This is a genomic window from Paenibacillus sp. JT22N15 (assembly GCF_059383755.1).
On the sequence record NZ_JBXENV010000009.1, the window covers coordinates 1 to 57,671 of the forward strand.

The following is a 57,671-nucleotide window of genomic DNA, read 5'->3' on the forward strand; positions in this document are numbered from 1 at the left end:
GGGCGACACCTTCCGTTCGTATAAGTTACCCTTATTATACCATAGTAACGCGGTGCCGTGTTAAACTAATTACTTATAAAGATGGCTGTCGAGACTTTCTCGACAGCCTGAGGGCCATCCCGCAAAGGATGGCCCTAAATCTTGTCATAACCGACAGCATGGCGAATCAAGTTAGAAGTGACAGCGAAAATAGGATACCCTTATAAAAATCATTTCCAAAATTCAGGTAAAAAGGAGGTGGACTCAGGAAACACGAGCATTATAATAAAAATAACAAACGTGCACAGGACTTCGTCATATAACCGGGTTTGGCAGTAATATGAAAAGTCAGACAGGAGGAATTGTATTGCAGCAGCTATTTATCGATCTGATAAAGCAGGATGTAAAGCCGTTCCTTGCAAAGCATGGCTTTGCCAAGAAGAGTTTGAATTTCAGTAGAAAAACAGATGGTCTCATCTACATGTTCAATTTCCAAAAATCCTCGGGCAATTCGGCGGAAAATGTTATGTTTTATGTGAACTGCGGCATTTATGCAGCGAAGTTGGCGCAGATTCAATCGAAAGAGATTTTGACGGCGCCTCAGGAAGCGGAGTGTCACTTCAGAGCAAGAATCGGGGAAATTGCCCCGGCTGCTCCAGATCGATTCGCAATTACTCCTGATACGGATAGGGATGAGTTAAGAAAAACGCTGTTAGGCGGATTAGAAGAAGTTATTCATTTCTATGATACGATGACCAGTGCTAGATCCATTGTGGACTATTACATTTCGGGTCCATTTTTGCATCTGGGCGAAGAGAGCTTTCATCTGCTTTTGCAATCGAACGATACAGCAGCGGCTAACCAATATTTGAAGGCTTTGCAGGAAAAGTACGGAGCGGAAAATCGGTGGGCCATATTCGAAAATAAGTACGAGGCCATCTTCAATAAATACGGAGTGGAATTTAATAAGCTATAACCTCAGACATGATTATTGCAGTTAAAGGGCATATTTTGCGGAAAATTAGTGTGGAATTCATTGGTTAAGAGGAACGCTTGTCTTAATATAGGAGAAATTAAATGAAACTTAAAGATAAAGTTGTTCTTGTAACAGGTGTTTCGGGAACTACAGGGGACAAAATTGCGACTAAGTGCCTCAAAGAGGGGGCAAAAGTCAAAGGGCTTATACGTGACAAAGAAAAAATTTACCTCTGCAATAATCTTGGCATAATACCCATAATTGGAGACTTAACGGATAGGGAAGCGATTAAGGAAGCGCTAAAAGATGTTGACATTGTCATTCACGCTGCGGCGTATCTCGGTGGCGATAGAGCCACTGCTGAGCAATCTAATATTCATGGGGTCCAAAATCTGGTTGAGGGGGCTATATCGGCAGGAGTTGAACGCTTCGTACATATTTCCACTGTATCTGTTTATGGTCATCTTGAAGGAGATGTGGAGCTGGATGAAGCACGCAATTTAGCATATGGCCACTCTGAGGTATACACTTCAACGAAATGTGAATCGGAACGGATTTTACAAGATGCAATGGCTAATGGACTAAAAGGTGTCATTTTGCGCCCAGGCATTATTTGTGCCGAAAAAAACTCCCACTGGGGCGACAAGCTGGTCGCAAAGCTTGCTGCTGTAGAAAAGGTGGATTGGATTCATCCTGAGGATTTGACACCATGGGTGCATGCGGATAACTTAGCTGAGATGTGCGTATTAGCAGCGACGCATCCTGCGGCAGTAAATCAGACCTACAACGCTGTGGACGGAAACTATACAGAAAGAGAGTTTACTGTACGTCTTGCGCATGCTATGAAAAAAACGCTCATAATACCCGATGGAAACCCAATTAGAATGACGTATAATTGCAACAAAATAAGAAATGACTTGGGCTACCTTCCAATAAAAAAATTCGAAGAAACCGTTGTTCAATTGGAGGAACAAGCCAAAAGTTGGATTATGCCTCACGAAGAGCATCGGCCTAAAAACGGCTGACCGCAACAAATACAACGAGCGCGAAGAAGACGATGTTCACGCTGATTTCCCGGTATTCCTTACGCTTAATATGAAAGAGGGCGCCAAAAAGAACGACTGCGGCAAGTGCAATTGCGGCAATTGGCGTCAGTACAGGCAAGATATTTGTCGCTTGAGGCAAAATGATTCCAATTGCCCCGAGCAATTCTGCTAACCCAATAAAGACCACGAACGCTTTTGAAACGTCTTTTACCCAGCCCCAGGACGCCTTGGCTTTTTCATACTGAAACGCCTTCAACCACCCTGAATAAACAAAACCCAGTGCTGCCAGACCTTAAACGATCCATAACACGATATTCATTAATAAAGCCTCCTCCTGGCTGCGTATTCGCTACTTGCTAAAGGTATAATAGACCTTAGTCATTCATTTAAGGAAGTAGGCACTTTAACTAAACATAGTTAACAAAAAGTTACCTTTACCTAGCACAGAGCAATACCGGATATCAACAAAAAGATGCTCACGCAGCAATTAAGAGAGCTTGAGTATAACGATATCGTTTATCGCAAGGTGTATAACCAGATTCCGCCGAAAGTGGAATACTCCATTTCAGAATACGGCAAAGGCTTAAGCACGGTGTTGCAGGCACTTAACGATTGGGGAGAGACCCATAGCGAGCATATGATTGAGCTGCACGGAGAAGTTGGTTCAGATGATTAATTTGGGTAAAAAATAGAGCGAGCAGAGGTTATATAAGCCTGCTAGGCGTTAAATAATGCGAAGGGCACCTGTTAAGGTGCCCAAAAACTTGCCGTTACAGACAGCGTGGTGTACCGTATCACAAGTGATGGTAAATAGAGGATAGATCTATGGCTAAGTTAGCAAATACTACAATTGGAATCCATGCTATGATCACTTTTATAAAAATCTATTTAACGGGGGTGACTTCATTCGAATTAAGCAGTGTAAGTGTGACCGCTATCGCCTGATCAACAAATGATCGCTCTGGACGAGATTTCAAGATTACGGTTAGTCCGATTAACGATAAGATTAGCGCCTGCGCCAAAGCCTTCGCATTGATACCACGCTTGAGCTCACCTGATTGAATACCTCGTTCAATGGTCTCTTGAAATATGACAGATAGGTACATTTGATGTTCTCTGGTGAGAATTTCAAATTTCTCGTCATGGGGCGCAAGTTCGACCATGGTATTGATGCAAAAACAGCCCCGACTTCGATCTTCTGCATATTCCTCAACAACCACGCTTTCAAAATAAGCGGAAAAAGCTTCTATTACAGAAGAATGGTTCTGTAGTCTAGCTCGTACTTCGGATGCGCGGGACATTGTGTATCTTCGTAGCGCAGCTTCGAACAATTCTTTCTTGTCTCCAAAGGTCGAGTATATACTAGGGCGTTGAATCCCCATTCTGGAAGTTAAATCGCTTAATGAGGTAGCTTCATATCCCTTTTCCCAAAATAGCTCCATCGCTGCTTCTAATACTTTTTGTTCATCAAATTCACGGGTTCTTGCCATAATGAATACCCCTCGTTAATCTTGAATTTTTGTTCATTACTCCATGATTCCGGACATCTCAACTGTCGATTTTTCTGTACCAAAAAGTATATTATCATTTTATATTTAGCCGGATAATTTGTCAAATGAAGCCGGGTCTATTTCAACAAAGGAGAAGATTTATAAGGAAATGACCAGTAAAATCATTTTTTTATTGACATTAAGTATAACAGCGGTCTATATTTACTGGGGATAATAACGTACCGATTAGTATGTTATTTTTATTATCATGTCATATGAAGGGGGAAAGGTGTGTACAAAACAGAGGAGGTTTTAGAAATGGCAGCAGTCAACGCCAATAGCAAGGCAGATTCGTCACAGGCACCGCTGATCGGGTCTGATTCAGAGCAACCTGCTTCTATGTCTCGCTATGTGACTCTATTGTTTGCGGTTGCCTGCGGGATGTCGGTTGCCAATATCTACTTCGCACAACCGATACTCGATCGGCTGTCAAGTGAGTTCGGTATTGACTATTCTATCATTGGCATCGTTGTTACCATCACGCAGATTTTTTATGGATTGGGCCTGCTGCTCTTGGTACCGCTTGGAGATTTACTGAACCAACGCCGCTTGGTTATCGGTCAGATGTTATTGTCCATGATAGCTCTGGTTATCGTTGGAACAGCGGCCAACAGCACCGTACTATTTGCAGGTATGGCTATGGTGGGCCTGCTAGCCGTTGTGACGCAGACTCTTGTGGCGTTCGCGGCAACTATGGCGGCGCCTGCTGAACGGGGACGTGTCGTTGGCATGGTAACAAGCGGGATCGTAATCGGCATACTTCTTGCGCGGTCCATTTCAGGCATATTAACCGATCTTGCGGGTTGGCGATCCGTGTATATGGTCTCTGCAGCGCTGATGCTTGTTATGGTTTGTATGTTTTATAAGGTACTGCCTCGTGTTGAACGCGAGGTGAAATCACTGTCCTATCCTCAACTGCTAGGATCGGTGTTTAGGTTATTTATTCAAGAACGAATATTACGTATCCGTTCTATTCTCGCTCTGCTGATTTTTGCTGATTTCAGTATTTTATGGACTTCACTCGTACTGCCTCTTAGCTCTGCACCATTATCGCTTTCGCACAGTGCAATTGGAGCATTCGGTCTTGCAGGTGTAGCTGGAGCGTTAGCTGCAGCTCGAGCGGGGAAGCTTGCTGATCGAGGTTACGGACAGAGAACGACGGGCACTGCTCTAACCTTGTTATTGGTTTCATGGTTGTTCATCAGCTATACAGAACAATCGCTGTTTGCATTGGTCATTGGTATCGTGCTTCTCGATTTGGCCGTACAGGCCGTACATGTTACGAATCAGACGATGATCCTCCCGTTGCGTGCAGAGGCTCGTAGTCGACTTACCGCCGGGTATATGGTGTTCTATTCGATTGGAAGTGCTGGTGGTTCCATTGCTTCGACCCACATCTACGCGCATTACGGCTGGGAAGGAGTATGCATGCTTGGGGCTTCTGTTAGTGCTGCAGCGCTGCTGTTTTGGGCAATGACTCTCCGCACTACGGCTGCCGCAATAAAGTAAGCTTCTGTCGCATGAGTACAGATTCATCGTCATAAAACTGCAGCTACAAATCAATCTGAATTAATTTCTCTCAATGCAATAGAAACTTTTTGATTAAAGGAGCGGGTGTTCGTGGAAATAGGTATAACCTCGTTTGTAGAAACCAAGCCGGATGTTCACACGGGTGAAGTGATCAGTCACGCACAGCGGCTGCGTGAAGTTGTCGAGGAAATTGTCCTTGCTGATCAGGTGGGACTTGATGTGTTTGGCATAGGTGAGCATCATCGGGAGGACTATGCGGCATCTTCACCAGCTATTGTACTGGCTGCGGCTGCAGCTCAGACGAAACGGATACGGCTGACCAGCGCTGTGACAGTGCTTTCTTCCCTTGATCCGGTGCGTGTGTTTCAGGATTTTGCTACGCTCGACGGCATTTCAAATGGACGTGCGGAGATTATGGCGGGCCGAGGGTCCTTTATCGAATCTTTCCCATTGTTTGGCTATGATTTGGACGATTATGCTGAGCTGTATGAAGAGCATTTGGAATTGCTCCTTAAAATACGGGGATCCGAGAAAGTAACCTGGAAGGGCGGGCATCGGCCAGCGATTAACAATTTGGGCGTATATCCACGGCCCGTTCAGGATTCAATACCGATATGGGTTGGCAGCGGGGGGAGACAGGAGTCGGCTGTCCGTGCAGGTTTGTTAGGACTACCACTGATGCTGGCGATCATTGGTGGAAGTCCAACGGATTTTGCACCGCTCGTGCAGCTGTATAAGAAAGCAGCGGCGCACGCTGGCCATGACGAATCGCGGCTTAAGGTTGGGGCGCACTCGATAGGATTTGTTGGAGAGAATACGAAGCGAGCTGCAGATACATTTTTTCCTTCTACCATGGCAGGTATGAATCGATTAGGCATGGAGCGGGGATGGGCGCATTATGATCGCTCTAGCTACGATGCCGCGCGCAGCTTCGAGGGTGCACTGTATGTCGGCGACCCCGAGACGGTTGCCCAGAAGATCATTCACCTTCGCAAAAATGTAGGCGTTACACGCTTTATGCTGTATGTACCGTTAAGCACGATGCCGCATGCCGAGGTAATGAGAGCCATTGAGCTGCTTGGAACAGAGGTAGCACCCCGAGTTCGGGAGGAAGTAGCCAAGTGGGAAGCTGAGATGGACATTTGAAAGTACATTGAATGATATTGGAGGAATTTGCATGGATCTCGAAAGTCGGGTATTACCGGAATTAAGGCCGATATTAACACAATTTCCTGGTTTTCAACTGGAGGGAAATTTAGAATTGAGCAGGAGCTATTTGTCGAGTTCTCCTATTGAGGGGTCAACGCATGTACGCACGACAAGCCGCATGATCCCAAGCGCAGAAGGGGAGGTGCGGGTCAAAATTTACGAACCAAGTGAGCGAACGGAAACGGATGCTAAGCTTCCAGCGATGTTATGGATTCACGGGGGAGGTTATGTGCTGGGGAACCCTGATATGGACGATGCATTGTGCGAACGTTTTGTGCAAGCGGCTAATTGCGTCGTCGTGTCTGTTGATTATCGACTTGCCCCGGAGCATCCCTATCCAACTGCTATCAATGACTGTTATACCAGCTTAACGTGGATGACGGGCGAGGCTGAGTCGCTGGGCATCGATCTGAATCGGATCGCAATTGCAGGTGCAAGCGGGGGCGGTGGTCTGACTGCAGCTCTTGCTCTAATGGCCCGTGACAAGGGTGGTCCAGCCCTCATTTTCCAAATGCCGCTGTATCCGATGATCGACGACCGAAATGTTACGGCGTCAAGTTATGAGATTACGGCCGATAACGCAATCTGGAATCGGACGAATAATTTGGAGGCTTGGAACATGTACTTAGGTAAGCACACAGAAGACAGCGAGTTATCTCCATATGCGGTACCGTCGAGAGCGGAAAGTTTGGCAGGGCTACCGCCTACCTATACTTGCATAGGTCAGCTCGATTTGTTTCGAGATGAGACGATCGAATATGTGATACGACTTGCGCAAGCGGGTGTAGACGTCGAATTTCATATGTATCCCGGCACTTTCCACAGCTTTGAAATGATGGTTCCACAAGCGGAAGTCAGTCAACGCGCCAGTCAGAGCTATATAGATGCGATGGCGAGAGCGCTTAATCCTTGAACACATAGATGACCTTTAAGCTGAACCGTACCATAAGTAGGGGCAAGTTTTTTCGCAATATAAGTATGATACGATATCTTGAAGTAGAACCTGTTGATCCGCAGCTAAAGCCCCTTTCCTAGTCAACGGCTTTACCGCTACCGCTTTTTATTCTGGGTTGTGGTCCCTTTTACCTCGCCAATCTGGATTAGTCCGTTTCCGGATTGCGTAATGACAACGTTCGTACCCACATGGTCGATATCCAGTGCACCCCCTAACGTTTCCCCTCCGTTCTCTCCGAGACCCAAGTCCAGTAATGAATTGAACCTAAGACAGATATGGAAAAGGTAATTTTTAGTTAAAGTAAGTTGCAGAGGTATTTAATTAACATATAGGCGGGGTGCATTTATGGAATTAATCATTGAAAATGTGAGCAAGAAATATAAGGGGGATTTTTATGGACTCAGGGACTTATCTCTAGAGATAACAACAGGCGTTTTGGGATTGCTGGGCCCGAATGGTGCTGGGAAATCGACGTTGATGAGAATTTTATCCACCATTCTCGGCCGACAGGGGGCAAGGTGAGCTGGAACGGCATCGATATTACGAAAGAACCCAATGCTGTGCGGCACATTTTAGGCTATTTGCCACAAGATTTTGGCGTCTACCCGCATTTAAATGCGGTTGAGTTTTTGGAATATTTGGCGTCAATCAGAGGGCTGGATTATAAAATCGCAAGAAAAAGAATTGACGAGCTGCTGCACCTGGTTAATCTGCATGAGGTTCGCAAAAAACCGCTGAACGGTTTTTCTGGCGGGATGAGGCAACGAGTAGGTATAGCACAGGCGTTACTGAACGATCCTCAGCTACTGATTGTTGATGAGCCCACAGTTGGGCTTGATCCTGAGGAACGTATTCGGTTCCGTAATCTGCTATCCGAATTATCTGGAGAACGTATTGTTATTTTATCCACCCATATCGTATCCGACATTGAAGCGACCGCAACCGATATCGCCATTGTCAATCAAGGTCGAAGTGTCATACAGGCGGCTCCAAGCGAACTATTGGCAGCAACGGTAGGCAAAGTGTGGGAGTGGCTGATCCCGAGTCATACATGGATGGAGGTACGCAAACAACTGCTGGTCAGCAGCACCATTCAAACCAGTGAAGGGGTACGTGTAAGGGTTATTGCCGATACTCAGCCTTCTGCGGAGAGCCGCTTGGTTACGCCGACTTTAGAGGATGCATATTTGTATTACATTTCAGCACACAAGCAGGGGGCAACAGCATGACCTCGCTTCGTATTCTCTTTCATATGATGAAAGCTGACTATTTGGAAAGGGTCCGACGCTATAGCTTTTTGATTACAGTGCTCCTCTCCATTTACCTCGTATATAAGTACATACCTTCAAGTGATGAATATTATTTAACCTTATCGCTGCAATCGATGCGCGGCCTATATAACTCTGCATGGGTCGGTAGCGGAGTCGCGGTATTAGCATCCATGCTATTAAGTCTTCCGGCGTTTTTTCTAGTGAAAAATGCGATAGAACGAGATGTGCAGACTGGGGTTGGGCAAATCATTGCGACGACTCCGATTACTAGGTGGATGTACACTATGGGCAAAATGTGGAGCAACTTCGTTTACTTGCTGTCTATCGTTGCTGTGTTAATGGTATCTGCGCTTGCCATGCAGCTCATTAGAGGGGAAGATTACGCGGTTGATTTGGTCGCTTTATGGCTACCATTTCTGTATTCGACATTGCCGACAATGGCTTTGGTGGCTTCAGTTGCCATCTTTTTTGAAGCTGTACCTGGGCTGCGTAAGGGATTGGGCAATTTAATATATTTTATGATATGGATCTTTTCGCTGATTTTTTCGACCAAGGCAACTCACTCCACCCAGGATATGTTCGGAATTTCACCGATTATTACCAACATGTCGAGCGAGGCAAACGAAAGGATTCCTAATAGCCATGGAGGCCATGTCTCAGGGATAAGCCCCTTGAAGGGAGACCTGCTAACCTACGACTGGAACGGCGTACATTGGACGATCCAGATGTTTTTAGAACGGTATATGTGGCTTGCTGCGGCAGTAATGATCGTAACAGTGGCTTCATTCTTTTTTCACCGATTTGATCTGAGACGTTACGTTAAAATAAACAGAACAAGCAAGCCCGATGAAGCTAAAAAAGCAGAGCCGCACAATAAGCCTGCATATAGGAAGGAAACAGAAATAAAGCTAACTCCTTATGCTGCTGCAAAGGGGCAACCAAACTATTTTAAAACATTTGCTCTGGAACTGCGTCTTATGCTCAAAGGGCAACGCGTGTGGTGGTACTTGGCAGCGTTGGTTATGATCGTATTAGGTTTAGTACTGCCGATAGAATCTTTAACAGCGTATGTTGTACCTTTTACATGGCTGCTGCCTATCCTCATTTGGTCGACTATGGGGACAAATGAAACGGATTACCGTACCCATTCATTGATTTTCACAGCGGTGCATCCCGTTCGAAATACATTTATCGGATTGTGGCTTGCTGGAATTATCGTTGCTTATTTGACGGGCAGCGGAGCGCTCATTCATTTTCTTATTGCAGGCGAATGGGAAAGTTTAAAGGCTATGGTCGTTGGCGGAATATTTATACCTACATTAGCTGTAGCGTTGGGCATATGGTCTGGGAATGGCAAGCTGTTTCAAGTGGTATTTATGCTGCTGTGGTATCTGGGTCCCTTGAACAAGTGGGAGGCTGTGGATTTTATAGGGTCGACACCGCAAGGTCTGGACCGAGGGGTATATGTGTATTACTTGCTAGCGACTATTATTTTGCTGATACTGGCCGTCATGGGAAGAGCACGTCAAGCGAGAATGTATAGTTAAAAGTAGTTAAAGCGTCAAAGCGTCAAAGCGTCAAAGCACAGTGATGTGCTTTTGACGCTTTTTTGGTCTGATTTTTCAATTTTTCATGTAAGGGGCAAATGGGGGATAAGAAGCTCGTGTTATTGATCGGCGGCCAATTCCATAAAGTGGTTTGCGGCTAGCCGAACAGCCAGCACACTTCCTGTATTAAGGGAATTGTCGAAATAAAGGACATGATTGTTTTTGACTGCCTCAAGTGATTGCCATACCGCCAGGCTCTCGTTTTGCTTAACGGCGGCTTTGGCCACCGCTATATCATGCTGAAAAATAATGTAATCCGGGTTCATATCGGACAGAGCTTCCACGGAAAGCACATCGTTGTCTGCGGGATAGCCTTTCGGCACTAGCAAGCCAAAGCCAGTCGTTTCATTGTAGTACGTCGTGTTGTTTGTGCCTTGGGCATGAAAGGTGCCGTCATCGCCAACCCGCAGCAGGGCAAACGTTTTATCTTTCAAAGCGCCAAGCTGCTGCCTGGATTTTTCAATGTTTTCTTTCGTTTCTTTAATGTATTGCTCTGCCAATTCCTCTTTGCCTACAATTTGGGCGCTAAGCATGGTGGCCTCTTCCCATGTATCTGCGTAATTGATTTGAACGACCGGAGCGATTTTGCTCAATTCGTCATAAAGGGCGTCTATATGCCCTTTAAAGGTCACAATGACATCCGGATTTGTCTCGATAATCTTCTCAAGATTGAGCTCCCGTCCGCTACCCAAATCAATAACCTCGGCTGTGTCGGCATAAGGCTTCAGTGTAGCGTATTCTGCGAGCGCGCTTGCCGCACTGCCGGACGCAATAGGAGGCGTGTCCAAGGCGAAAAAGTAGTCCAAATACAAAGGATGAAGCACCGCTACGCGCTTGGGCTGCTCCTCTAGCACAACGTCATGGCCCGCGCCATCGGTAATCGTTCTTGGCCAAGCGGCAGCGGCTGCGGCAGTGCTTTCTTCGTCTGCGCTTGTATCGGCGGTCTGTGCGCTTCCAGAAGGAGAGGGACTGCTCGCGCTTGGAGCAAGATCGCTTTCTGTTGGCTGATTATTTCCGCTTGCGCCAGAACAACCGGCGATGAGAGCGGTCAGAATAAAAAAGGAAACAATGAGTCCGAGCAGTTTGCTCATGAGGAATCCTCCAGATTAAGTGTGTGATTTTGTATAAAGATGCTTCATTAAATCGCGATTCTTTTCCGTGAACAGTTCGTTATGCGAGGATATCATCCCGTTAGCGCTAGCATCTGGTGTTATAAACTGCTTGGCTTTATTGACGGCATTGGCGGCATCCTGGAACGCTCCCGCTATGAGGTGCAGCTTGCCTTCATGATGCAGAATATCGCCAGCGGCATAGAGGCCCGGCACAGAGGTTTCGCTCGATGGTGTTCCCGCAACCTGATAATTGAGCAGCTCGATATTGATTTTGCTGTTGCCCAGCAATTCCTTGTCGCGCTCGTAGCCGTGATTGATGATGACCTCATCGATTGCCAGCTTGAATAGGTTTTCCCCTTCATTCTGGTTCAGCAGCACAGTTTCGATCCGGCTATGATCCTCCGTTGCGATCAGCTTGTCGATGGTGCTGTTAAGCAGGCATTCCACACCGTTTTTTTGCAGGCGGGTCACTTCCGCTTCATGTCCCTTTAAAGCATCCTTCCGGTAGGTCAAATAAACCTTCTTGGCAATATGAGCGAGCTCATTGGCCCAGTCTACTGCAGAATGGCCGCCGCCTGAGATCAATACGGTTTTATCCTTAAAGCGGGCCAATGATTTGACGGTATAGTGCAGGTTGGTGACCTCGAACCGTTCTGCCCCTTCAATCTCCAGCTTAATGGGCTTCAAAATGCCCCCGCCAACCGCGAGCAGCACCGCTTTGGACAGATGCGTCTGCTGGGTCGCTGTATGCAAGACGAAATGGCCGTCTTCGTTTTGGTCAATCGAGGTGACCTTCTCGCCGAGCACCACCTCCGGATGGAACGTCATCCCCTGCGTTACGATCTGGTCAATCAGCTGTGCTCCCAGTATCGGAGTCACGCCTCCTACGTCCCAGATCATTTTTTCGGGATAGACATGAACCTTGCCGCCAAGCTGGGGCTGAAATTCAATAATCTTGGTTTTCATTTCCCGCAGCCCGCTGTAAAAGGCTCCGAACAATCCGGCGGGACCGCCACCAATAATCGTAAGGTCATATAATTCTTGTTCATTTATCATGCCTATTCACCTCGTTTTGTTGTTGATCCCTCATTTAATCAACAATGATTATTATTATCAATATGTAGTATAGCAAGAACCGGAATGCTTGCGAATGCACAAATCACAAATGGGATATGGATTATTATCAAAGGGGAGAAAGAAGGAGCGGGAGCATGGGGGATTTGTTAGTTCCTGTTTATAAATGTTCATGCTCCTGTTTTTCGGAATAAGCGGAAGGGGACAAGCCAAACTTCTTTTTGAAAATGCGGCTGAAATACAGCGGATTGGAATAGCCGACACTTCCCGCAATGTCGCGGATGGGGAATTGACCTATTTTTAATAGCTCGCTGGCTCGTTCCATTCGATAATGAATGACATAGTCAATCGGGCGGAATCCGGTATATTTATGAAAGAAATAAGAAAAACGTTTTGGGCTCATCGCATGCAGCTCGGAAAGCTCGCCCAGTGTCAACGGATGCATATAGTGGCCGTTAATATAGGCAACTGCTTCTTCGATCGCTGTTTTGTCAGGCGGATAGCCGCTTTCACCACTTTCTCTGTGCTTGCAGCCTACGAGCACCTGATGCATAATGCCAAGAAACAATTCCTTAGCTCGAAGCTTTCCAATCCCGCCTGGGGAATGCATATGCTGATGAAGCATGGCCAAATGTTCATGTACGCGCGAGTGGACACCCGGCTCTAGTCTGAAATGGGTATCGCATGTGTGGGCACTATCCGTGTCTTGCTGGTTATCAAGCCGGTATAACACGAGATAATATTCATACACCGATTGGCTTGTCACATGCGAATTCAGCAGCTTGTTCGGGGGTGAATGAAAAATCGCTCCCGGCTGCAGATCATAGGTGGCATCATCCACCTGTAATCGGGCTTCTCCACGAATGGGAAACAATAGCCCGTGTCTTGTTGTTTTATAACCGCGCAGGATGTTGTCGGGCTGGATGACGAACCGATGGACTTCAGCTATATCATAGGAACGGCCCGCAAACATTTCGGCTAATTCTTCGACATTAATCATGCTCCCTCACTTCTTCCGTTAGTATCTATTTATATAGAAGTATACGTCAGAACGGAGCAAAACTGTAGCGGGATGGCGGCTATTGGTTCACTTCATAGGCGAAAAAAGGGCGGCAACCAGCGGTTGCGGGGCGCTGCAACCAAAGCGGTCTTTACTTTGGCATAAGGATCAGCAAATAATGACGTATAGAAAACGGAAGGGTTGCTGCTGAAATATGGTTTTTGGAGGACACAGATTCCGCTATTCTGGCATTTTCTACGATTTCTGGCCATAAGCGGACAGGAGATCCGTTATCGCCCTAATCCTCCCTCCAAAATGGTCATTTGCAGCACAATAGCGGCTCCTGAGTCCGCAGCCTGTGCTATAACCCACGATCCGCTTGAAATAGCTGCTGCTGTGTCCGCCGAACCTATCTTGATCCTGGGAGAAAACTCTTGAAACGAAGAGCATGAAGCTGCCTTTAAGTACACAAGTTCATATTCACGGGGACTGATCTTCTCGGCAGTACAGGAAATACGTGTGACATGCTGGGCTTGGCTTGATCTGGCTCTGTCTCTGGATCTAGCTCTAGTCGCGCTTACATTTGCATACATGCCCTAGTGCCTGCCCAAACAAACAGTGAATGAGGGTAAGCTGCTTCCCTCTCAGAGATAATGGCCGGGGAGCCTTTATCAACGCAGCCAATGAGGCTTCGTTTTTAGCTAGGGCCTTGCCCGCAAGTGGCTCCCGGCGCCCACTTATCGCTGGCTCATTAACTTTTTGGATTCAAAATAAAGGACTTGAATAAATTTTTTGGTGTTTTGCCTGATCATGCTAATGGACGCCGATTCTTCATCCTCTATATCCTTCATCCGTTTGCGGATGTCGCTTAAATCAAAAAACTTATTCGCGTATTGCTCGAATTTCGGATTGGAGTAATCAAGTAACCCCAGGGAGGCCAAGTGGGTTAGCGCTTGGTTCACCGTTCGCCGTACACGCTGTTCGGCGGCTTTTCCCTCCTTTTTCAAGTCGGTCTCAGAAGCGGTGGGGCCGAGTTTTTTCAAGGCGAGCTGTTTGTACGTGTCTTGAAGCGGAGGGAAGCCTTGCTCCAATGGATGCTCGCTATCGTAACGGAACAAATAATCGAGCATCTCCAGCAAGTCCTTGCAGCCGGCTTCGCCGATTAGCCCAAGGTCCGACAGCACATAGTTTCCGCAAGTGATGATGCTTTTATCAGGAGAGGCTGCCTCTTTCTCCGTTATTGCGCCGCCTAAGCCTAAGGCACTGAGCGACTTTTGAATATCTCGAAGCGATTGATGCAATCGCAGCAGCTCGGAAACTTTGCGTATGACCGAAATAAATTCCAAACGATTTATCGGCTTGGTGATATAATGTTCAATTCCGAAGGAATAGGCTTTGCCGATCATGTCCTTCGACTCCACTTGAGACAGCATGACGATTTTTCCTTTGAAGCTGCTTGATATTTCTCGAACCGTTTCTATGCCGTCGCGAATGGGCATCAGCAAATCAATCAGAACGATATCCACCTGCTTAAGGTCGAGCAGCGTATTATCGACATACGCTCCGTCTTCGGCTTCCCCTACAACACTTCCTAAATCCTCATCCTCAATCATTTGCTCCAGCATGGAGCGTACGGCCGGATCGTCATCGATTATAAAGAAACGCATCCTTCGACTCCTCCTTTCCTATTTGACCCACAGGCAGTGTGATCGTGAAAATAGTGCCTTGCTCATCGTTCCCAGCTTGAACTTGGACAGTTCCAAGCAGACGCTCCGTCTCTTGCTTGACATAAGCCAGACCGATTCCCGTAGAAGGGTTGCCGGATTTATCGTATTTCGTCGTATATCCGGGTATGAAGATTTTCTCCCGATACTTGGGTGCAATTCCCGGGCCATTATCGGCTACGCGGAAAACGACAGCTTCCTGCTCCCGTTTAACCTCCACTCGGATAGACCCCGCTTCATTTAGTGCCTCGACGGCATTCACGACCAAGTTATTGAGCAAGGACAATGAAACGTATACGTGACACAAAGGAAAGGCGCCTTCTGTATGCAGCGAGAAATCGATCTGCTTGCCGAGCGAGCGGGCATATTTCTGATTCGATCGTAGAACAATATCAACTAAGGCTTCCAATGGCATATAGTCGCTTTCGTGCGATATTAAGCCGGACAGCCCGGCATAAATGCGTTGATTGTCCTTTTTGATATCGTGAACCTGTCCAGCAATTTGTAGAGCCTTTTGAGCTAGCTCGTCAAGCGGCTCGGGTTGTTCAGCTTTTAAAGATTGATATAACCCGTAGCTGTCCCGGGCGATATTCTCCGCATTGTGCAGCGTTTTCTTCAATTGAATGGATTCCTCGTACAGCTCCGAGATAAGGAGAAGCATCTTCTCGTTTTCCTTGCGCGTCAGCTCCTCGGCCGCCTTCGACTGGCGCAATATGACGAGATTGAATAAGGAAAGCACAAAGAAGCTTCTAAAAATCCCGATGAGCAAAATTTGATTCCAAGTATAGAAGCTCACGACTTGCTCCGTAACCGAATAGCGCATCAGCAGTTCTGCCAACGATGCAGCAATTTCAATCGTCACGCCTAATAAGCCGAGAACAATGGGGCGGTTATGATAACGATTCAGTCGTACAGCTCTAAATGCCACCGCATAGGTCAAATAATAGAAGAATACCGGATAGTGGTGCAGAAAAGCAGCGTCCCAGCTCCTGGCCGGTTCGATGGCCACCTCAAGCCCCGTGCGAAAAAAGGTAACCGCAGCGCCGACAAGCAGACCGGAGACAAAAGGGGAAGGAAACCTCAGCCAGAGTAAAAACAGAAAGAAGGTGGGCGTTCCCAGACTGACCCGAAAATCATTATGAAACGGATAAAAATTCAATTCCCCCGCAAGCGGCACCGAAACAACCATCAGCAGAAACAAAAGCCATTTGTCTTTCAATGCTACATCCCAGCCTCCTTTCTTGCACGACGTAACAGTCATTCGACATCTTTTTCCATATTCCTCCGTAAAAAGCTTTCTTTCTTCCTCCTCATTATGCCGAAATTAATAAATTCTTATAACGAATATGTAGATTTAAATAGATTTGTGTAGCTTGCCTGTACAATGAAACCATTCAAAGGAATAGCGAAATTATACAATATGAAAGCGCTTAATAACCTACAGAAAAGGGGAAGCATGATGAAAAAATTTGGTTTGGCTTTTCAAATTTTAGTCGGCCTCGTATTAGGGGTAGCTGTAGGGGCTATCTTTTATGGCAACCCAACCATCGAAAGCTACTTGAAGCCGGCGGGGGACATTTTCATACGATTGATCAAGATGATTGTCGTTCCCATTGTCGTCTCCTCTCTAGTTGTCGGAATAGCTGGTGTTGGAGATATTAAAAAACTCGGCAAGCTGGGCGGGAAGACGATTCTTTATTTTGAAATCGTGACGACAGCAGCCATTGTTTTCGGCCTGCTCATCGCGGATATTTTTCAGCCCGGAGCTGGCGTTAATATGACGGGGTTAGCCAAGTCGGACATCTCGGGTTATGTGGAAGCAACGGAAAAGGTGACCAATCATAGCTTTATGGATACCTTTGTAAACATTGTTCCAAAAAACATTTTCGAATCATTAGTAGCTGGCGATATGCTCGCCATCATCTTTTTCTCGGTATTTCTGGGTCTGGGCATTGCCGCTATCGGCGAGAAAGGGAAGCCGGTTCTTTCTTTCTTCCAAGGTCTTGCCGAATCGATGTTTTGGGTAACGAATCAAATTATGAAATTTGCTCCGATCGGCGTTTTTGGATTAATCGGCATGACGGTATCTAAATTCGGCATTGCCTCGCTGCTTCCTTTGGGGAAGCTAGTATTGGCCGTGTATGTGGGCATGATTCTGTTTGTAGTGCTTATTCTCGGCCTGATAACGAAGCTATGCGGAACTAGTCTTATATCGATCATTCGCATATTGAAAGATGAACTCATACTCGCGTATTCGACAGCAAGCTCCGAAACAGCGCTTCCCAAGATGATGGAGAAGATGGAGAAGTTCGGAGTTCCTAAATCCATTACCTCTTTCGTCATCCCGGTCGGATATTCGTTCAATTTGGATGGGTCGACCTTGTATCAAGCGATAACGGCATTGTTTATCGCACAAATGTACGGCATTCACATGCCGATCAGCTCTCAAATTATGCTGGTGCTTGTACTGATGCTGACCTCGAAAGGAATTGCCGGGGTGCCGGGCGCTTCGTACGTCGTTCTGCTGGCCACTCTTGGGTCAGTTGGCATTCCGCTCGAAGGGCTTGCCTTTATCGCGGGTATTGACCGCATTTTGGATATGGCCCGTTCAGTAGTCAATGTCCTTGGAAATTCCATCGCCGCGGTTGTAATGGCGAAATGGGAGAAACAATATGATCAGAATAAGGGACAACAATATTTGGAGACGCTCAAAAAAAGTTCGTAAGACCATAACAAGGGGGAATGTCCAATGTCAGCTCATTTTAGAATCGAAAAAGATTTCCTTGGCTCTAAAGAAGTGCCGGAAGACGCCTATTATGGCATTCAAACGATGCGAGCAGTAGAAAACTTTCCAATTACAGGTTACCGCATTCATGAAGAGCTAATCCGTGCGATGGCTATCGTTAAACATGCGGCAGTTGAAGCGAACATGGAAATTAGACAGCTGAACCCGGAAACCGGAAAAGCCATTATGCAAGCGGCGCAGGAAATTATAGATGGAAAATGGCATGAGCAATTTATCGTTGACCCGATACAGGGCGGAGCAGGCACCTCCATTAATATGAATGCCAACGAGGTCATTGCCAACAGGGCGATCGAAATCCTTGGAGGAACGAAGGGCGATTATTTCAATGTTAGTCCTAACACGCATGTGAATATGTCCCAGTCGACCAACGACGCTTTTCCGACAGCGATTCATATCGCCGTACTCGTTTTAATTGATAAGCTGCTGGCGACGATGGAGGAAATGCTGGCGGCGTTTCGGAAAAAGGCTGTGCAGTTCGATGGCATTATTAAAATGGGGCGGACGCATCTTCAAGATGGCGTACCGATCCGCCTCGGGCAGGAGTTTGAGGCCTACAGCCGGGTTCTGGAGCGTGATATTAAGAGGATCAAGCAAACCCGCGGCCACTTGTACGAGGTCAATATGGGGGCAACGGCCGTTGGAACGGGCCTCAATGCCGATCCCCGCTACATTAAGCGGGTCGTTGAATCGCTTGCCGAGCTTAGCGGCTTGCCGCTTATCAATGCAGAGCACTTGGTCGACGCTACGCAAAATACGGATGCTTATACAGAAGTGTCTGCGGCGCTCAAAGTATGCATGATCAACATGTCCAAGATCGCCAATGACTTGCGCCTGATGGCTTCCGGGCCGCGTGCCGGATTCGGGGAATTGAATTTGCCTGCCCGCCAGCCGGGCTCGTCCATCATGCCAGGCAAGGTCAATCCGGTTATGGCGGAGGTTGTCAATCAGGTGGCGTTCCAGGTCATAGGCAATGACCATACGATTTGTTTGGCTTCTGAAGCAGGGCAGCTTGAGCTTAACGTCATGGAGCCAGTACTCGTATTTAATTTGCTTCAATCCCTCAGCATGATGAATCAAGTATTTAAAGTTTTTCGCGCTCATTGCTTGGAGGAAATCGAAGCGAATGTCGAGCGCTGCAAAGAGTACGTGGAGAAAAGCGTCGGGGTTATCACTGCGCTCAACCCGCATCTTGGCTATGAGGTTGTAGCCCGAATTGCGCGAGAAGCGATTTTGACAGGCCGTCCGGTTCGTGAGCTTTGCCTGCTTTACAACGTGCTGACGGAAGAGGAGCTCCAAATCATTCTTGATCCGTATGAGATGACGAACCCGGGCATTGCGGGAGTAGAGCTTTTGGACCAAAGATAAGGAAGAAATTTCTAGAAATAGAGTGACTCACAAAGGAGAGAGCGAGATGTCCGTAACAAGTGGTGCCAGTACCTATATGATATTTCGGCTGCAAATAGATAAACAACTAACTTCTCTCGGCGATATCGCTGCTGCAATTGAAAGGACAAGCGGGGATATCGTGGGGATTGACGTTATCTCGTCGAGCCGTACGAGCACCGTCCGCGATATTACCGTTAATGTATCCGATCAGGCACACAGCAAGCAGATTGTCGAATCGCTTGAGAAGCTGCAAGGCGTTAAAGTCATTCATGTGTCGGACCGGACCTTCCTTGTGCATTTGGGCGGTAAAATTGAGATCACCTCCAAAATACCGGTGAAAAACCGTGATGATTTATCGCGGGTATATACACCCGGTGTCGCCCAAGTTTGTACAGCGATTGCGGAAAAGCCGAATAAGGCCTACTCGCTGACGATCAAGCGCAATACGATTGCCGTTGTTTCTGACGGAACAGCTGTACTCGGACTTGGCGACATCGGGCCGATGGCGGCCATGCCGGTGATGGAAGGCAAGGCCATGCTGTTCAAAGAATTTGCTGGTGTGGACGCTTTTCCGATATGCCTGGATACGAAGGACACCGAAGAAATTATCCGCATCGTAAAGGCCATCGCTCCGGCATTCGGAGGCATCAATTTGGAAGACATTTCGTCACCGCGCTGCTTTGAAATCGAGGAGCGTTTGAAGCAGGAATTGGACATCCCTGTGTTTCACGATGACCAACACGGAACCGCTGTGGTCATCTTGGCCGGGCTGCTCAATGCGCTCAAAATTACCGGCAAGCAAATGTCGGATATTAAAGTCGTTGTGAACGGTATCGGCGCAGCGGGCATTGCTTGCTCGAAGATGCTTCTGGCTGCGGGCGTGCGCAATTTGATTGGTGTGGACCGCGAGGGCGCCATTAATCGGAACATCCCGTATGGCAATCCTCATTGGAAGGCGTTTGCCGAGCTGACTAATCCGCATCTGGAGACAGGCAGCTTGTCTGAAGTGATCAAGGGAGCGGATGTATTTATCGGCGTGTCGGCTCCGAATATTCTCAAGGTCGAAGACGTCCAGTCCATGGCGAAAGACCCGATCGTCTTTGCAATGGCGAACCCGGTACCGGAGATCGATCCAGAGCTGGCCGAGCCTTACGTTCGTGTGATGGCGACAGGGCGGTCCGACAAGCCGAACCAGATCAATAACGTGCTTTGCTTTCCGGGCATTTTCCGCGGTGCCTTGGATTGCCGGGCGAGTGAAATCAATGAGACTATGAAGCTTGCAGCCGCTCAGGCGATCGCATCCGTTGTGACGGATGAAGAATTGAGCGAAACGTATATTATTCCGAGCGTATTCAACCAGAAAGTAGTGGAAAAGGTAAGAGAGGCCGTTATAGAAGCAGCCTATAATACCGGAGTTGCCCGAAAAAAATTGAGAGATTCCAATAAAGAGTAATTTCGGCTACTATTACGGTGCGTTGCGAAGCTTACTCATAGGAGCAGTTATCACAAAAGTGTTCTTTTGTGATAACTGCTTTTTATCATTTAGGCAGTAAAACTGGTTTACCCATATTACCAAGAACTTTTTCCAAAATATGACATGTATCCTACTTGAGCTTGTCCTTCAAATACTCTTGGATGTAAGGGACAGCCAGTTTGCGGGGAAGGGTACCGTCAATAGAGCTGGATGAGTCTATCTCAATGATTGTCTTATCGGGAGTGCAGAGACCTACAGCTACAGAAAGCACTGTGACTGAGACCACGCAGTTTTGGAAGCTCATTCCTTTTTTGGCGGACTGAGCTTCCGCTATTCTAGCTCTTAATCCCATTTCAGGTCGTAAGCGGACAGGAGATTCGCTATTGCTCTCACATTCCTCTCAAAATGAAGATAGGCAGCACATTAGCGGCTCCTGTGTCCGAAGCCTGTACCAAAACCAGTGATTCGGTTGAATTAGCGGATGCTGTGTCCTCCAAGTTATGCCATTCTCGATAGTAGAGGGTAGAAGTTGAAACGCTGGTTTCTTTCGGGATCCAGCTCGCTTACGTTTGCATACAGGACCTAGCAACAAGTCTTTCATTATTCTTTCACGGGGATTTGTTAAAATTTCAACTAGGGAATTTTAACCAAAATTTTTGGCATGAAAGAAGGCGTACATATTGTCATCCAATCAATCGAGAAAGCCGGTTTACCTTGTACTTATCCTTGTGCTGCTAATGGGATTGCTTACACCCTATGGGCAGAGCACCGTCTATGCAGCACAAGAGGGCATGCGAAGTGTGAAGGGAGTACAGATTTCCGCAGGAGCCAACCATTCCGTCATGTTAAAAGCGGATGGTACCGTCGTCGCATGGGGACTCAATAGTGGGGGCCAAACGAATGTACCGAGAGGCCTTGCTAATGTAATCTCTGTTGCTGCTGGGAGTGAGCATTCACTCGCTCTGAAAGCAGATGGGACAGTTGTCGGATGGGGGAACAATAGCTCGGGCGAAATAACAGTGCCGAATGAATTAGCAGCGGGAGGGGTGACAGCGATTGCTGGAGGAGGAGGTTCTTCACTCGCCTTGAAAGCGGATGGTACGGTTGTAGCATGGGGGGACAATCAATATGGCCAGTCAAGCGTACCCCCAGCGGCATTGCAAGAAGTGATCGCAATCGCTGCCGGAAAAGAGTTTTCGCTCGTATTAAAAGCGGATGGCACGGTCGTTGCATGGGGTCAGCCTGGCGCAACGAATGTCCCTGCTGGCCTGAGTGACGTAGTATCGATTGCCGCAGGGTCCTTATTTGCGATGGCATTAAAAGCGGATGGCACGATTGTTGCATGGGGAAACAACGCTAGTGGTCAAACGGTAATTCCAAATGCAGCGGCAGATGGCAAAGTCATATCGATCTCTGCAAGCAGGGCGACTGCGACTGCTCTGAAAGCGGATGGTACTGTTGTTGCTTGGGGAGAAAATGATGCAGGTCAGACGAACGTATCGGCGGGACTGCATGATGTGGTTGCGATTGCTGCCGGCTGGTTTCATACACTCGCCTTGAAAGCCGATGGCACAGTGGTCGCGTGGGGGAGCAACGCTAATGGTCAGAGGACCGTTCCAGCGGATCATGCTTCGCCCATTAAAGGGAGCAGAATCGCAGCGGGCTGGTCTCACACGCTTGCCTTGAAATCGAATGGTACCCTCTCCGCTTGGGGAGACAATGGCGATGGACAAAGTGCGATACCGGCTGGACTGGGAAGCGTGGAGTCGATCGCTGGAGGAGCGAATCATTCGCTCGCGCTGAAATCGGACGGCACTGTTGCTGCGTGGGGAAGCAACAGCAATGGTCAAAGTAGTGTTCCTATTGGACTGGAAAATGTAGCATCGATTGCGGCGGGAGCGAATCATTCGCTTGCGCTGGAAGCGGATGGGACGGTCACTGCATGGGGAAACAATGCTTATAATGAAAGCACGGTTCCGATCGGACTCGATGAAGTGATTGCAATTGCTGGAGGAGAATTTCACTCGCTCGCCTTGCAATCAGACCATACGGTCGTCGCGTGGGGAAGAAATCATTACGGTCAAAGCACAGTTCCGGCTGGACTGGATCAAGTTGTGTCCATTGCTGCCGGCGCCAACCATTCGCTAGCCCTGAAATTGGACGGCACTGTCGTTGTCTGGGGAAATAATAATAGTGGCCAAAGAGCGGTGCCGAATGGATTGGCAAATGTAGTGTCCATTGCCGCTGGCGCTGAGCATTCGCTTGCCTTGAAAGCAGACGGAACCGTCGTCGCATGGGGAAGCAATGCTAGCGGTCAGATTAACGTGCCAGCTGGATTGGCAAATGTAGTGTCCATTGCCGCTGGCGCTGAGCATTCGCTCGCTTTGAAAGCAGATGGAAGCGTCATTGCCTGGGGTAACGACGATTTTGGCCAAAGCACCGTACCGGGCAAGCTGATCGATTTGAAGCTGCAAGAGGGCGATTTTACGGAAGCCTTTGACGTCACTGTTACCTCCTACACCTATTATTATGACGGGCAGTCTTTGTCCAGTGCCCATATAACACCGACGATGACAGACCCTGACCAAATTTTGGTGTATGTGAACAATCAGTCTATATTGAGTGGCGGTGCGGCGACAATCAATGTAGCGGGAGCGACGGCTGATACGGTCATTCCTGTTCGCGTCGAGCCCTATTTCTTTCCTAATCAAAGGTATACGATTACGCTAGAGATTGATTCAACTCCACCAGTGGTAAAGTTCAGCACTGATGGAGGGTTAACGCCTGCAACAAGCGTCTCAAGCAAAGTAACGGTTAGTGACACGCAAAGCGGCGTGGAGCCTGCCTCGCTGCTGTATGCTTGGACGCAAGGAACAGCCGTTCCGACGGGAGGCTGGACGGCCTTCAGCAGCGAGGATACGTTAAGCCAAACAAATGTTGATGGCGATTGGTACTTGCACATTCAAGCCAAAGATAAAGTGGGTAATATTGTAAATTCTGTATCCAATCCTTTTGTGCTGGACAACACGGCACCGACAGTAACGGTAACCAGTTCAGCAAGCCAAACCGTGAATGCGGCTTTTCCGGTGAACATATTCTTCAACGAGAATGTAAATGGTTTCACCGTGGATGACCTTGTAGTCGTTAACGCTACAGCATCTAATTTGGTTTCTGTTAACGCATCGACTTACACAGCGACCATTACACCGCTGACGAGTGGTCAAGCTGTGACGGTATCGATTGGTGCGGGTGCAGCAGTAAATGCCGCAGGACTGGACAATACAGCATCCAACATGCTCAGCCTGTTGTATAACACGGCACAACCCGTCACTGCATTCGGTGGCTTTACCGATCAGCAAGCATTCGTTGTGCCGCCTACTCAAGTCTCCGTGACTGTGAGCGAATCGGTATATTGGATTAATGATGGGGCTCCACTCACCTCTGCAAATGCAAAGCCTCTGATTAGCCTGACGAAGGACGGACAAGCATTTACTTCTTATACGACAACGTTTGATGAATCTTTGCTAACGTATACGTTGACGTTTAATGGCACGCTTAACAATGGCTTATACAGGGTGAATGTGGCTGGAGGCGAAGTGGAAAATGAATATGGCAATGCGCTTGATGCAGCAACTGCAAGCTTTAGCATAGTGAGTGCAGCAACGCCGCCATCCGTAACACGTTCTAGCAATGCAAACCTAGCTTATTTGAACGTCTTTGCAGGCGGTAAGGCAGTAGAGCTGTCGCCTGTATTTACACCCGGGACTACGGAGTATAGAACGAAGACGGATGCAAAAGAAGTTGAGCTGCAATTGGCACCTGCTCATGTCATGGCAGCGGTTAGATTGCTGGGAGAACAAGTAATAAAGACAACTTCTGTACCTTTGGTCATGGGAGAAAATGTGTTCGCCATCACGGTTCAAGCCGAGGATGGAACGATAAAAACGTATACGTTAAAGATTAATCGTATTTCTGATAATGGAAATACAGGCTCTGCATGTACATTTGAAGATATTAATAATCATTGGGCTGCATCAAATATTTGCGAAGCAGCGAAACTTGGAATTGTGGAGGGTATGAGTGCCGATGCCTTCGTGCCTAATGGCTACGTAACACGGACAGAGTTTGCTCTTATGCTGCTTCGCACCCTTCAAATTCCCATTGGCAATAAATCGATTGCGATGCCCTTTAGCGATAAGGACAGCATTCCAGCCTGGGCACAACAGGCCGTTCAGACAGCGGTAGCTGAGGGTATTCTCGAAGGGTATTCCGATGGGACATTACGGCCGCAGCAAACGGTAAGCCGAGCGGAAATGGCTGCGATGGTCTCCCGGGCAATGAAGTGGGAGATTGACACTCAGGAAGCTGCTTCCTTTACCGATGATGCAAATATTCCAGCCTGGGCCAAAACGCATGTTCACAATGCTCGCGCGAATGGGCTGATAGAGGGCCGGGAAGGCAATAAATTTGTGCCAGCTGGACTTACAACTAGAGCCGAAGCTACTGCCCTGCTGTTGCGGCTTTGGAACTTTCTTTATTAATCCAACAAATTTTTATTTAATAGGCTGCAGTACTCATCCCCCGATGCTGCAGTGCCCATCCCCCGATTTATAACTTAGATTGGCTGAGTATGTCATTGGTTAATGATATGCTCGGCCAGTCTTTTTTTGACTTTCTCTATACGCTGCGGCTTTAGCCCTTATCCCATGCTGTCGAATAATTGGGTTTTTTGATGAAATAGGAGGAGGCATATATTGCGCTCCATGGTTTCGTATTCGTATACTGTATGAAGAGAGTAAAAAGTTATTATTCTATTTATGTCAAATATAGAGGGACTATCCTTATGGATTCCACAATAGAGCTCGTCTCTATGATTGCTTCATTAATCATGATGGGGATTATTTTATTATCGGAGTATGGTTTTAGAAGAGTGCGCGGAGTGGGCTATCTCATCGGTTTGACGATTTGTCGAATGATTTTCTCCGGTGCCATCATTATGGAGCAGAGCCGTTCTCTATTAACGGAAAAGCTGATTTTTCGTAATATTCAGCATACGATGCTTAATTTAATGGTGCCTTTCTTAATTCTATTTGTCTATTATTTGATCGGTTCCGACAAGATCATTAAGCTTCGCTGGAAGGTCCTGCTGTTCACGGTATTTGTGCTATGGTCGCTGCTGGTGTGGCTCAACCCTGAGCTTCATTTGATTTTTCGCACGATTGAGCTCTATAATGGCGAATTAATAACGACAAGAACTATTTATTCCATCATATTTACGCTAGTTTGCTACAGCATCGTGGCTGTATGTATTTATTTTTTAATTCATTATGTGCGTAATATTCGAGATGATTTTCGCAAGCCAGGCATGTGGGTTCTATGTCTAGGATCATTGCCTCTGGTGCTTGAGATTATTAAATTCGTGAATCCTGAAATGTCGTCATGGCTGCTAAGGCTCTCGGTTTATTGTGGATTTACAGGTATGATCATGCTGGTCATTGCCATGCGGTATAAGTTTTTCTCTATTGTTCCTTATGCCAGGGATGCCGTGCTCGATACGCTTCAGGAAAGTATATTGATCGCGAATGCTTCAGGAAAGATCATCGACAGCAATAAAAAGGCTGTTCAGTGGTTTTTAGAGCTGGGCCATGCCGAGATTTATGACCGGGAAATGGCGGAGCTGCTAGCACCATGGCCGCAATGGCAGAAGTTGTGCATGTCCATGCAGCAGGGCAGTGTGGAAATTGACACTTGGCTTAATGGCGAGAGGAAAATTTACAGCATAAACGTGTATCCGCTGCATAAGCAGAGCAAGCATACGCAGGGCAGTATTTCCCTTATCTTCGATATAACAGAGAAGCAGCGCCATCTGGAGCAGATCGCACAGCTTAACCAGCTGAAGGATCAACTGTTTACGATCGTCTCGCATGATATCCGCAGTCCACTGGCATTACAGTTCCAACTGATTGAGCTTCTAGAAGAGGACAGAGCCAGAATGGAGAGCGATCACCGGGAAATCGTTGAGGCGCTAGGTGGCCAGATCCGCAATACGCTCGGCATAGCCAATAATTTGCTGGAGTGGTTCCGCAGTCAGCGGGAAGATGTGTCCCTCCGGCTACAGCTGCTGGAGCTGTCTGAGGTTGTGGAGGAGTGCATCCATCTGATGCATATTACAAGCGAGGCCAAGCAAATAAATGTACATCATACCATTGCTGCACAGACTTATGTGTACGCTGATCAGCAGGTGCTTGGCTTAGTTATCCGCAATTTGTTATCCAACGCGATTAAATTTACTGGGGTGGGCGGCTCCGTTCATATAGACGCCCAGCTATCAGAGGACATGGTAATCGTTTCAGTTCACGATAACGGAGTTGGGATGGACGAGAATCAGGTTCACAGGCTGCTTAGTGAGCAGCAGTTGGACGCATTGACGGGTACTTTAGGGGAAAAGGGAGCGGGACTTGGACTGCTTGTAAGCCGGCAATTCGTCAAACTAGGCGGGGGAAATTTATGGGTGGAAAGCAAACTAGGACAAGGTAGCCTATTTCAATTCAGCGTGAGAGGCGGAACAGAGCGATGAAGGTGGTTATCGTTGACGATGAGCCTGCTATGCTGCTTGCTATGAAGCGGTTGTTGTCCACTATGGATGACGTGGAGCTTGTTGGAAGCTTCCAGAAGGCAGCTGAGGCGCTGGACTTTGTTCGGGCAAATGACGTGGAGCTGGCGTTTCTAGATATCAAGATAGCGGGGGATGATGGGCTCAAGCTCGCCCACAGCTTGCGTTCCCTTCGTGCTAAGCTGGATATCGTATTTACGACATCCCATTCTGAATATGCCATTCAAGCTTTCGATGTTTATCCGTTGGACTACATGGTTAAGCCGGTTACCCGCAAGCGCTTAGCCCAGACCATTACACAAGCGGCGAGCAGACAGGATGCTTCTTCCCATCCTACGGGGGACCTCTCCTCTAATCGACTAGTGGTTCGTGGTTTAGGGTGCTTCGAGGTGAGCAGCAGGCAAGAAGGTACCGTAAGATGGATTTCTAAAAAAAGCATGGAATTATTCGCCTATTTGCTCATCAACCATGGCCGCAGCACCTCTAAAACCCGTATTTTAGAGGACATTTTCTCAGAAATGCCTCTTAAAAATGCAGAAACGTATCTCCGTACAGCGGCATACCAGCTTAGAAAAGTCTTGTCGCCGCATGGGTTGAAAGAGGTGGTCATTTCAGCGCAAGAGCAGTATCGGATTGACTTGAATCAGGCTGATGTCGATTTTATTCAATTTGAGCAGCAGGCGAAGGCTTTATATGAAATCAATGAATCCAATGCAGCGACAGCTATAGAGCTGGAGAAACAATTTACAGGCGATTTGTTTGATGATAAATCCTTTGAGTGGGCGGCTGTCGAGCGTGAGAGGCTGGCCATTATCTATGATTCCTTGGCGAAGCGTCTCGCAAGCTGGCTGCTGGACCAGAAGCGTTATAGAGAAGCGGCGCAAATAACGAGAAGAATCGTAGCGCGCAATGAATTTGAAGATGAATCAAATCTGCTGCTGCTGAAAATCCTCGTGGCTATGGGAGATCGGCAATCCATAAGCGGCTATTATGAGCACTATACGCAATTGCTGTTTGATGAGCTTGGTCTGCAGCCTTCAGAGGAATTTCTTCAGATTTATAAAATATACCAGTGATCGCCTCCTCCTATATGGAGGGGGTCTTTTTTATAGAAAAATACACATAAAAAAAGGGCTGCTGGAAAACCTCCCAGTAGCCCTTTCCTCCCGAAATCCCTCATAACGAGCTTAAAATCATTTTAGGCTTGCTTCGCCTTGTAGCTGTTCAGCCACTTGTAAGCGGCAACGGCCAGCACCGAGCCGGCAAGCGGGGCAATAAGGAATACCCACACTTGGGATAACGCCTCGCCGCCAAGCAGCAATGCGGGTCCCAAGCTTCTTGCCGGATTGACGGACGTTCCGGTTAAGGCGATGCCAAGAATATGGACAAAAGCGAGCGTCAGCCCGATAACGAGGCCCGTTACATTTCCATTGCCCTCCGTAGAGGTCACTCCCAGTATCGTATAAATAAATACGAAGGTTAAGATGATTTCGACAATAAATGCCATTAGTGCTGAAATTCCGATTCCGTACCCAGGGCCAAAACCGTTCTGGCCGAGCCCTGTCGTAGGCAGGCCTGCGGAGACGATGATGGCGTACAAAACGGCGGAGCCTGCAATAGCGCCAGCGATTTGCGAAACCACGTATCCGATGAAATCCGCCCCCGATAGCTTCCGGCTAATAAGCATGGCGAGTGAAACCGCCGGATTGATATGACACCCCGATATCGGTCCGATGACGTAGGCCATCGCCACAATAGACAGCCCGAATGCCAATGCAATGCCCAAATAGCCAAGCTCAGCTCCCGCTGTAGCCGCACTGCCGCAGCCGAATAGAACAAGGACGAAGGTTCCAATAAATTCGGCTGCATATTTTTTGAATGATGCGTTCATAACTTACCTCCCAAGGATTAAAAATCTTTTTGATTATAAAGGAGGCTTATCTACAAAAACTGAACATGGTGCGGAGAAGCGCTCAACTAGAGGTTATATACAACCAGAGACGGTGCCCTATTTCATTCATGCGATGGATTTAGAAGGATCGACAGTGAAGTAATATGGAATGATCAGCTGAAATGATATGGAATGGAAAGGAACACATGAGATGAAAACCGTTTTAAAACCAGCCTTAATGATTAGCACCATCCTGATTGCACTAATCCTGCTAGCGCTCTTCTTCCCGACATGGACGCCCCGTATAAAAGGCGAGAATAGTATAAGTGTGCTGGAACACGTGGATCTGAATGGGACCAAACAAGAGATTATGATTCGGGGCAACGATCGGAATAATCCGGTTATTTTGAATGTGCATGGAGGGCCAGGTGCTTCGGAAATTCCTTTTGCAAAAAAAATGCAGGATCTACTGGAAACGAAGTTTACCATCGTTAACTACGATCAAAGGGCGAGCGGCAAATCCTATCATTTTTCCGAGGACTATTCTAACCTTTCCTCTGATTTGCTGGTGAAGGATCTGCTCGCGGTAACGGATTACATAGCAAAGCGGCTTGGCAAAGAAAAGATTATCCTGATCGGGCATTCCTACGGCACCTATCTTGCTACGCAAGCTGCTTCCAGAGCTCCTGAAAAGTACGAAGCCTATATCGGAATCGGTCAAATGGGGGATACGGTAGAAAGCGAGATCGACGCTCTGCATTACGTTTTGGAACAGGCTGGGCAAGAAGGAAATGCGGAGGATGCAGCTCAACTGCAGCAATTGCAGGAAGCTATTGAGAATGGTGATGCTCTGACTCCTCGCGACTATGTTAATAAATACGGCGGGGCTTCCAGACTAACCAAAATTCCAGACGCTATGACATCATCCCAAGCAGCTCGGCATTATTTTGACAGCATTGAAGCTGAGCACAAGGAATTCCTTCCTTATGCGGAATCGGCGCATTACCCGCAATATGAAGAAAAGGAACGTTTTGTTAAGTGGATGTCGGATACCTTTCTAGATTAGTAAAATAACGAATAGGCTCCCCCTATAGCAGACAAGTTTGTCATAAAACCTGTGCTGTAGGGAGAGCCTATTCACCTTCTCATATTGAAAGCACAATATAGCTGGCTGGCCTTGGTGGCCTTGCTATAACGTTTAGCCTTTGACCGCACCAGCGGTCAGGCCTTTCATGAACGTTTTCGAACCAAGAATAAACAGAATCAGCACGGGAATCGTCGTCATCGTAAGGGCAGTCATTCGCGCTGCGTAATCTGTCCGGTGTACGATACCCAGATTCGAGATAAAGATCGGAAGCGTGTACCACTCGGACTTGTTAATCGTGACGAGCGGCAGCAAATAGTTGTTCCATGACCATAGAAACACCAGCGTTGCCAGCGTCGCCAAGCCCGGTTTCATTATCGGCAGTACAATGCGAATTAAGATACCCGGCTCGGAGCAGCCGTCAATACGCGCGCATTCCAGTAAATCGGTTGGAATCGAATCGCGCATGAACTGGATCATAAAAAATGCACCGAACGGAAATGCCGCCCAGACGAGAATGACCGGCCACAGCGTATTGCCGACACCGAGATGTCTCATTTCAATAATATAACCGATTAATCCGACCTGGGTCGGTACCATCATCGTAATAATAACGAAGGTCTGAAGCAGCTTGCGACCGCGGAATTCAAATTTCGCCACGGCATAGCCGATGAGTGTGCTGGTGAGTGTCGCCAGCAAGACAGAGGCAACGGATACGATCAAGCTGTTTCCGTATACTTTTAGAAAATCGGCCTGCAGGACGGTCTTCAGGTTTTCTCCCAAATAGTTGCCCGGAAGAATCGGAATTCCCTTGAATAAATCCTCGCTGTAATGCGTTCCCATCACGATCATAATATAGAACGGAAAGAGCGAGAGCAGGGAGATGACAATTAGACAAAACCACATGCTGGCTGTTTTCATCGTTTGTCCTCCTTAGGTGCTGTGAGTTTATAGCTAAGAATGGAGAATAATACGATTAGCAGGAACAGCGAGTAGGCAATGGCCGAAGCATAGCCGAAACGTGTATTGGAACCGAATGACTCATCCACAAATTTCCAAATAATAGTGAGGGCTGTGTTATCAGGACCGCCTACCTGTGCGGAGCCCGACCATCCGCCGTAAAGCAGCTTTGGCTCATCGAACAATTGCAATCCATTAATAACGGAGGTGACGACGAGAAATACGATAATATTTCGCAGCAAGGGCATCGTAATTTTGCGGAAGGTATGAAGTCCCGTAGAGCCATCCATCTTGGCCGCTTCGTATACGTCTTGCGGAATGACGGTCATGCCGGCCATGAAAATAATCATAAAATATCCGAGATTGCGCCAAATGACCATTAGAGCAATAATAGCCCGGGAGCCCCATGGGTCTTGAAGCCAGTAAAAACCTTCTTCCAATAGGCTGAATTTCGTAAGGAGCAGGTTCACAAGACCGGTCTGCCAGTCAAACATGTAGGAAAAAATAAAGCCGATGGCTACCGGAGTCGTAATATATGGCAGTACATTAATGGTCTGAAATAATCTCTTGCCGCGCGTCAAATGGAAAGTCCAATACGCCAGCGTGAGCCCTAAAATCAAGGTTACTGGAATAAACATCGCCATCATAATCAGGGTGTTCCACAAGGACTTAATGAACAAAGGGTCATTCGTCCAAAGCTGCACATAGTTTTTAAAGCCGATAAACGTCTTGTCGCCTATGCCGTTCCAGTCATGCAGACTGAGCACGAATGAGTAAAGGACTGGATACAATTGAAACGCCGCATACGTCAGCACGAAAGGCAGGGCGAAAAGATAGGGCCACATGCGTGGCCCCCATCTGCGTTTGCTGGATGCGGCGGAAGTCTTAATTATGCGTTCCGCATTCACGGTCATCCCTCGTTTTCCCAAAATTTACTTGATGGTCGCGTCGGACGCTTTGTTTTTCGTTTCTTGGATGAACTTTTGCAGCGCGGAGTCGGCAGTGACCGATCCATCCTTCATCCATAGCGGGTACAGCGCGTTAAACACAGAGTCTACGACGGAATCGTATTTGGACTGTGCTTCGCCTTTCATATCTGGAACGATATTTTCGACGAAGTATTTCGCAAGATTTTGACCGCCGAAAAATTCATCATAAGGCCCCGGCGCGTCGATGAGCGCTTTTTGGGTTTCATAGAACGACTTGGAGCTGGTCATGTTGCCGAACGTCTTAAAGTTGAAGGCCGAGCCTTCATCGGACAAGTAAGCGTATTGGATAAATGCCCAAGCGGCCTCTTTAACTTTGCTGTCCTTGTAAATGCCGATCGCCGTTCCGCCGCGGGTGAATCCGCCTTCTGGCGCTTTGAGAAGACCCCAGCGTCCCGAACCGTCCGGATCGTTCGCGGATATATGCCATTTGGCTCCCCATGGCGCCATTGGATAGAACATGAACTCGCCTTTCGCCATGGAAGCAGACCAAGCTGGCGTCCACAGTTCATTTTTGCCGATAATGCCAGCGTCACGCATCTCAAACAAGCGGTTCAAAGGCTTTTGCAGCTTGCTCGTCAAATCGATTTCTGTGCCGTTTACGTAGGAAGCAAAATTCTGACCTTTCAAAGCGAGAAAGGCGTCGCCCAGACCAGGGAACATGAGCACCTTGTCAGCACTTTTCTCTTTAAGCTCCTTGCCGGCAGCGATGAAATCATCCCAAGTGGAAATCTTTTTCTCTAGCTCAGCTGGATCATCTGTGCCCCAGTATTGCTTCGCCAAATCTCTCCGGTAAGCGAAGCCAGCAGGCGTTAGCGATTGATCAACGGCAATGACTTCGCCCTTGGAATTAGAGACGTAAGGCACAACGTAATCTATAATGGTGCTTTTATCGAAGTTATAAGGCGCCGCTTCCAGATTGTCGAGCACACCAAGGTCAAACAGCTTGCCGCGGTAGGCCGACTCCCCAAGAATGACGTCCGGAACGTCAGAGCCGGAAGCGATACCGCTTTGCAGCTTCTGCAAGTAATCGTTCGGATTAACGACCGTTACTTCGACTTTGATGTTCGGATATTTTTTATTAAATTCTACGATCATGCCCTTCTGAAACGCTTCATCCCAATCCCAGACTTTAACGGTGCCGCTAATCTGTGTTGGATCTGTGCTGGCCGCAGTCGACGCCGCAGGAGCAGCAGTGCCTCCGTTGTTGCCAGTACCGTTGTCTCCAGTGGTGTTGTTGCCGCCGCAGGCTGCGAGCAGCCCAGTCAGCATCAGCACAGATACGAAACCGCCCACCCATTTGGCCTTCTTTTTGATGTTCATGTTGGTGAGTCCCCCTAAAATAATTTTGTAAGTGCTTACACTGCTATCGTAACTCAGGACCCTGTTAGGCGGTAATCAGCCAAAACGGTGATTTCGTATAAAATCCGGTGATCAAGTCGATTTCACCCGCGAAACGGCAGCTTTGCCGCCAGAGGGCAGCGTCAGCCGTTTACGCTTGAAATATAGGAAAGCATATGATTTTTCCATCCTTTCTCTATATTTCTCCGCGAAACGGAAGCTTTGCTGCCAGAGGACGGTGACAGCCGTTTACGCTTGAAATATAGGAAAGCATATGATTTTTCCATCCTTTCTCTATATTTCTCCGCGAAACGGTAGCTTTGCCGCCAAAGGACGGCTTCAGCCGTTTACGCTTGTTCCATCCAAGGAAGCTTAATTCGTATCAGGGTGCCCTCTCCCCATTCGCTAAATACTTCCAGCCGCGCCGAAGCGCCAAAATGGGTTTGCAGCCGCTCCTGAATGTTGGACAGACCGATTCCCCTCGTACGCTCAGGCTCTTGTCCCACCTGTCCTATTTGCATCCTCCAGCCTTCCTCGGGCACCGTCATGCCTTGCCCGTCGTCCTCCACTTCCAAAACAAGCTGTTCCCCTTCCCGGTAAGCCCGCACAATAATCGTGCCCTCTTCCAGATCCGACGGAATGATGCCGTGCACTATAGCGTTCTCCACGAGCGGCTGAAGCGCCAGCCGGGGAACCGAACGGTCAAGCAGCGTCTCATCCACCTCCCAGACGAGCCGGAATTGGCCGGGGTAACGCGTCTGCTGGATGACCGTATATTTGTCGATAATCCGCTTTTCTTCCGACAACGGCGCGCGCACAGCTCCCTCCCCCGTCTTGATCGTGTTTTGCAAAATAGAGATGAGCGCCTGCGTCACTTCGGCCGCTTCTGCTCCGCGATTGGCATGCGACAAGTAAATGACAGTGTTCAAGGAGTTGTACAGAAAATGCGGATTGATCTGGGCCATCAATAAATCGATTTGCATTTGCCGTTTCACCGTTTCATTCTGTACGGCAGTGTCCATCAGGCTTTTCAAGTCTCTAACCATCCGATTGAAGCCTGTGCCCAAAATTTCCAGCTCATCCCCGCTGCGGATTTGGACGCTTGTCCCAAGATCGCCGACCGCTACGCGCTTCATTGCATTTGTCAGCCGGATCAAAGGCTTCATCAGATTGACGATAATAGGCAGCATGACGATGAGCGTTACGATAATGGCGGTAATAATGATGATGATATAGAAAAAGAAAACGCGATTAATTTTCATAAATAATTTGCTCTTAGACAGCAAAGCCGCCTGTTTCCATCCCTGGCTCATCGCATCGTCGGTCAACACGATGGTGCGGGCGTCCTCCGCGAACGGCTGGCCGGAATGCAAGGTGCTCGCCATAAACGCCCGGTCTGCATCCGGCAGCTTCTCATTCGCTTCCAGCAGCAATGCGCCTGAGCCAGTGAACAGCTCGATTTGCTCGAAATCCTGCGCACTTTGCAAGAAGACGTTGGATAGTTCGGAATAGGCAATATCGATAACAAGATAGCTATCCGCCTCTAAGTCCTGCCCGATCGGACGGTATTTCAGCACGTAACTAAATACTTGGCGGTTGCCGCTAATAAAGAAGAAGGAGTGCGGCTCGCTATAGGCAGCGCGTGTATCTTTCATTTTCACAAACCAGTCCTGCTTCAAGTACTCGGAGAAATATTCCTCATATCCGCTATAATTCGAATAGGTTTCCTCGTTCGGTGCAACGATCACGACATTCAGAATAAAATTGCTGAGCGCCACGAACCGCCCGAGCTTTTCCTGTACGGCCTGCTTGCGAAAATAGTTCACCTCAATATCCTCGCTTGCTGGCGCGTTAATAAGGGCGGTTATCTCCTCGTCGGATACGATGTACTCTGCTGTCTTGACGACCTGCTCCTGAATTTTCTTCAACTGGAACGAAATTTGCGCGAGCTTCGTCCGGCTGTCCTTAATCGATTGCTCGCGAATAATGTCCTTTGCGTAGTCATAGATGAAGAAGCCGCTAAGAATAAGCGAAATGGAGACGACTAGAACGGTGCTGGCGATAATTTTGGTGCGTATCCTCATGCGCATTGCAAGTTCACCTGCGTTTCTCCATATATTCGAGCGGGGTCATGCCCGTCGTCTTGCGAAAGACTTGGCTGAAATACTGCCCATTGCGGAAGCCGACCCGGTCAGCGATTTCATACACCTTGAGATTCCCCTCTTCCAGCAGCTGCTTAGCCTTCTCCATCCGGATTTCTGTAAGCCGGTCGAGTGCCGTCTGGCCCGTCTCCAGCTTGAACAAGTGGCGGAAGTGGTCGCGCGAAATGCCGAGCTGCCTTGCAATCGCATCTGCATCGAGCTCGGGATCGCCGTAATGCCGTTCCATCTGCTCGAGTGCCTGGCGCACTTTACGGGACACCGCGGGCAGCCCGGATGTCGCTTCTGCAAGCGCATTTAACTCCGACAAAAACCAATCGCGAATCCCCGTAAGCGAGGTCCAATCGGCTGTTGTGCCGGGGCCATCTGCCCAAGCTTCTGCTAGAGAAGGCAGTCCGCAAGTGGAGCGATAGCGGTTCAATACGGCGACCAGCTGCCGGCACAGATCGGCGAAGCCAACCGCATCCTTTGCCGCCAAAGCTCGCGCGAACAAAGCCGAAATCTCCCGTGCTGCTGCTTCATATTGGTGGCCCGGCAGCAGTTCTTTCGTCTTCGCCAGGCCTTCTTCCCACTCCAAATGTATGGGGGCGTTCTCTTCTGCACGCGGAAGCTCGTTCAGCCGGAACAGGTGGCTAGGGGCATAGAATATGGCCTGCGACAGCCATTTCAAAGCTTCAGCCAGCTTTGCCGGAACGTCTGCCCGGTTTGGCAAACCGTAGGCCATCGCCATTGATGCAGAGCGGCCCGTCAACTGTTCTATCGTCCGGCGTGCCTCGACCGCCTTCTCCTCCAGCAGCTCTCGCATCTTGCCCTCACCCCTGCTGCTCTTATCCCCGTAAATAAGAACAAAGCAGCTTTCTAGAAAGGGGATCGCCGCTAGCAGGCTGGAATCTCCTGTATCGGGCCACTCTGTCGGCCATTCGGGTTTACCTATAGCCGTGCCGGGCAGCAGCGGAGTAATTCGGGCAGGCTCAAGCACCAGCAGATGAAGCCGGTCGAACGCTTCGCCCACCTCAGCCGTCGCCGTCCTCCACTGTGCGTCCGACAGAGGTCTCCCGCCGAGCCAATCAATGAGCAATCGGCCGCGATCATTTTTTCGGAGCCGCTTATCGCTCTCGATCTCTTCCCTTAAGCCGCCAAGCTCCCGCTTGACCGCTTCCGCATCCATCTCATGCTTAATCCAATAATTCGAGACGCCGAGCTTTAGCGCTTCCTTGGCGTACTCGAATTCCTTGTAGGAGGTGAGCAGCACGATTTTCAGCACCAGTCCCTCTGCCAGCAGCTCCCTGCTAAGCGCCAGCCCATCCTTTCCGGGCATGACGATATCCATAATGATCAGGTCCGGTCGGTGCTCCCGCGCCAATTTTACGACCTGCGACGGCTTATTCGCCGTGCAGACGATCTCATATCCGAGTTGCTGCCACGATATTAAATTTTTCATATGCTCGATCGCCAGCACTTCATCATCCACGAGCATCACTTTAACCCAGTTCATCTTTTCCTTGCCTCCATATTCTTAATACTTAAAATGAAGTTATCATTTTTTTGTGCCATGTAACTAAATACGACTGAGCCTGTCTCTTTCAAATTCTTTCTCTATGTAAAATAATTTCCTGTATGCCCTATTTCATTCATGGAGGGCTCGTAAATGACAGATAAATTAGAGGACTCAAGGTGCTCTTAGAAATAGACTAACTTTCGCCAAGTATACGACGAAAACCTGAATAATTGTATTTTTATATGACTGTTCCTCACTAACGTTGCGATCCAGACCTGATTGTAGACAGCTTTCTCACTCGTGCCGTTTGATACGGCTTATATTTTGTCGGCTAGCCGACTGTTTTTGTTTTGAACCATGGATTATAATTGCAAATACCGATAGGTAAACTTTGAATTCACCAACAGCTAGAGAAGGGTGGAACGACGATGGACCAAGAGGGTATGTCCTCCTATTGGGAAGGAAACGTAACGGATAGCGGTGAAGCCGAGCAACTCACGTTGGCAAAGCTCTTCCAGGAGTTTGGCTCTTCTCGTGTCATGAAGAAGAACTCCTTTATCTTCAGGAGCGAGGAAGAAAGTCAGGATATCTATTTTGTTCAGGACGGACTGGTGAAGATTTCGCAGTTTGCGCAAGAGGGCCAGAGCATCACCTTGTTCCTGAGGCACAAGGGCGAGGTGTTTGGTGCGGCCGAGGTGCTGACGGGGCAGAAGAGACAACGCTATGCGCGATGCATCACGGACAGCTGGATCCTCTCGATTCCGGCTTCCCAATTCACCAGCTTGCTGAAGAGACATCCAGATGCCCTCTATGCGCTAACGGTGGTCAACGCCCGTCGTCTGCTGCAGACACAGCGTTACGTTGAGACGCTCATCTCACGGCCGGTTGCTTGGAGGCTGGCTCAACTACTCATGCAGCTCGGAGTTCGTGTGGGGAAGGAGACGGTCGTCACGCTTTCGCTTACCCATGAGGAGATCTCCTATGTCATCGGCTGCAGCAGGCAGACGGTTACGGAGACATTGGGTCGATGGCGGGAGGAAGGCATCATTCGCTATGAGAGGAAAATGGTTGTCATTCACGATACCGACGAGTTCCAACAGCACTTGTAACGATGTGGAAAGCCATGGGGGGGCGGGAGCATGATCCAGGTAGAGGGAGTAGGTAAGACGTTCGCGCAACGGGGCAGAGCGGGCTATACTGCGTTGAAAGACATTGACTTCAAGATTGGAAAGGGAGAGTTCGTCTCCATCCTCGGTCCTTCCGGCTGCGGCAAGTCCACGCTGCTTAACCTGGTAGCAGGGCTGGAGCGGGCGGATTACGGCCGAGTAGAAGCGAATGGCAAGGAAGTCACGGCCCCAGGGCCTGATCGGATCGTCGTATTCCAAGACCATGCACTGTATCCTTGGCTTACCGTGCTGGAGAACGTCGCATTCGGTCTCAAGCAAAAGGGAATCAAAAAGAAGGAGCGCCGCGAGCGAGCCATGGAGCAGATCCGGGCTGTCCATTTGGGGAAGTTCGCGGACCGCTATCCTCATGAGCTGTCGGGTGGGATGAAGCAGAGGGTGGCAATAGCGCGGGCGCTCGTCATGGACCCAGAGATTCTGCTCATGGATGAGCCGTTTGCTGCACTGGACGAACAGACTAGGCTGCTGCTGCATAAGGAGCTGGAGCAAATATGGCTGAGCACGGGGAAGACCATTCTGTTCATCACGCATAACATCCGGGAGGCGGTCATACTGTCGGACAGAGTGCTCGTCATGTCTACCCGGCCGGGACGGATTAAGAAGGAGTTCCGCGTACAGGCGGCACGGCCGCGGGAGCCTGGCGATTCTCTTCTGCACCATATCGAGAGTCAGATTATGGATACATTGGCCGCTGAACTGGAGAAGGTGGCGAAGGAGGAATATGGCAATGACTACACTCTGGAGAAAAGCCCTCTTTCTCATTCTACTGCTAATAATCTGGGAGACGGCATATAGGACGATGCATTGGGGCTGGCGCTTTCCATCGGCGCTGCAGACGGTGCAGACATTCTACGATGGGATGGCAAATGGGCAGCTACTCGAAGCGACGCTTAGCAGCTTGAGGCGAATCCTCATCGCGTTCGTCCTCTCGTGCGGCATCGGCATGACACTCGGCGTCTTGTTCGCTCGGAGCCGGCTGCTGGACGAGACGTTCGGATTTGTCGTCGTCGCTTTGCAGACGGTGCCGAGCATCGCTTGGTTACCTTTCGCTATCATATGGTTCGGGCTGAACGACTTCGCCGTATTGTTCATCACGACGATTGGGGCGACGTGGACGATGACGATTGCGAGTCGGAGTGGGATCAAGAACATTCCTTCAATCTATCTGAAGTCGGCGCAGATGTTTGGAACAGGTCGCGGGTTCCGACTCTTTTACCAAGTGATGATTCCCGCGGCTATACCACAGCTCATTACGGGCATGCGTATGGCCTGGGCGTTCGCCTGGCGGGCACTCGTCTCCGGTGAGCTCATTGCGCGCGGCATCGGCTTGGGGCAGCTGTTGGAGGAGGGGCGAAGCCTCGGCGACACCTCTCTTATGCTCTGCATCGTACTCGTGATCGCGATTCTCGGTACGATCTCCGACCACCTCGTCTTCAAGCGCATAGAGGAGCGGATCTGGACCCAGTACGGTCTGAATACGGCCAAAACGTAAGCTTAACTAGGAAAAGGGGAATGATGCATGTTTAGAAAAGCGGCTTATTCGAGTCTTATGATCGTCTTGATTCTGACTCTGCTTTCCGGCTGCGGGACCTCTGGCTCGGGAAGCAATGGAAGCTCCAAATCGGTCGACCCCATTACGGTGCGGATCGGCTTGCTCAAGAACGTGACCCATGCTCCGGCTTTCGTAGCGATCAAGAAGGGCTATTTGCAAGACCGTCTCGGCGCTAATGTGAAGATCGAGGTACAGGGTTTTAACAACGGCTCCGACTTCTCGACTGCAATGGCGACAGGCCAGATTGACATCGGGTACGTCGGCCCAAGCCCGATAATCAACCAATATATAAGGAGCAAGAACATCAAGATTCTGTCAGGAGCGAACAACGGCGGCGCCGTGCTAGTGACGAGGAAGGGCTCAGGCGTGACGAGCGTCAAGGACTTGTCGGGCAAGCTGGTTGCCATCCCGACAAAGGGGAGCACGAATGAGATCTCTCTGCGTCTGCTTCTTCAGGAGCAGGGCCTGAAGGTGTCCACGGATAAGAGCGGGGTTCAGCTTATTGCGATGGCTCCGGCAGATACGCTGACGGCCATGAAGCAAGGCCAGGTAGACGCGGCGCTATTGCCGGAGCCATGGGGGACGCTGATCGCGAACGAAGGCATCGGTAATATCGCCGTTGATTGGGATCAAATTCCGCCGAACAAGGGGAATTATCCACTTACGATTATCGTAACTAGTGACGACTTCCTGAAGGATCATCGGAATTTGGCCAAATCCGTTCTTCTGGCCAACGAGGACGCAATTAAGTTTATCAAGGAAAGTCCCAGCGACACGTATTCTCTCGTTAGCGATGAGTTGAAGGAACTGACGGGCAAGGGCTTGGATGCCGAATTGATCAAGGCCACACTGTCTCATCTAAATCTGACGATGAACATCGACCAAGATTCCTTGAAGCTAATGGCGCAGGTAGCCGTCGATGCCGGCTATATCAAGGGAGTCGAAGCAGATGGCCTGGATCTGGCAGGCTTGTACGATCTGTCGCTGCTGAAGGAGATACAGGAAGGCAAATAAAACGAAGATGAGAGGGCTGACAGCGATGTATATCCAGCCACAAATGAATTTGAGGCCAGACTACCACCCAGATCTGACCGTCGTTCTGCTCGGGACAGGTTCTCCCCGTGCCTTCTATGGGCGAGCGAAGCCCGGAGCCGCGGTGCTCGCGGGAGACAAGACGTTCCTCGTTGATTGCGGGGGCTCTACGGTGGACCAACTAATCAAAGCGGGCATCATGCCTCAACGGATATCCGATGTCCTGTTTACCCATCACCATTACGATCATAACGGAGGATTTTTCGACGTGTTCATCACGAGTTGGCGCACGCATATTACCGCAGAACGTGTCTTCGAAGGTCGTTCAGTGCCCATGCAAGTGTACGGACCAGAGACGACGAAGGCGATCATTGGTAAAATGCGGGAGTCCTTCGAGTTCGACGTCAAGCTCCGAATTAGTTACAATCTGTCGGATGAAGCGGGCTCGCTAATCGAATATACGGAATGCAACGAGGGTGTTATCTACGACAAGGAGGGCATCCGAATTACCGCCTTCGAGGTGGACCATCGCCCTGTCTATCCGGCTATCGCCTACAAGTTCGAGTATAACGGCAAGACGGTCGTTATATCAGGCGATACGATTCCGGTGGCCAATATGGAGAAACAAGCGACTGGGGCAGATCTGCTCGTTCACGAAGCGTACAACAAGTCGTGGCTTGACGCCCTGATCGCGCAATACCCGAATCACGAGAAGGCGCTGTCAAACCCTGCGAAGTATCATACGACGACGCTGGAAGCGGCTGCAATCGCGCAACGGGCGGGAGTCAAGCATCTCGTGCTCACGCATCATATTCCCGCACCAGCGGCGAATCCAGAGGCCGAGCAAGCGTATATCGAGGGGATGGCTGGAATTTACGCCGGCCCGATCACAGTAGGTCGCGACCTGATGGTCTTCGACTTAAAGTAGCTGACAAAGGGCACCCCTTCCGGGTGCCCTTCTATTTTGTTTTAAGTGACATACATGTCAAGAAGTATAAAGGGACGATGTATCTCAAGATTGAAGATTTAAAGAAAGTCGGACTTATTGAATCTGATTAAGTAATTCCGTTTCATTAATTATTAGGGCGCCGATTTGGGCGTCCTTTTTTGTATGGCAGTCGGACTCTTGACGGTTGAAACGGCGTATTTGATTGGGATGTGCTATCATAAAAAGGGATATTATGAAAATAAGTAATGTGCAGGCGGGCAAGATGGCATGCAATCACTTTCAGAAGGCAGGATTCGTTTAAATGACTGTTAATCATACACAACGCTATCGTTTTAGTGAAGCGCCTATATGGCATATTCAAAGGGAATATTTTGAAGAAGAAGGCATGAAGGCTTGGAACAATGATCAAGTCCCTCAATATATAACGAGTAATCCCATGATTGCGGCGGCCTATGCCGAAATGATATTTGGGCTGCTTCAGGATCGGGCAAATAAGGGAAACGGCTCAGAGCCTGTGTTTATTGTAGAGCTCGGGGCGGGAGCAGGCCGTCTCGCCTATCATGTGCTGCATGAGCTATGCCAGCTGAGAGACTATGCGGGGATATCCCTGCCCCCTTTCCGCTATATTATGACCGATTTGGCTATGAAAAATGTTCTAGCCTGGCAGCAGCATCCTGCCCTGCAAGCTTTTATCGCTGAAGGCTTGCTTGATTTTGCACGATTTGATGCGGTTCATGATACGGCATTAAGCCTCGCCCAGTCAGACACAATCATTAGAGAACAGGACTTAGAGCAACCATTAGTCATTGTCGCCAACTATTTTTTTGACAGCATTCCACAAGAATTAATCTATGTAGGCGACGGGCAAATTTATGAAGCGGATGTTTTTGTCGAATATCCTGAAAATCGGGATGCCCTTAAACCAGCCGAACTATTAGATCAAATCGCTTTGCATTATGAGCACAGGCGGGCACCCGAGTATGAGCAAGACGACTATCCTTACCGTGATGTCATTGCCGTATATCAGGAACAGCTGGAGGATTCGCATATATTATTTCCTGCCGCGGGTTTAACCTGCTTGGAGCGCTTGAATCGGTTGTCCCAGGCAGGCTTTCTATTAATAACTGCTGACAAGGGCGACCACCTGCTCGATAACTGGAAATTTGCCGAGCCGCCGGAGCTGTTTTTGCATGGCAGCTTCTCCTTAACCGCCAACTACCATGCGATTCAGCATGTGTTTGAGCAAAGAGGAGCCCAGGCGTTATTTCCCCCGCATCATTATAAAAATATAAATGTCGGCTGCATTCTCCATATGGATCAACCGATGGCCTACTCAAATACGAGACTAGCCTACCGCCGATTTGTCGAGCGCTTTGGTCCAGACGAGTTTTTCAGCATGAAAATGTGGGTTGACCGCCATCTTGCCAGCATGGAGCTGCAACCATTATTGAGCTTTTGGCGTTTGGGTGGATATGATGCGGAATTTTTCATTCAGAGCACGAAGCAAATAGCCAGCCTGCTGCCGGATGCGAATGATGAAGAAATGCAGGACCTGCTAAGAGGCATTCAGCTAATGTGGTCGTCGTATTACGTCATGGAGCAGCGCTATGACTTGGCACTTGATGCTGGCTTGCTGCTGTTTGAGATGGAAATGTACGAGGAGTCCAAGCATTTTCTAGAAATATCGGTGCAGCAAGAACAAGATGAGGTCGTTTCAACCGTATTTTATTGTCTCGCTATCAGCTGCTTTGAGCTGGAGTTGGACGAGCAGGCATTGAGCTATATTCAGCAATTTCTGGAGCTGGAGCCGGGTCATGAAGAGGCATTGGCTTTGTTAAGCCGATTTGAGTAGAAAGCGTATGGCTTCACTTGTTGTTCATTACTTTTAGGCATAGACAGTTAGGGGTGACTGGATTTGAGGCGTATTACGATTTTGGTCGCAGACGATGAGGTGGAGATCGCGGATCTGGTCGCCTTGCACCTGCAAAAGGAAGGTTATTACATTATAAAAGCAGCCGACGGGAAGGCAGCCATGCAAGCTGTGCAATCGCAAACGATCGATTTGGCTATTTTGGATATTATGATGCCGGAAATGGACGGGTACGAGGTCACACGTAAAATTCGGGAGCAATACCATCTGCCGATTATTTTCTTAAGTGCCAAAACCTCGGACCTCGATAAAATCACAGGGCTGGTTATGGGCGCTGACGATTACATGACCAAGCCCTTCAATCCAATGGAGCTGGTGGCACGTGTCAATTCGCAGCTTCGCCGGTCGCTGCAATTCAATCAGCCAGCCGTCATGAATAAAGCGGTGCTGGAGCTAGGCGGACTCGTGATTTCACCCGATCAGCATAAAATCACCTTGTACGGCGAGGACGTCGAATTAACGCCGAAGGAGTTCGACATTCTTTATTTGCTGGCGAGCCACCCGAAACAGGTGTTTAGCGCGGAAAGCATTTTTAAACAGGTATGGGGCGAAGCCTACTATGAGAGCGGCAATACGGTGATGGTCCATATCCGTACACTGCGCAAAAAACTGGGAGAAGATACGACCAAGCGTAAATTCATCAAGACGATCTGGGGCGTGGGGTACACGTTTAATGATTAAAAGCAGACGAAGCTTTCGGACTACGATGATTATGCTGCTGGGCTTAAGCATGCTTTTGTCCGGTGCGATTACGTATGGCATTTATAAAATGCTGCAGCTCTATTACGTCGACGTTCGCGAGGGCGATCGATTGGCTCTGTACCGGAGGATGATGAGGGAGGTCGGGGACATTTATGTGTTCCTCATTCTTTTTATCCCGCTGGCTATTGTTTTTTTCTTCTGGTTTACGAAGCGTTATGGGACGTATTTCAATGAAATTTCCAAAGGAATCCGCCATCTGGCTAATGGGGAATTTGATAATCGGGTACATATTTCCTCAAACGATGAGTTTAACAGCATTGCGGAGGATTTGAATTTGGCCAGCGAAAAGCTGCAAGCGGCGGTCGAAAAAGGGGATTTTGCCGAAAATAGCAAGGATCAGCTGGTTGTGAATTTGGCCCATGATCTACGCACGCCGCTTACCTCGATATTGGGGTATTTGGATTTGATCGTGAAGGACAATCAGCTAACCGATGAGCAGATCAAGCATTACACTACGATTGCCTTCAATAAATCACAGCGTCTGGAGAAGCTGATTGATGGACTATTCGATATTACCCGCATGAACTATGGCAAGCTGCCGGTTCAGAAAGAGCACATTGATCTCAGCGAGCTGCTCAGGCAGCTGAATGAGGAGCTATATCCTGTTTTTGAGAAAAATCGTGTAATTTCCCGAATCGATGTGGCTCCCGAGCTTTATATTTATGGTGACGGGGAGCTGCTGGCCCGTGTATTCGAGAACTTGTTGACGAATGCGGCCAGGCATGGCAAAGAAGGCTTATATGTAGATATGAATGGGCATATCGATACCGGGCATGTGGTCATTCAAGTCGTCAATTATGGAGGGGAGATTCCGCCAGAAGATTTGCCGCATATTTTCGAAATGTATTATACGGGCGACCGCTCACGGGCGCATCAAGAGGGCGGCACGGGCTTAGGCCTGTTCATTGCCAGAAATATTGTAGAGCAGCATGAGGGAACTCTTAAGGCCGAGAGCAATGTGGTGCGGACGGTATTTGAAGTGCGATTGCCTGTGCGCTCATAATTTAAGAAAAACTTTAAATTTGCCCCACTTTTTTTTAACTAGTTTTCTCTATCCTAGAAGTATAAGGCAAGAGGAGGACGCGTTAATGACGAGGTGGGGCATTTTTATATGCTTGGTTCTGCTGGGCTATGCAGCGACGGACAGAGAGCTTTATAAATAGAACGGCGAGATTGTGACGGTGAAGGAGGAAGCCATTTGGAACAGACGGCAAATAAGACAAATAAGTGGGAACTTTTTATAGGAGCGGCGTTTATCGTATATCTGTTTTTATTATTTAAAATCATTTTGCTCAAATGGAACTTCATTAGTCTCGATGCTTTATGGTATCATTTCAAAACGTTTCTGCACCACCCGTACCTCATTTACGAGCGCCAAGCGAACTTCAAGCTATTCGATGAGATTTCAAGAGATATAGGAGATATAAATGGATTATCGATTTCAGGCTCTATTTTATTTTCGAATCTAATTGGCAATACGCTGGCCTTTATTCCGCTTGGTATTTTTATGGCGGAGCTCATCCAATCTAAAAGGGCATTATGTATAAAAGTAGTGATGCTTTCCTTTCTGCTAAGCTTATTTTTCGAATCGACTCAATTTTTTCTAGGCATCGGCATCTTTGATGTGGACGACTTGCTGTTAAACACGGTTGGCGGCATGATGGGGTACATTGCTTGGAAAATAGTCAAGGTTGGCGTGAAAGTGCTCCAGCCCACAACGGCGAGAGGAATAAAGAGAACTTCTCATACATGAGTTTGAAGGCCGGGAACCTAGTGAGGGTTCCCGGCCTTTCTCGCGTCTTATCTGAATGAATAAGGATTGGTGTTCTACGAGCTGTCTGCATTAGATTTGAATGGCACCATAAGCAAAAGCTGTTTGGCAAGGAAGGCAGGCGTATAGGGCATATCGTTGCGCAGCCATATAACGATCGTGCCAAGAAAGGCAGAGGAGCCATACCAGGCTGCAATATCATTCGGAATTTGGGGCGTGATGGTTTTGGATGAGGCATTATGATTGCCAATTTTACTTTTAATAAATTCCATCATCAGCACAGAAAGGCGCTCCGTGAATATGGGCAGACGTCTGGAGCCGAGCATGATTTTGTAAGACGCTGAATGATCGGCAAAATGCTGAATAAGCCTGACCAGCTCGGGCCATTCATCCTTAGCGGTACTGGATTGATCGGCCACATCTTCTAGCAGCTTTCGAATGTGCGTGGTCATGTTGTCCGCCATCTGATTCAACATATCCGGGATATCCCTGTAATGAAGATAGAAGGTAACCCGATTGATGGTCGCCCGCTCCGCGAGTCGATTCACCGTGATTTTCTCTAAATCATACTCTTGAATTAACTGGAGAAAAGCATCTCGAATCAGTTGGCGTGTGCGTATAACGCGCGGATCCATTTTTGAAGATTTTGTTGTCATGCGAATACCGGTCCTTTCTACTTTCAGAATAATCGTCTATACGACAGGATGGAATGAATTTGTAGATTATTACGAAGTAAAACTACATATCGTACATATTTGTAAACTATTAAACAGTATTGAAAAAGGTGTCGCTTGTAATCATAAAACGAGACGCCTATAATCTTTTACATTAAGTAAATTATACTACAGACTGTCAATTAGTTGAAGTCGAAAGGATTGAGTAAGATTAGTACAAACACTGTTTTTGACAGCAGCTCAATTAAGAAAGGTCCCTTGTTGTTTGTTTTAATCGTAGGGGCATTTGTCGCGGTATTGAATCAGACCATTATGAGTGTCGCGCTTCCCCATCTAATGGTCGAATTTTCGATTGAGGCTTCCGTCGCTCAATGGCTCACCACCGGGTATATGCTGGTAAATGGCGTTCTCATTCCGATTACGGCCTATCTTATGCAGCGTTTTACGACACGCGAGCTTTTTCAATCAGCCATGGTTATCTTTCTCGGAGGAACCATATTGGCGGCGATGGCGAATTCATTTGAAATATTGCTCGTTGGACGGCTCATTCAAGCGGCTGGCGCCGGCATTATTATGCCGTTATTGATGAATGTCATTCTTACCATCTTCCCTCCGGACAAACGCGGGGTTGCCATGGGAGTCGTTGGTTTAGCGATTGTTTTTGCACCTGCTGTTGGACCTGCTATCACGGGTTATGTCATGGAGGAATACAGCTGGCGCACGATGTTCCAGGCGATTATTCCTGTTGCTGCTTTGGTCATTATTCTTGCTCATTTTTATTTGAAAAATGTAGCTGAACGGTTGTTCCCTAAGCTCGACGTATGGGGAATGATCTTCTCGACCATCGGTTTTGGTATGGTCATTTATGGATTCAGTAAGGCGGGCAGCCTAGGCTGGTCCAACACAGAAGTTGTAGTTTCACTTACAGTGGGTATTGTTTCCTTGGCCGTGTTTACGTGGCAGCAGCTGCGAGCCAAAAGTCCGCTGCTGGATCTCAGAGCGTTCAAATATAATATGTTTTCTTTAACGACCATTATTAATATCGCCGTCACTATGGTGATGTATGCTGATATGATGCTGCTTCCTCTCTATTTGCAAAATGCACGCGGATATACGGCATTGGAGTCGGGCATGCTTATGCTGCCGGGAGCCCTGCTTATGGCTCTCATGATGCCAGTGTCCGGGAAGCTATTTGACCGCTTTGGTGCAAAGTGGTTGTCGATCGTGGGTATGATTATAACAATCGGGACTACGATTGGATTTGTGAATTTGACGGACTCCACCAGCTATAACTACTTGCTGCTGATGTCTACGGGACGACGGATCGGTATGGCTCTCTTCCTAATGCCAATTACTACTGCGGGTCTGAATCAGCTTCCAGCGAGACTGAATGCGCACGGAACAGCTATCTCTAATACGATTAAGCAAGTGGCTGGCGCGATTGGTACCTCCTTGCTCGTAACCGTCATGACGTCGAGCACCAAAACCCATCTGACGGATACGATGGTGACTAGCGGCACACAGACGGCTTCCAAGGAAATGATGGTACATGCGAACATTCAAGGTATTAATGATGCTTATCTTGTTATTGTTGGAATTGGCGTTATTGGACTTGTGCTTTCTTTCTTTATAAAAAGTGTCAAGCAAGGTGAAGAGGAAGGCGTTAAAATGCCTGCAAGCAATAAAGTGCCAGCTGGAATCGGGCATGCTAAAAAATTAAAAAACAGCTAATAAAAGAGATGCTCTTCCTATTGGTGAGATGCATGTCATGCAAAAAAAGGCCGGGACCCCATTGAGGGGCTCCCGGCCTTTTTTGCGTACATCTTGATTCTATTAAATTTAAACTCCTGTAGGCTGGTCAGGAGTTGGTGTTGTTGGTGCTGTTGGTGTCGCTGGTGGGGTAGCTGGCGTTGGAAACAGAACAGCTGCCGAAGGATCGGACAACGCATTCGCACCGCTTTTGGCTACCGAAAGCACATACACCCGATAATTGGTGTCGTAAGCGAGTGGCTGACCACTAGCATCCGATGTGTTTTTGTTTATTGTTAGTATGGCTTCAGCTGGCGATGGTGTGTAAATGCTGGATGCACTTGCCGAGGCTAGGTTAAAGCTGCCAGCATCTGCTTCTTTAACGATAAACACGCGGTATTGCGAGATATTTCGCTCATCAGCCGGTTTCGTGAAGGATACTTGAATATCCTGGCCGCTCGCGAGCAGGGTTGCATTAACCGCTGTTGCTGCCGCTGCTGGAGGCAGCGGTACAGGAAGTGTAATAGTCGCAGAGGCAGAAGACAGTGCATTGGTGCCTGCCGAGCTGCCGCCGCCAACGGACAATACAAACACTTGATAGCTGACGCCGGCTTGGATGAACTCTCCGCCTGTGTCGCGTGTATTGCGAGTAAGCACTTTGCTCGGTGTATCGGTTTTATTGACTGCCGTAAAATAATCAGGCAAAGTAATCCGATTCGCTGCATTCAGGTCAAAACCGCCAGCATTCGCACTTTTGACGATGAAAATACGGTAATGGTCGATATTGCTTTCGTCCGAAGCTTTTGTAAAATCGACTTTGATATCTTGACCGCCATTGTATTCAGCTGCAACCACATTGGCTGCCGCAGATACACCTTTAGCTGCTAGCGTAATTGCTGCTGAACCGAGGGACAGTGCATTGGTGCCTGCCGAGCTGCCGCCGCCAACGGACAATACAAATACTTGATAGCTGATGCCATTTTGAATAAGGTCGCCGTTAACGTCCCGCGCAGTTGCAGCAAGCACTTGGCTAATATTTCCGCCTGTCTTAGCTACTGTCGTGTAGTTATTGGCGTTGCTCACAGCGTTAGCCGCTGCTAGATTAAAGCTGCCCGCATTAGCAGTCTTAACGACGAAAATACGGTATTGGTTCAGGTTGGTCTCATCGGCTGCTTTGGTAAAAGCAACAAGCAAATCTTGACCGTTGTTAAGCTCGTTTACGTCGCTGACAGCAACATTGGCTGCTGCTGTTACAGCGCTAGCTGACAGGATAATCGGAACTGAGCTGCCAGACAGAGCATTGTTGCTAGTCGAGCTTCCGTTGCCGACGGACAAGACGAATACCTGATAGCTGACTCCGTTCTGGATGAGCACGCCATTAACGTCACGCGCTGTCGCAGGCAATACTTGATTAATATTTCCGCCTGTTTTGGAAACGGTCGTATAATAGCTGGAATTTGTAATATTGTTTGCTGCAGCCAGATTGAAGCTGCTTGCATTTGCCGTCCTAACGACGAAGATGCGGTAATGGTTCAAGCTGCTCTCGTCGCTAGCTCTAGTGAAGGAAACGCGCAAATCCTGTCCATTGTTATAGTCGCTCACGTCGCTTACGCCTACATTGGTTACACTGCTGACTCCTGTGCTATAAAGCGCAATACTGGAGGAAGCGGTGGACAAGGTGCTGGAATAGGAGGAGCTGTTATTCGTAACACCCATTACAAACACACGGTAGGCAACGCCATTCATAATGGAATTTCCCTTCACATCTCTTGCGCTGGAAGAGAGAATTTGGCTGTAGCTGCTGCTTCCCGTTCTAGAAACATCGGTATATCTTCCCGACGCTACGTTATTCGCCTCTGTTAAATTAAAGTTGCCGTAATCAGCCTCTCTTACTACGAAAATCCGGTAATAGCTAATCCGGGACTCATCCGATGCCCGATTAAAATTAACGCGCAAATCGCGGCCATCTCCATAGTTGCTGACATCGGCTACGCTCGTAATCGTCGGATTAAATCCGGAAGAAGAGCCAAGTGTCACAGACGAAGAAGCCGAAGACAAGGTATTAGCAGTAGTACCTGCGCTGCTGCTCATGGAAAGGACATAAGCGGTATAGGCAACGCCATTTTTAATATATTCACCCGAAGTGTCCCTTGCCGAGGAGCTGAAGCCTGTACTCATCGTACTGCTGCCCGTTTTGGAAACCGTCGTGTAATAGGAGCTATTAAGCGTATTGGCTGCTGCCAAATCAAATTTGGAAGCATTGGCGGTCTTCACAATGATCACCCGGTAGCTGGAAATGTTGCTTTCATTGGAAGCCCGTGTAAAGCTGACCGAGAGGTCACGGCCGTCGCCGAAGTCGCTAACATCGCTAATGCGTACATTCGAAGCAGCGTCTACTGTCGATTTGACGCTCAGCGTAATGGAGGCAGAAGGGCTGGATAGCGCGTAACGATCGTTATTGCCAACAGTCAAAATAAAAACTTTATAAGGCAGATTAGAACGAAGCAACGCCCCGTCTGTATCTCTTGTTTGAGCCGTTAGTACATTGTTTTGGTATGCGGACGATGTAGGAAGCGCCGTATAATTCGTACCGCCTACAATTTGCGCCTTAGCCAAATTAAAGGAAGACGCTTTGTCTGCCGGAACGACGAGTATGCGGTAGCTGTTCACATTCGTCATATCGGTTGGAGGTGTGAAATTAACCTGCAAATCTCTTCCGTCTCCATTTTGGCTAACTGTGGACACACTCACCGAGGTGGCTGCGCCAATACTTACGGATGCAGATGTTGTAATGCGTACACTTCTTGTTTTCGCATCCCATTTCACATCCTCGCCAAGCGATTCGCTGACGAAGCGGACAGGAACGACGGTTCTGCCTTTAATGGAACGGGCAGGGGCGTCCAGTGTAACGGTTGTATTGTTAATCGTAGCCGTTCTGGCACCCAGTTTAAGAACAACGGTTGTATCGCCCTTCGTAGCGGTTACCGTTTTGGTTTTTTGACTCCATAATACTTTGGCATCTAAAGCTTCAAAAATCCCGCGCAAGGGCACAAAGGTGCTGCCCGAAATAATAATAGCGGGTTGATCAGTTTGCAGCACTTGTCCATCGATATAAATTTTAATATCGGTTGTTGCTGCCTGCGCTACAGGCTGAAGTAACACAAAAAACAGCGTTGCAAAAGCAGCTAGAGCGGAAACCATTTTTCTCATAACGTTCATATCCCCTCTGGATCGTTCTTCCATCATTTTCTGGATCGATAATAAGACGAAGCAAGAAGGGTAAAAGTTTCTACTTATTCATATTTTGTTCATAAAAATCTGGCGCCTAGGATAAAAGGGGGGACGAGAGATTTGAAATGGGTCAATTAGAGGAGGTCTTTTGTCGGAGTTTGTCATTTTGCTGTCATTGGGGTGGATTATACTTAGCTGGAATAGTGGGCAGGAAGGTTGCTCATTGAAAGACATGCCGAATACGAGAATGTACAGGGGAGTGAAAGATTCATGTTAAAAGGTTGGTTTAAAGTAAAAGCGCAAGGGAAATCTAGCTTCACCGTGTTGTCTATGATGTTGGCGCTAGTCGTAGCGCTGTCTGTTCTGCCAAGCACGGCTTTGGCTGCTCCAACTCCGGTTTCGGTGAGCCCGAATCTCAGTACAGTTGCCTTGGAGACAAACAGAGGAATCGTTACACAAGGTAAAGTGAAAGTGACGGGCCTTTTTAATTCGAATAGTACAGTTGTATGGTCGACCTATGGAAAGGCAAGTGCAGAGGTGGTGCCTGAAACAGGGACATCGTTCAGCACGATTGCGGGTGCTTATAGTTATAACCTGAACTATAATCCTTTTGTACCGGCTGCTGCTGGCGATATCCTTTCTATCGTTGAAGTAGATGCTCAAAGCGGAGAGGTTGTAGGCTACACTTCGCTAGCGGTTGGAGCTAATCATGTTGGTACGGTGGCTCCTATGGTCGATCGGAACTATGTTTTCCCTGGAATACAAGCTGGTTATAATCAATTTTTGCAGGGTGCCAATTTTTACGATACACCCAATGGAGTAACGCTTAGCAACTTCATAAGCTCTGATACCGCTATAGCTTCTGCAAGTCCAAATGGTTGGTATTTTTATATTAATGGGGTTAGCACAGGTACGGCTACTATAAGCTTTGATGCCGCAGACAATCTGACAGGGGATAAAATAAGAACAACAATGCCTGTTTCGGTTGTGACATTTCGCCAGCCATATCTAAATAATAATGAAGATTACTATTTTACTGGAAAAGCCTTAACGATTTCCGTTAATCCTCCAACTGCACAATGGGCGCCGGACTCTATTGAAGTAAATGGAGTGACTGTGTCAAGCGAAAGCTATACTTATACACCTGGGGTCTTTGGTCAAATTGACGGCGAAATTGTGCTGCAAGCCAGCGTGCTGTCAGAAGGTGAAAATAAAATCGTTGTGAAGACCTATGATACGATAGATGGGGTGTACGAAACTACTCTTCATCAATCCGAGCATTCCTACTATATGAGCGAGCCTCTTATTGATAGGGCGAGCGGCGGACTAACCGCATCCGTCAAATTCGTAAGAAACATCACTAACAATAGTTATAATGATCAAGCAACCGTTATTTTTCAGCTTATGAACGGCGATGTGCCAGTGGATACCGTTTCTGTTACGACTGACAGGCTGAATGGCTATCAGACAAATCGCGCACATTTCAATTTAGCGGATGCGGCAACAAATCCGAACTACTCGGTCCGTGCTTTTCTCATTACAGGAGACAATGCCGATCCTAGCAACCTAGGCTATAATCTTGTAACAGAAGTGGATACGACAGAGTTTGAGCAGCGTTACCAAGAATGGCGCAACTGGGATTGATAGTGGGCTTATATTTCACCCTCGAAACATTAGCTTAGCCGCGAGAGGACAGCTTTAGCCGTTTACGCTTAATTGAATAGAAAAGAGGTATGTCTGAAGTGAGAATACGTACATGGAGCTTAACTCTAATCATTGGTCTATGCCTATCGCTGTTTCCCATCTCCTTATGGGCTGCTGTCTCGGTCAATCCGGTGACAGGCAGCATCCATCCTGGCAGCCAAATTAATATCACAGGAACCTCAGACCTGTCCGAGGTCATTATTAAAGTGTACCGTCCTGACCGCAGCATTCTATATTTTAATGTGGCCAAGGTTAGCAATGGCACATACAGCGACACCATTACCCTTGGTGCTAATGAAGTGGTCGGAACGTATGAGATTAACGTTGGACAAGCTGACCAGATTTCATCCACCAATGTAGTGGTAACGACAAGCACAACGACGGCTGCCCCTGTGGCAAATCCGGCGAGTGGAGCCGTTGCAGCGGGTACAAACGTGACGCTGAGCAGCTCGACAGCTGGCGCGGCTATTTACTACACGACGAATGGCAGCAACCCAACCACAAGCAGCACCTTGTACAGTGGACCGATTGTCGTGAGCAGCGCGCTGACGATTAAAGCTATCGCTGTTGCCAACGGCAAAGCAAATAGCGAAGTGATGAGCGCAAGCTACACGATTTCAGCCTCAACTGGCGGCGGTGGCGCTGTTGGTGGCGGCGGTTCGACGACTGTGCCTAGCACGGACAAAGTTATCTCAACGAATGGTAATCTGACGCTTCCAGTTGGCAAAGCGGGCGAGGTAAGCTTGAATAGCGAAGTCATCGTCTCGATTCCAGCTAATGCGACAGCGAAAGAATTAATCATCTCCATTACCAAATTGCAAAATGTACAAGGCCTGCTCACAAATAAGGAAACACTGGCTAGCTCCGTCTTTGAAATTTTGAAAAATTTCACGGAAAACTTCAGCAATCCTGTTACATTGACGTTTACTTTCAACAAAGCAAGTCTGAAGAGCAACCAGAAGGCTTCTGTGTTCTATTTTGACGAAGTGAAGAAAACATGGGTAGAAGTCGGTGGAACGGTTAGCGGCAACCAGATTACGGTAGCGGTCGACCATTTCACTAAATATGCGGTTATGGCTGTAGCTCAACCTATTGTCGATCCTATAAATCCAGCTCAGGAATTCAATGATATTTTCGGCCACTGGGCAGAAGCAAATATCAAGAAAGCAATTGGCGCAGGCATTGTCAGCGGATATCCGGACGGCAGCTTTAAGCCGAATGCAACAGTAACGCGTGCGGAGTTTGCAGTAATGCTGATGAACACGTTGAAGCCGGAAGAAGAAGGCGCGGCACTTACCTTCACTGACACGGCGACAATTGGTGCATGGGCGCAAAAAGCAATTGCGCAAGCGGTACAAGCTGGCATTACGAAAGGCTACGCTGATGGCGCATTCCATCCGAATGCTCAAATTACGCGAGCGGAAATGACAGCTATGCTGGCAAACGCAGCAGGTATTCCTGCTGATGAGAATGCGGCAACTGGTTTTGCAGATGATAAGGACATCCCAGCATGGGCGAAAAGCGGCGTGGCTTATGCGAAGCAAGCCGGCATTGTACAAGGGAAAGGCGATAATCAATTCGCGCCTCAAGCCTATACAACAAGAGCGGAAGCGGTAACGGTATTGCTGAATATTTTGGCGCTGCAAAGCAAATAAGGCAATAAACCATTTATCAAAAGAAGAAAGCAGTCCCTGCTCAAGGGGCTGCTTTTCTGCTGAAATGGCCCTGTTTTTCGCCATATTAGGAAATCCAGTCCATTCATAGGCTGGTCCGTTCGCGGACTGGTTCTTTTTTATATTTTTTTTCCTAGTCTTCTGATAAGATATGAAAGGCATCATAAAAGAATAATCTGCTACGGGGGCACTCAGCCATGCATAACAACTTATATTTATCCGCCATGCTCTTGGCAGTCACTTGCTGTTCCCTAATCATCTGCTATCTTTGCTTCAAAAGAAGAGAGCTTCCCATTGCCATTAGCTATGGATTAGGAATGTTGACGGGTACTTTTTATACTTTCGGCTACGCCTTTGAAATCGTCAGCAATTCTTTGGAGGATATCCGGTTTTGGCTGCATATTGAATACATCGGTATTCCATTTGGCACGATATTGTGGTTCATTATGGTATTGCAGTATACCGGACGACAGGCACTTGTCACCAAAAAACTCGTCATTCTTCTTCTCTTTATTCCCTTCATTAATTTTCTAGCCCACCATACGAATGAGTGGCATCACCTCTTTTATACAAGCATGACTTTAGATCGTTCAGAAGGCTTTCCGCTGGTTGTTTTGGAAAAAGGGCCTTTCTACAAGCTTCATGTCGCATACGCTTATTCTTTTTTTGTCATTGGCATGATCCTCTTGATTCAAATGTTCTTTAAATCGGCTTCGCGGATGAAAAAACAAATTGCGCTTATGTTTATTGGCTCGTGGGGTCCATACGGCTTCACTCTCGTTTATTTAAGCGGCATTCTTAACATGCCGTATGATATTTCTCCATTTGGTTTTCTAGTCTCCGGCATATTTTACATGTGGGGCATTTACCAGTTTAATATGCTGCGATTGGCACCTCTGGCACTGCAAAAGGTATTTGCCTCCATGCAGGATGCCGTAATGATCTTCGATCTGGATCATACGCTCACGAGCTTTAATGAATCTGCCAAAAAAGTGATAACAGGCCTTCACAATAGCTGGATTGGGCAGCCGGCCGCTTACATATTCGCACAATATCCCACTCTACTTGAGAAAATAGCTCGAGGCCCCACTATTGCTCCTAAAGTGCGGCTTGCTCGGGAGGGTGATGAACGGTTTTATAATCTTCATCTCTCCTTTATTCTTGATAATCGGCTCAGACCCGCTGGCCAGATCCTATTGTTAAGCGATGTAACCGAAAGCGTCCGCAACGAGGAACGGCTGCAGGAAAATGCAAAACAGCTCCAGGAGCTCAATACGTTCAAGGATAAAATGTTCAGCGTAGTAGCCCATGATATCCGTGATCCGCTTGCGGTATCGCTGAATCTGATGGAGCTAATGGAGGATGAGCTGCTGGACTACGGGGGCAAGCACGATGAAATCGTTCAGGAGATGGGCCAGCAAATTCAGAAGACGTTTGCTCTCGTAGAAAGCTTGCTCGAATGGTTTCGCAGCCAGCGGGGCGGGATGGTGTTTAATCCGGTGGTGCGGGATCTTGCCCAGACGGTACAGCTGAATGCGCGTCTCTTGCAGGTACGCAGTGAAAGCAAAAGCATCCGTATTATTTCCGAGATTCCACAGGAAACGTTTATTTTTGCCGATAAGGAAATGCTTGATCTCATTATTCGCAATTTGCTGTCCAATGCGATTAAGTTTACGGATTACGGAGGCAGCATTCGTTTAAAAGCAGAGCTTGTGGAGGGCAAAATGGTCGTATCGGTCAGCGATACAGGCGCGGGAGTGCCAACGGAGCAGGTGGATTCACTATTGCAGCAGGATGCTTATCCTGTGCCTTCCATAGGAACCGCGGGCGAGCGCGGCGTAGGATTAGGCCTTACTTTATGCCGGGAATTCGTCCACTTGAACGGGGGCGAGATTTGGTTCGACACGGCGCCCCAACAGGGGAGTACATTTTATTTTTCATTGCCTCTACCTCCATTAGCACCAGCTTACCCCCATGAACAGTCAGAAAGGAGAGGGACAGGATGAAGGTCATCATCATCGATGACGAACTGGCGATGCACCTGATTATGAGCAGAATGCTGGGCAAAATCGACGAAGTCGAGATCATGGGCAGCTTTCAGGAGACGGCTGCAGCCTTCGCTTTTTTGCAACAGCAGGAGATTGATATGATCTTTATGGACATTAGCATGCCGAAGGAGAGCGGGCTGGAGTTTGCTCAGCGGTTACGGGAGCAGGGCAGGCAGACGAA

43 protein-coding genes and 1 pseudogene (1 of these 44 running past the window's edge) are annotated in these 57,671 nt (G+C 48.1%); 29 read left to right on the plus strand and 15 right to left on the minus strand.

Annotated features, from left to right (window positions below):
* The first annotated feature begins 346 nt into the window (after nt 1-346).
* Together AC50X8_RS18335 and AC50X8_RS18340 are read left to right on the plus strand one after the other, a co-directional pair.
* Nucleotides 347-955 (plus strand): DUF4304 domain-containing protein, encoded by a 609-nt coding sequence (locus tag AC50X8_RS18335; protein WP_494861398.1) that lies wholly within the window; start codon nt 347-349, stop codon nt 953-955.
* 101 nt (nt 956-1,056) lie between these two features.
* Nucleotides 1,057-1,980 (plus strand): NAD-dependent epimerase/dehydratase family protein, encoded by a 924-nt coding sequence (locus AC50X8_RS18340; protein ID WP_494880794.1) that lies wholly within the window; start codon nt 1,057-1,059, stop codon nt 1,978-1,980.
* Here AC50X8_RS18340 and AC50X8_RS18345 read toward each other — a convergent pair.
* A complete protein-coding gene (locus tag AC50X8_RS18345; RefSeq protein ID WP_494881090.1) occupies nt 1,967-2,290 on the minus strand; it encodes a DoxX family protein in 324 nt (107 codons plus the stop codon). The two genes, AC50X8_RS18340 and AC50X8_RS18345, sit on opposite strands and share 14 nt — an antisense overlap.
* A gap of 162 nt (nt 2,291-2,452) precedes the next feature.
* Here AC50X8_RS18345 and AC50X8_RS18350 point away from each other — a divergent pair, with 162 nt between their 5' ends.
* On the plus strand, nt 2,453-2,677 hold the full coding sequence (locus AC50X8_RS18350; protein ID WP_494861551.1) for a winged helix-turn-helix transcriptional regulator: 225 nt from the start codon (nt 2,453-2,455) through the stop codon (nt 2,675-2,677).
* A gap of 208 nt (nt 2,678-2,885) precedes the next feature.
* On the opposite strand, the gene AC50X8_RS18355 is transcribed toward AC50X8_RS18350, so the two are convergent.
* Nucleotides 2,886-3,491, minus strand: coding sequence for a TetR/AcrR family transcriptional regulator (locus AC50X8_RS18355; RefSeq protein WP_056036235.1), 606 nt, complete (start codon nt 3,489-3,491; stop codon nt 2,886-2,888).
* A gap of 318 nt (nt 3,492-3,809) precedes the next feature.
* Between AC50X8_RS18355 and AC50X8_RS18360 the strand changes: the two genes are divergently transcribed.
* From AC50X8_RS18360 to AC50X8_RS18380, 5 genes and pseudogenes are all read left to right on the plus strand, one after another.
* Nucleotides 3,810-5,060, plus strand: a complete 1,251-nt coding sequence (locus AC50X8_RS18360; RefSeq protein ID WP_056036236.1) for an MFS transporter — start codon at nt 3,810-3,812, stop codon at nt 5,058-5,060.
* A 111-nt stretch (nt 5,061-5,171) separates the two neighbouring features.
* Entirely contained in the window at nt 5,172-6,227 is a 1,056-nt protein-coding gene (locus tag AC50X8_RS18365; protein WP_056036238.1) for an LLM class flavin-dependent oxidoreductase, read from the plus strand.
* Nucleotides 6,228-6,258: 31 nt separating this feature from the next.
* Nucleotides 6,259-7,203, plus strand: a complete 945-nt coding sequence (locus AC50X8_RS18370; RefSeq protein ID WP_056036240.1) for an alpha/beta hydrolase — start codon at nt 6,259-6,261, stop codon at nt 7,201-7,203.
* Nucleotides 7,204-7,590: 387 nt separating this feature from the next.
* Nucleotides 7,591-8,474, plus strand: a pseudogene (locus AC50X8_RS18375) (ABC transporter ATP-binding protein).
* Nucleotides 8,475-8,500: 26 nt separating this feature from the next.
* Nucleotides 8,501-10,063 (plus strand): ABC transporter permease, encoded by a 1,563-nt coding sequence (locus AC50X8_RS18380; RefSeq protein ID WP_494880797.1) that lies wholly within the window; start codon nt 8,501-8,503, stop codon nt 10,061-10,063.
* Nucleotides 10,064-10,182: 119 nt separating this feature from the next.
* Here the strand turns inward: AC50X8_RS18380 and AC50X8_RS18385 are convergent, their stop codons facing one another.
* The 5 genes from AC50X8_RS18385 to AC50X8_RS18405 form a co-directional block, all read right to left on the minus strand.
* A complete protein-coding gene (locus AC50X8_RS18385; protein WP_056036246.1) occupies nt 10,183-11,214 on the minus strand; it encodes an iron-siderophore ABC transporter substrate-binding protein in 1,032 nt (343 codons plus the stop codon).
* A gap of 15 nt (nt 11,215-11,229) precedes the next feature.
* A complete protein-coding gene (locus tag AC50X8_RS18390; RefSeq protein WP_056037018.1) occupies nt 11,230-12,288 on the minus strand; it encodes an NAD(P)/FAD-dependent oxidoreductase in 1,059 nt (352 codons plus the stop codon).
* Nucleotides 12,289-12,469: 181 nt separating this feature from the next.
* The gene (locus AC50X8_RS18395; RefSeq protein WP_056036248.1) at nt 12,470-13,309 is read right to left on the minus strand and encodes an AraC family transcriptional regulator; all 840 of its coding nucleotides are present in this window, start codon (nt 13,307-13,309) and stop codon (nt 12,470-12,472) included.
* Between the two features lie 737 nt (nt 13,310-14,046).
* The gene (locus AC50X8_RS18400; RefSeq protein ID WP_494861381.1) at nt 14,047-14,976 is read right to left on the minus strand and encodes a DNA-binding domain-containing protein; all 930 of its coding nucleotides are present in this window, start codon (nt 14,974-14,976) and stop codon (nt 14,047-14,049) included.
* Nucleotides 14,954-16,252 (minus strand): ATP-binding protein, encoded by a 1,299-nt coding sequence (locus AC50X8_RS18405; protein WP_494880800.1) that lies wholly within the window; start codon nt 16,250-16,252, stop codon nt 14,954-14,956. The genes AC50X8_RS18400 and AC50X8_RS18405 overlap by 23 nt, the downstream gene beginning before the upstream one ends.
* A gap of 240 nt (nt 16,253-16,492) precedes the next feature.
* Between AC50X8_RS18405 and AC50X8_RS18410 the strand changes: the two genes are divergently transcribed.
* The 6 genes from AC50X8_RS18410 (at nt 16,493) to AC50X8_RS18435 (ending at nt 28,388) form a co-directional block, all read left to right on the plus strand.
* On the plus strand, nt 16,493-17,758 hold the full coding sequence (locus AC50X8_RS18410) for a cation:dicarboxylate symporter family transporter (RefSeq protein ID WP_494861548.1): 1,266 nt from the start codon (nt 16,493-16,495) through the stop codon (nt 17,756-17,758).
* Nucleotides 17,759-17,782: 24 nt separating this feature from the next.
* Entirely contained in the window at nt 17,783-19,204 is a 1,422-nt protein-coding gene (gene aspA, locus AC50X8_RS18415) for an aspartate ammonia-lyase (protein WP_056036256.1), read from the plus strand.
* A 46-nt stretch (nt 19,205-19,250) separates the two neighbouring features.
* Nucleotides 19,251-20,678 (plus strand): NAD-dependent malic enzyme, encoded by a 1,428-nt coding sequence (locus AC50X8_RS18420; RefSeq protein WP_494880802.1) that lies wholly within the window; start codon nt 19,251-19,253, stop codon nt 20,676-20,678.
* Between the two features lie 758 nt (nt 20,679-21,436).
* Nucleotides 21,437-25,240 (plus strand): RCC1 domain-containing protein, encoded by a 3,804-nt coding sequence (locus tag AC50X8_RS18425; RefSeq protein WP_494880804.1) that lies wholly within the window; start codon nt 21,437-21,439, stop codon nt 25,238-25,240.
* Nucleotides 25,241-25,542: 302 nt separating this feature from the next.
* Nucleotides 25,543-27,276, plus strand: coding sequence for a sensor histidine kinase (locus AC50X8_RS18430; RefSeq protein WP_494880806.1), 1,734 nt, complete (start codon nt 25,543-25,545; stop codon nt 27,274-27,276).
* A complete protein-coding gene (locus AC50X8_RS18435) occupies nt 27,273-28,388 on the plus strand; it encodes a response regulator (protein WP_056036270.1) in 1,116 nt (371 codons plus the stop codon). The genes AC50X8_RS18430 and AC50X8_RS18435 overlap by 4 nt, the downstream gene beginning before the upstream one ends.
* 122 nt (nt 28,389-28,510) lie before the next feature.
* Here AC50X8_RS18435 and AC50X8_RS18440 read toward each other — a convergent pair whose 3' ends face one another.
* The gene (locus AC50X8_RS18440) at nt 28,511-29,203 is read right to left on the minus strand and encodes an MIP/aquaporin family protein (RefSeq protein ID WP_056036272.1); all 693 of its coding nucleotides are present in this window, start codon (nt 29,201-29,203) and stop codon (nt 28,511-28,513) included.
* A gap of 211 nt (nt 29,204-29,414) precedes the next feature.
* On the opposite strand from AC50X8_RS18440, the gene AC50X8_RS18445 reads away from it, so the two are divergent.
* On the plus strand, nt 29,415-30,269 hold the full coding sequence (locus tag AC50X8_RS18445; protein WP_056036274.1) for an alpha/beta fold hydrolase: 855 nt from the start codon (nt 29,415-29,417) through the stop codon (nt 30,267-30,269).
* 132 nt (nt 30,270-30,401) lie between these two features.
* Here AC50X8_RS18445 and AC50X8_RS18450 read toward each other — a convergent pair whose 3' ends face one another.
* The 5 genes from AC50X8_RS18450 to AC50X8_RS18470 all read right to left on the minus strand — a co-directional run bounded on the left by AC50X8_RS18450 (nt 30,402) and on the right by AC50X8_RS18470 (nt 37,228).
* Nucleotides 30,402-31,208: a carbohydrate ABC transporter permease gene (locus tag AC50X8_RS18450; protein WP_056036276.1), complete on the minus strand. Its 807-nt coding sequence runs from the start codon at nt 31,206-31,208 to the stop codon at nt 30,402-30,404.
* Entirely contained in the window at nt 31,205-32,092 is an 888-nt protein-coding gene (locus AC50X8_RS18455) for a carbohydrate ABC transporter permease (RefSeq protein ID WP_063892567.1), read from the minus strand. The genes AC50X8_RS18450 and AC50X8_RS18455 overlap by 4 nt, the downstream gene beginning before the upstream one ends.
* 87 nt (nt 32,093-32,179) lie before the next feature.
* Nucleotides 32,180-33,556: an ABC transporter substrate-binding protein gene (locus AC50X8_RS18460; protein WP_056036279.1), complete on the minus strand. Its 1,377-nt coding sequence runs from the start codon at nt 33,554-33,556 to the stop codon at nt 32,180-32,182.
* Nucleotides 33,557-33,921: 365 nt separating this feature from the next.
* A complete protein-coding gene (locus AC50X8_RS18465) occupies nt 33,922-35,664 on the minus strand; it encodes a sensor histidine kinase (RefSeq protein ID WP_494861365.1) in 1,743 nt (580 codons plus the stop codon).
* Nucleotides 35,665-35,671: 7 nt separating this feature from the next.
* A complete protein-coding gene (locus AC50X8_RS18470) occupies nt 35,672-37,228 on the minus strand; it encodes a helix-turn-helix domain-containing protein (protein WP_056036283.1) in 1,557 nt (518 codons plus the stop codon).
* Between the two features lie 431 nt (nt 37,229-37,659).
* Between AC50X8_RS18470 and AC50X8_RS18475 the strand changes: the two genes are divergently transcribed.
* From AC50X8_RS18475 to AC50X8_RS18515, 9 genes are all read left to right on the plus strand, one after another.
* A complete protein-coding gene (locus AC50X8_RS18475) occupies nt 37,660-38,340 on the plus strand; it encodes a Crp/Fnr family transcriptional regulator (protein ID WP_056036285.1) in 681 nt (226 codons plus the stop codon).
* A gap of 30 nt (nt 38,341-38,370) precedes the next feature.
* Nucleotides 38,371-39,210 (plus strand): ABC transporter ATP-binding protein, encoded by an 840-nt coding sequence (locus AC50X8_RS18480; protein WP_056036287.1) that lies wholly within the window; start codon nt 38,371-38,373, stop codon nt 39,208-39,210.
* Nucleotides 39,211-39,214: 4 nt separating this feature from the next.
* The gene (locus AC50X8_RS18485) at nt 39,215-39,907 is read left to right on the plus strand and encodes an ABC transporter permease (protein ID WP_235533173.1); all 693 of its coding nucleotides are present in this window, start codon (nt 39,215-39,217) and stop codon (nt 39,905-39,907) included.
* 27 nt (nt 39,908-39,934) lie between these two features.
* Nucleotides 39,935-40,981: an ABC transporter substrate-binding protein gene (locus AC50X8_RS18490; RefSeq protein ID WP_494880810.1), complete on the plus strand. Its 1,047-nt coding sequence runs from the start codon at nt 39,935-39,937 to the stop codon at nt 40,979-40,981.
* 7 nt (nt 40,982-40,988) lie between these two features.
* On the plus strand, nt 40,989-41,927 hold the full coding sequence (locus AC50X8_RS18495) for an MBL fold metallo-hydrolase (protein WP_494880812.1): 939 nt from the start codon (nt 40,989-40,991) through the stop codon (nt 41,925-41,927).
* A 322-nt stretch (nt 41,928-42,249) separates the two neighbouring features.
* Entirely contained in the window at nt 42,250-43,800 is a 1,551-nt protein-coding gene (locus AC50X8_RS18500) for an SAM-dependent methyltransferase (RefSeq protein ID WP_494880814.1), read from the plus strand.
* A 63-nt stretch (nt 43,801-43,863) separates the two neighbouring features.
* Complete coding sequence (locus AC50X8_RS18505) at nt 43,864-44,559, plus strand: response regulator transcription factor (protein ID WP_056036296.1); 696 nt, start codon at nt 43,864-43,866, stop codon at nt 44,557-44,559.
* Nucleotides 44,552-45,643 (plus strand): HAMP domain-containing sensor histidine kinase, encoded by a 1,092-nt coding sequence (locus AC50X8_RS18510; RefSeq protein WP_056036298.1) that lies wholly within the window; start codon nt 44,552-44,554, stop codon nt 45,641-45,643. The genes AC50X8_RS18505 and AC50X8_RS18510 overlap by 8 nt, the downstream gene beginning before the upstream one ends.
* 195 nt (nt 45,644-45,838) lie before the next feature.
* Entirely contained in the window at nt 45,839-46,393 is a 555-nt protein-coding gene (locus AC50X8_RS18515) for a VanZ family protein (protein WP_056036299.1), read from the plus strand.
* Nucleotides 46,394-46,467: 74 nt separating this feature from the next.
* Here AC50X8_RS18515 and AC50X8_RS18520 read toward each other — a convergent pair whose 3' ends face one another.
* Nucleotides 46,468-47,067, minus strand: a complete 600-nt coding sequence (locus AC50X8_RS18520; RefSeq protein WP_056036301.1) for a TetR/AcrR family transcriptional regulator — start codon at nt 47,065-47,067, stop codon at nt 46,468-46,470.
* A 228-nt stretch (nt 47,068-47,295) separates the two neighbouring features.
* On the opposite strand from AC50X8_RS18520, the gene AC50X8_RS18525 reads away from it, so the two are divergent.
* Nucleotides 47,296-48,816, plus strand: coding sequence for a DHA2 family efflux MFS transporter permease subunit (locus AC50X8_RS18525; protein ID WP_056037024.1), 1,521 nt, complete (start codon nt 47,296-47,298; stop codon nt 48,814-48,816).
* A 108-nt stretch (nt 48,817-48,924) separates the two neighbouring features.
* Here the strand turns inward: AC50X8_RS18525 and AC50X8_RS18530 are convergent, their stop codons facing one another.
* Entirely contained in the window at nt 48,925-52,044 is a 3,120-nt protein-coding gene (locus AC50X8_RS18530; protein WP_056036303.1) for a copper amine oxidase N-terminal domain-containing protein, read from the minus strand.
* A 291-nt stretch (nt 52,045-52,335) separates the two neighbouring features.
* Between AC50X8_RS18530 and AC50X8_RS18535 the strand changes: the two genes are divergently transcribed.
* The 4 genes from AC50X8_RS18535 to AC50X8_RS18550 all read left to right on the plus strand — a co-directional run.
* Nucleotides 52,336-53,709, plus strand: coding sequence for a hemoblobin-interacting domain-containing protein (locus AC50X8_RS18535; RefSeq protein ID WP_494880816.1), 1,374 nt, complete (start codon nt 52,336-52,338; stop codon nt 53,707-53,709).
* Between the two features lie 98 nt (nt 53,710-53,807).
* A complete protein-coding gene (locus AC50X8_RS18540; protein WP_494861347.1) occupies nt 53,808-55,424 on the plus strand; it encodes an S-layer homology domain-containing protein in 1,617 nt (538 codons plus the stop codon).
* A 242-nt stretch (nt 55,425-55,666) separates the two neighbouring features.
* Nucleotides 55,667-57,448, plus strand: a complete 1,782-nt coding sequence (locus AC50X8_RS18545; RefSeq protein ID WP_494881092.1) for a sensor histidine kinase — start codon at nt 55,667-55,669, stop codon at nt 57,446-57,448.
* Nucleotides 57,445-57,671, plus strand: partial view of a response regulator gene (locus AC50X8_RS18550; RefSeq protein WP_056036313.1) — the beginning only. It continues 910 nt past the right edge of the window; the window shows 227 of its 1,137 coding nt (coding positions 1-227); its start codon is at nt 57,445-57,447; its stop codon lies beyond the right edge, outside the window. Before AC50X8_RS18545 ends, AC50X8_RS18550 begins: the two co-directional genes overlap by 4 nt.

Bases quoted from the DNA above. Each gene is read 5' to 3' on its own strand.
- AC50X8_RS18500 (WP_494880814.1), top strand. From the start codon at position 42,250: ATGACTGTTAATCATACACAACGCTATCGTTTTAGTGAAGCGCCTATA.
- AC50X8_RS18410 (WP_494861548.1), top strand. From the start codon at position 16,493: ATGAAAAAATTTGGTTTGGCTTTTCAAATTTTAGTCGGCCTCGTATTA.
- AC50X8_RS18445 (WP_056036274.1), top strand. From the start codon at position 29,415: ATGAAAACCGTTTTAAAACCAGCCTTAATGATTAGCACCATCCTGATT.
- AC50X8_RS18440 (WP_056036272.1), bottom strand. From the start codon at position 29,203: ATGAACGCATCATTCAAAAAATATGCAGCCGAATTTATTGGAACCTTC.
- AC50X8_RS18535 (WP_494880816.1), top strand. From the start codon at position 52,336: ATGTTAAAAGGTTGGTTTAAAGTAAAAGCGCAAGGGAAATCTAGCTTC.
- AC50X8_RS18385 (WP_056036246.1), bottom strand. From the start codon at position 11,214: ATGAGCAAACTGCTCGGACTCATTGTTTCCTTTTTTATTCTGACCGCT.
- AC50X8_RS18485 (WP_235533173.1), top strand. From the start codon at position 39,215: ATGCATTGGGGCTGGCGCTTTCCATCGGCGCTGCAGACGGTGCAGACA.
- AC50X8_RS18400 (WP_494861381.1), bottom strand. From the start codon at position 14,976: ATGCGTTTCTTTATAATCGATGACGATCCGGCCGTACGCTCCATGCTG.
- AC50X8_RS18340 (WP_494880794.1), top strand. From the start codon at position 1,057: ATGAAACTTAAAGATAAAGTTGTTCTTGTAACAGGTGTTTCGGGAACT.
- AC50X8_RS18470 (WP_056036283.1), bottom strand. From the start codon at position 37,228: ATGAACTGGGTTAAAGTGATGCTCGTGGATGATGAAGTGCTGGCGATC.
- AC50X8_RS18355 (WP_056036235.1), bottom strand. From the start codon at position 3,491: ATGGCAAGAACCCGTGAATTTGATGAACAAAAAGTATTAGAAGCAGCG.
- AC50X8_RS18395 (WP_056036248.1), bottom strand. From the start codon at position 13,309: ATGATTAATGTCGAAGAATTAGCCGAAATGTTTGCGGGCCGTTCCTAT.
- aspA (WP_056036256.1), top strand. From the start codon at position 17,783: ATGTCAGCTCATTTTAGAATCGAAAAAGATTTCCTTGGCTCTAAAGAA.
- AC50X8_RS18380 (WP_494880797.1), top strand. From the start codon at position 8,501: ATGAAAGCTGACTATTTGGAAAGGGTCCGACGCTATAGCTTTTTGATT.
- AC50X8_RS18455 (WP_063892567.1), bottom strand. From the start codon at position 32,092: ATGTGGCCCTATCTTTTCGCCCTGCCTTTCGTGCTGACGTATGCGGCG.
- AC50X8_RS18480 (WP_056036287.1), top strand. From the start codon at position 38,371: ATGATCCAGGTAGAGGGAGTAGGTAAGACGTTCGCGCAACGGGGCAGA.
- AC50X8_RS18495 (WP_494880812.1), top strand. From the start codon at position 40,989: ATGAGAGGGCTGACAGCGATGTATATCCAGCCACAAATGAATTTGAGG.
- AC50X8_RS18360 (WP_056036236.1), top strand. From the start codon at position 3,810: ATGGCAGCAGTCAACGCCAATAGCAAGGCAGATTCGTCACAGGCACCG.
- AC50X8_RS18370 (WP_056036240.1), top strand. From the start codon at position 6,259: ATGGATCTCGAAAGTCGGGTATTACCGGAATTAAGGCCGATATTAACA.
- AC50X8_RS18460 (WP_056036279.1), bottom strand. From the start codon at position 33,556: ATGAACATCAAAAAGAAGGCCAAATGGGTGGGCGGTTTCGTATCTGTG.
- AC50X8_RS18435 (WP_056036270.1), top strand. From the start codon at position 27,273: ATGAAGGTGGTTATCGTTGACGATGAGCCTGCTATGCTGCTTGCTATG.
- AC50X8_RS18510 (WP_056036298.1), top strand. From the start codon at position 44,552: ATGATTAAAAGCAGACGAAGCTTTCGGACTACGATGATTATGCTGCTG.
- AC50X8_RS18430 (WP_494880806.1), top strand. From the start codon at position 25,543: ATGGATTCCACAATAGAGCTCGTCTCTATGATTGCTTCATTAATCATG.
- AC50X8_RS18520 (WP_056036301.1), bottom strand. From the start codon at position 47,067: ATGACAACAAAATCTTCAAAAATGGATCCGCGCGTTATACGCACACGC.
- AC50X8_RS18490 (WP_494880810.1), top strand. From the start codon at position 39,935: ATGTTTAGAAAAGCGGCTTATTCGAGTCTTATGATCGTCTTGATTCTG.
- AC50X8_RS18420 (WP_494880802.1), top strand. From the start codon at position 19,251: ATGTCCGTAACAAGTGGTGCCAGTACCTATATGATATTTCGGCTGCAA.
- AC50X8_RS18465 (WP_494861365.1), bottom strand. From the start codon at position 35,664: ATGCGCATGAGGATACGCACCAAAATTATCGCCAGCACCGTTCTAGTC.
- AC50X8_RS18545 (WP_494881092.1), top strand. From the start codon at position 55,667: ATGCTCTTGGCAGTCACTTGCTGTTCCCTAATCATCTGCTATCTTTGC.
- AC50X8_RS18475 (WP_056036285.1), top strand. From the start codon at position 37,660: ATGGACCAAGAGGGTATGTCCTCCTATTGGGAAGGAAACGTAACGGAT.
- AC50X8_RS18425 (WP_494880804.1), top strand. From the start codon at position 21,437: ATGGGATTGCTTACACCCTATGGGCAGAGCACCGTCTATGCAGCACAA.
- AC50X8_RS18530 (WP_056036303.1), bottom strand. From the start codon at position 52,044: ATGAGAAAAATGGTTTCCGCTCTAGCTGCTTTTGCAACGCTGTTTTTT.
- AC50X8_RS18450 (WP_056036276.1), bottom strand. From the start codon at position 31,208: ATGAAAACAGCCAGCATGTGGTTTTGTCTAATTGTCATCTCCCTGCTC.